The sequence below is a fragment of the Salegentibacter holothuriorum genome (assembly GCF_900168045.1).
Lineage (GTDB): Bacteria > Bacteroidota > Bacteroidia > Flavobacteriales > Flavobacteriaceae > Salegentibacter > Salegentibacter holothuriorum.
The window spans coordinates 749,729-807,399 of sequence record NZ_FUYY01000002.1; the positions used below are offsets into that span (position 1 = coordinate 749,729).

Annotated in this window: 51 protein-coding genes (2 of these 51 running past the window's edge); 23 read left to right on the forward strand and 28 right to left on the reverse strand. The window is 37.2% G+C overall.

All coding sequences use genetic code 11. The features are described from left to right. The 8 genes from asnB to B5X51_RS07785 form a co-directional block, all read left to right on the forward strand. A protein-coding gene (asnB, locus tag B5X51_RS07750) for an asparagine synthase B (protein WP_079720567.1) crosses the window boundary here: on the forward strand, nucleotides 1–1,102 show its 3' portion. Its footprint begins 569 nt before the window's first position; 1,102 of the gene's 1,671 nt are visible here — the last part of the coding sequence; the start codon falls outside the window, past its left edge; the stop codon is at nucleotides 1,100–1,102. A 425-nt stretch (nucleotides 1,103–1,527) separates the two neighbouring features. Next, the gene (locus tag B5X51_RS07755; protein ID WP_079720569.1) at nucleotides 1,528–2,190 is read left to right on the forward strand and encodes a succinate dehydrogenase cytochrome b subunit; all 663 of its coding nucleotides are present in this window, start codon (nucleotides 1,528–1,530) and stop codon (nucleotides 2,188–2,190) included. Between the two features lie 12 nt (nucleotides 2,191–2,202). Further along, nucleotides 2,203–4,206 carry a fumarate reductase/succinate dehydrogenase flavoprotein subunit gene (locus tag B5X51_RS07760; RefSeq protein ID WP_079720571.1) on the forward strand — a complete coding sequence of 668 codons (2,004 nt, stop codon included), beginning with the start codon at nucleotides 2,203–2,205 and terminating at the stop codon, nucleotides 4,204–4,206. Between the two features lie 25 nt (nucleotides 4,207–4,231). Further along, nucleotides 4,232–4,609, forward strand: a complete 378-nt coding sequence (locus B5X51_RS07765) for a four helix bundle protein (RefSeq protein WP_079720573.1) — start codon at nucleotides 4,232–4,234, stop codon at nucleotides 4,607–4,609. Nucleotides 4,610–4,634: 25 nt separating this feature from the next. Then, nucleotides 4,635–5,381: a succinate dehydrogenase/fumarate reductase iron-sulfur subunit gene (locus B5X51_RS07770; protein ID WP_079720575.1), complete on the forward strand. Its 747-nt coding sequence runs from the start codon at nucleotides 4,635–4,637 to the stop codon at nucleotides 5,379–5,381. A 158-nt stretch (nucleotides 5,382–5,539) separates the two neighbouring features. Beyond that, the gene (locus tag B5X51_RS07775; RefSeq protein ID WP_245828714.1) at nucleotides 5,540–6,715 is read left to right on the forward strand and encodes a methionine aminotransferase; all 1,176 of its coding nucleotides are present in this window, start codon (nucleotides 5,540–5,542) and stop codon (nucleotides 6,713–6,715) included. A gap of 195 nt (nucleotides 6,716–6,910) precedes the next feature. Next, entirely contained in the window at nucleotides 6,911–7,546 is a 636-nt protein-coding gene (pdeM, locus tag B5X51_RS07780) for a ligase-associated DNA damage response endonuclease PdeM (protein ID WP_079720577.1), read from the forward strand. Between the two features lies 1 nt (nucleotide 7,547). Continuing rightward, the gene (locus tag B5X51_RS07785; protein ID WP_079720579.1) at nucleotides 7,548–8,339 is read left to right on the forward strand and encodes a hypothetical protein; all 792 of its coding nucleotides are present in this window, start codon (nucleotides 7,548–7,550) and stop codon (nucleotides 8,337–8,339) included. A 27-nt stretch (nucleotides 8,340–8,366) separates the two neighbouring features. Here the strand turns inward: B5X51_RS07785 and B5X51_RS07790 are convergent, their stop codons facing one another. The 3 genes from B5X51_RS07790 to B5X51_RS07800 all read right to left on the reverse strand — a co-directional run bounded on the left by B5X51_RS07790 (nucleotide 8,367) and on the right by B5X51_RS07800 (nucleotide 10,554). Further along, nucleotides 8,367–9,725: a dihydrolipoyl dehydrogenase family protein gene (locus B5X51_RS07790; RefSeq protein WP_079720581.1), complete on the reverse strand. Its 1,359-nt coding sequence runs from the start codon at nucleotides 9,723–9,725 to the stop codon at nucleotides 8,367–8,369. A gap of 113 nt (nucleotides 9,726–9,838) precedes the next feature. Then, on the reverse strand, nucleotides 9,839–10,264 hold the full coding sequence (locus B5X51_RS07795) for a putative toxin-antitoxin system toxin component, PIN family (protein WP_079720583.1): 426 nt from the start codon (nucleotides 10,262–10,264) through the stop codon (nucleotides 9,839–9,841). A 74-nt stretch (nucleotides 10,265–10,338) separates the two neighbouring features. Continuing rightward, nucleotides 10,339–10,554: a hypothetical protein gene (locus B5X51_RS07800; protein ID WP_079720585.1), complete on the reverse strand. Its 216-nt coding sequence runs from the start codon at nucleotides 10,552–10,554 to the stop codon at nucleotides 10,339–10,341. Nucleotides 10,555–10,739: 185 nt separating this feature from the next. On the opposite strand from B5X51_RS07800, the gene mfd reads away from it, so the two are divergent. Continuing rightward, a complete protein-coding gene (mfd, locus tag B5X51_RS07805) occupies nucleotides 10,740–14,186 on the forward strand; it encodes a transcription-repair coupling factor (RefSeq protein ID WP_079720759.1) in 3,447 nt (1,148 codons plus the stop codon). Between the two features lie 207 nt (nucleotides 14,187–14,393). Here the strand turns inward: mfd and B5X51_RS07810 are convergent, their stop codons facing one another. Together B5X51_RS07810 and B5X51_RS07815 are read right to left on the reverse strand one after the other, a co-directional pair. After that, complete coding sequence (locus B5X51_RS07810; protein WP_079720587.1) at nucleotides 14,394–15,194, reverse strand: Rossmann-fold NAD(P)-binding domain-containing protein; 801 nt, start codon at nucleotides 15,192–15,194, stop codon at nucleotides 14,394–14,396. Between the two features lie 176 nt (nucleotides 15,195–15,370). Next, a complete protein-coding gene (locus tag B5X51_RS07815) occupies nucleotides 15,371–17,686 on the reverse strand; it encodes a M28 family peptidase (RefSeq protein ID WP_079720589.1) in 2,316 nt (771 codons plus the stop codon). Between the two features lie 136 nt (nucleotides 17,687–17,822). On the opposite strand from B5X51_RS07815, the gene B5X51_RS07820 reads away from it, so the two are divergent. Beyond that, nucleotides 17,823–18,293 (forward strand): CBS domain-containing protein, encoded by a 471-nt coding sequence (locus tag B5X51_RS07820; protein WP_079720591.1) that lies wholly within the window; start codon nucleotides 17,823–17,825, stop codon nucleotides 18,291–18,293. A gap of 7 nt (nucleotides 18,294–18,300) precedes the next feature. Here the strand turns inward: B5X51_RS07820 and B5X51_RS07825 are convergent, their stop codons facing one another. The 5 genes from B5X51_RS07825 to B5X51_RS07845 form a co-directional block, all read right to left on the reverse strand. Further along, nucleotides 18,301–18,648 (reverse strand): hypothetical protein, encoded by a 348-nt coding sequence (locus B5X51_RS07825; RefSeq protein ID WP_079720592.1) that lies wholly within the window; start codon nucleotides 18,646–18,648, stop codon nucleotides 18,301–18,303. Nucleotides 18,649–18,799: 151 nt separating this feature from the next. Next, entirely contained in the window at nucleotides 18,800–19,225 is a 426-nt protein-coding gene (locus tag B5X51_RS07830; RefSeq protein WP_079720593.1) for a DUF4174 domain-containing protein, read from the reverse strand. 22 nt (nucleotides 19,226–19,247) lie between these two features. Then, on the reverse strand, nucleotides 19,248–19,865 hold the full coding sequence (locus tag B5X51_RS07835) for a DEAD/DEAH box helicase (protein WP_079720594.1): 618 nt from the start codon (nucleotides 19,863–19,865) through the stop codon (nucleotides 19,248–19,250). Between the two features lie 145 nt (nucleotides 19,866–20,010). Beyond that, nucleotides 20,011–20,376, reverse strand: a complete 366-nt coding sequence (locus B5X51_RS07840) for a cupin domain-containing protein (protein WP_079720595.1) — start codon at nucleotides 20,374–20,376, stop codon at nucleotides 20,011–20,013. 33 nt (nucleotides 20,377–20,409) lie between these two features. Further along, on the reverse strand, nucleotides 20,410–21,051 hold the full coding sequence (locus tag B5X51_RS07845) for a hypothetical protein (protein WP_079720596.1): 642 nt from the start codon (nucleotides 21,049–21,051) through the stop codon (nucleotides 20,410–20,412). Between the two features lie 207 nt (nucleotides 21,052–21,258). Here B5X51_RS07845 and B5X51_RS07850 point away from each other — a divergent pair, with 207 nt between their 5' ends. Beyond that, the gene (locus B5X51_RS07850) at nucleotides 21,259–21,594 is read left to right on the forward strand and encodes a single-stranded DNA-binding protein (RefSeq protein ID WP_079720597.1); all 336 of its coding nucleotides are present in this window, start codon (nucleotides 21,259–21,261) and stop codon (nucleotides 21,592–21,594) included. Here the strand turns inward: B5X51_RS07850 and B5X51_RS07855 are convergent. Both B5X51_RS07855 and metG read right to left on the reverse strand, forming a co-directional pair. Continuing rightward, entirely contained in the window at nucleotides 21,585–22,487 is a 903-nt protein-coding gene (locus B5X51_RS07855) for a histone deacetylase family protein (protein WP_079720598.1), read from the reverse strand. The genes B5X51_RS07850 and B5X51_RS07855 overlap by 10 nt on opposite strands. Before the next feature lie 151 nt (nucleotides 22,488–22,638). After that, on the reverse strand, nucleotides 22,639–24,726 hold the full coding sequence (metG, locus tag B5X51_RS07860) for a methionine--tRNA ligase (RefSeq protein ID WP_079720599.1): 2,088 nt from the start codon (nucleotides 24,724–24,726) through the stop codon (nucleotides 22,639–22,641). A gap of 234 nt (nucleotides 24,727–24,960) precedes the next feature. On the opposite strand from metG, the gene B5X51_RS07865 reads away from it, so the two are divergent. From B5X51_RS07865 to B5X51_RS15900, 3 genes are all read left to right on the forward strand, one after another. Continuing rightward, nucleotides 24,961–25,533 (forward strand): hypothetical protein, encoded by a 573-nt coding sequence (locus B5X51_RS07865; protein ID WP_079720600.1) that lies wholly within the window; start codon nucleotides 24,961–24,963, stop codon nucleotides 25,531–25,533. A gap of 58 nt (nucleotides 25,534–25,591) precedes the next feature. Further along, the gene (locus tag B5X51_RS07870; RefSeq protein ID WP_079720601.1) at nucleotides 25,592–25,954 is read left to right on the forward strand and encodes a YraN family protein; all 363 of its coding nucleotides are present in this window, start codon (nucleotides 25,592–25,594) and stop codon (nucleotides 25,952–25,954) included. A gap of 156 nt (nucleotides 25,955–26,110) precedes the next feature. After that, entirely contained in the window at nucleotides 26,111–26,266 is a 156-nt protein-coding gene (locus B5X51_RS15900) for a hypothetical protein (protein WP_176132739.1), read from the forward strand. On the opposite strand, the gene B5X51_RS07875 is transcribed toward B5X51_RS15900, so the two are convergent. From B5X51_RS07875 to B5X51_RS07885, 3 genes are all read right to left on the reverse strand, one after another. Next, nucleotides 26,267–28,336 (reverse strand): M13 family metallopeptidase, encoded by a 2,070-nt coding sequence (locus B5X51_RS07875; RefSeq protein WP_079720602.1) that lies wholly within the window; start codon nucleotides 28,334–28,336, stop codon nucleotides 26,267–26,269. It abuts the gene before it with no gap. A gap of 151 nt (nucleotides 28,337–28,487) precedes the next feature. Continuing rightward, entirely contained in the window at nucleotides 28,488–28,973 is a 486-nt protein-coding gene (locus tag B5X51_RS07880; RefSeq protein WP_079720603.1) for a nuclear transport factor 2 family protein, read from the reverse strand. A 67-nt stretch (nucleotides 28,974–29,040) separates the two neighbouring features. Further along, on the reverse strand, nucleotides 29,041–29,604 hold the full coding sequence (locus B5X51_RS07885; RefSeq protein WP_079720604.1) for a hypothetical protein: 564 nt from the start codon (nucleotides 29,602–29,604) through the stop codon (nucleotides 29,041–29,043). A gap of 155 nt (nucleotides 29,605–29,759) precedes the next feature. Here B5X51_RS07885 and B5X51_RS07890 point away from each other — a divergent pair, with 155 nt between their 5' ends. Then, nucleotides 29,760–30,719 (forward strand): NAD-dependent epimerase/dehydratase family protein, encoded by a 960-nt coding sequence (locus tag B5X51_RS07890; protein ID WP_079720605.1) that lies wholly within the window; start codon nucleotides 29,760–29,762, stop codon nucleotides 30,717–30,719. Between the two features lie 48 nt (nucleotides 30,720–30,767). Here the strand turns inward: B5X51_RS07890 and B5X51_RS07895 are convergent, their stop codons facing one another. From B5X51_RS07895 to B5X51_RS07905, 3 genes are all read right to left on the reverse strand, one after another. Then, nucleotides 30,768–31,907: a PepSY-associated TM helix domain-containing protein gene (locus B5X51_RS07895; RefSeq protein ID WP_079720606.1), complete on the reverse strand. Its 1,140-nt coding sequence runs from the start codon at nucleotides 31,905–31,907 to the stop codon at nucleotides 30,768–30,770. Between the two features lie 91 nt (nucleotides 31,908–31,998). Further along, complete coding sequence (locus tag B5X51_RS07900) at nucleotides 31,999–33,366, reverse strand: hypothetical protein (RefSeq protein WP_079720607.1); 1,368 nt, start codon at nucleotides 33,364–33,366, stop codon at nucleotides 31,999–32,001. Between the two features lie 21 nt (nucleotides 33,367–33,387). Beyond that, on the reverse strand, nucleotides 33,388–35,826 hold the full coding sequence (locus B5X51_RS07905) for a TonB-dependent receptor (RefSeq protein ID WP_245828716.1): 2,439 nt from the start codon (nucleotides 35,824–35,826) through the stop codon (nucleotides 33,388–33,390). Nucleotides 35,827–35,940: 114 nt separating this feature from the next. Between B5X51_RS07905 and B5X51_RS07910 the strand changes: the two genes are divergently transcribed. Further along, nucleotides 35,941–36,915 (forward strand): helix-turn-helix transcriptional regulator, encoded by a 975-nt coding sequence (locus B5X51_RS07910; protein ID WP_079720608.1) that lies wholly within the window; start codon nucleotides 35,941–35,943, stop codon nucleotides 36,913–36,915. Nucleotides 36,916–36,978: 63 nt separating this feature from the next. Here the strand turns inward: B5X51_RS07910 and B5X51_RS07915 are convergent, their stop codons facing one another. The 4 genes from B5X51_RS07915 to aspS form a co-directional block, all read right to left on the reverse strand. Beyond that, nucleotides 36,979–37,173 carry a cold-shock protein gene (locus B5X51_RS07915; RefSeq protein WP_037318850.1) on the reverse strand — a complete coding sequence of 65 codons (195 nt, stop codon included), beginning with the start codon at nucleotides 37,171–37,173 and terminating at the stop codon, nucleotides 36,979–36,981. A gap of 105 nt (nucleotides 37,174–37,278) precedes the next feature. Then, a complete protein-coding gene (locus B5X51_RS07920) occupies nucleotides 37,279–37,518 on the reverse strand; it encodes a hypothetical protein (protein WP_079720609.1) in 240 nt (79 codons plus the stop codon). A gap of 4 nt (nucleotides 37,519–37,522) precedes the next feature. After that, nucleotides 37,523–39,235: a chloride channel protein gene (locus tag B5X51_RS07925; protein WP_079720610.1), complete on the reverse strand. Its 1,713-nt coding sequence runs from the start codon at nucleotides 39,233–39,235 to the stop codon at nucleotides 37,523–37,525. 214 nt (nucleotides 39,236–39,449) lie between these two features. Next, nucleotides 39,450–41,210, reverse strand: coding sequence for an aspartate--tRNA ligase (gene aspS, locus B5X51_RS07930; protein WP_079720611.1), 1,761 nt, complete (start codon nucleotides 41,208–41,210; stop codon nucleotides 39,450–39,452). Nucleotides 41,211–41,439: 229 nt separating this feature from the next. On the opposite strand from aspS, the gene B5X51_RS07935 reads away from it, so the two are divergent. Further along, nucleotides 41,440–41,799: a toxin-antitoxin system YwqK family antitoxin gene (locus tag B5X51_RS07935; protein ID WP_079720612.1), complete on the forward strand. Its 360-nt coding sequence runs from the start codon at nucleotides 41,440–41,442 to the stop codon at nucleotides 41,797–41,799. A gap of 73 nt (nucleotides 41,800–41,872) precedes the next feature. Here the strand turns inward: B5X51_RS07935 and B5X51_RS07940 are convergent, their stop codons facing one another. From B5X51_RS07940 to B5X51_RS07960, 5 genes are all read right to left on the reverse strand, one after another. After that, nucleotides 41,873–42,337, reverse strand: a complete 465-nt coding sequence (locus B5X51_RS07940) for a cupin domain-containing protein (RefSeq protein ID WP_079720613.1) — start codon at nucleotides 42,335–42,337, stop codon at nucleotides 41,873–41,875. Nucleotides 42,338–42,550: 213 nt separating this feature from the next. After that, a complete protein-coding gene (locus tag B5X51_RS07945; protein ID WP_079720614.1) occupies nucleotides 42,551–46,024 on the reverse strand; it encodes an efflux RND transporter permease subunit in 3,474 nt (1,157 codons plus the stop codon). 6 nt (nucleotides 46,025–46,030) lie between these two features. Continuing rightward, the gene (locus B5X51_RS07950; protein ID WP_079720761.1) at nucleotides 46,031–47,206 is read right to left on the reverse strand and encodes an efflux RND transporter periplasmic adaptor subunit; all 1,176 of its coding nucleotides are present in this window, start codon (nucleotides 47,204–47,206) and stop codon (nucleotides 46,031–46,033) included. 22 nt (nucleotides 47,207–47,228) lie between these two features. Further along, nucleotides 47,229–48,584: a TolC family protein gene (locus B5X51_RS07955; protein ID WP_079720615.1), complete on the reverse strand. Its 1,356-nt coding sequence runs from the start codon at nucleotides 48,582–48,584 to the stop codon at nucleotides 47,229–47,231. Next, entirely contained in the window at nucleotides 48,574–49,191 is a 618-nt protein-coding gene (locus B5X51_RS07960; protein WP_079720616.1) for a TetR/AcrR family transcriptional regulator, read from the reverse strand. Before B5X51_RS07960 ends, B5X51_RS07955 begins: the two co-directional genes overlap by 11 nt. Before the next feature lie 142 nt (nucleotides 49,192–49,333). Between B5X51_RS07960 and B5X51_RS07965 the strand changes: the two genes are divergently transcribed. The 3 genes from B5X51_RS07965 (at nucleotide 49,334) to odhB (ending at nucleotide 54,621) form a co-directional block, all read left to right on the forward strand. Then, on the forward strand, nucleotides 49,334–50,308 hold the full coding sequence (locus B5X51_RS07965) for a polyprenyl synthetase family protein (protein WP_079720762.1): 975 nt from the start codon (nucleotides 49,334–49,336) through the stop codon (nucleotides 50,306–50,308). A 215-nt stretch (nucleotides 50,309–50,523) separates the two neighbouring features. Next, a complete protein-coding gene (locus B5X51_RS07970) occupies nucleotides 50,524–53,292 on the forward strand; it encodes a 2-oxoglutarate dehydrogenase E1 component (RefSeq protein ID WP_079720617.1) in 2,769 nt (922 codons plus the stop codon). Nucleotides 53,293–53,355: 63 nt separating this feature from the next. After that, a complete protein-coding gene (odhB, locus tag B5X51_RS07975; RefSeq protein WP_079720618.1) occupies nucleotides 53,356–54,621 on the forward strand; it encodes a 2-oxoglutarate dehydrogenase complex dihydrolipoyllysine-residue succinyltransferase in 1,266 nt (421 codons plus the stop codon). A gap of 254 nt (nucleotides 54,622–54,875) precedes the next feature. Here odhB and B5X51_RS07980 read toward each other — a convergent pair whose 3' ends face one another. Further along, nucleotides 54,876–55,313 (reverse strand): retropepsin-like aspartic protease, encoded by a 438-nt coding sequence (locus B5X51_RS07980; protein ID WP_079720619.1) that lies wholly within the window; start codon nucleotides 55,311–55,313, stop codon nucleotides 54,876–54,878. A 52-nt stretch (nucleotides 55,314–55,365) separates the two neighbouring features. Between B5X51_RS07980 and B5X51_RS07985 the strand changes: the two genes are divergently transcribed. The 3 genes in view from B5X51_RS07985 to B5X51_RS07995 are tightly spaced (at most 49 nt apart) and all read left to right on the forward strand, a layout consistent with a single transcriptional unit that may run on beyond the window. Beyond that, nucleotides 55,366–56,133, forward strand: coding sequence for a TatD family hydrolase (locus tag B5X51_RS07985; protein ID WP_079720620.1), 768 nt, complete (start codon nucleotides 55,366–55,368; stop codon nucleotides 56,131–56,133). Between the two features lie 49 nt (nucleotides 56,134–56,182). Beyond that, complete coding sequence (locus tag B5X51_RS07990) at nucleotides 56,183–57,325, forward strand: 1-acyl-sn-glycerol-3-phosphate acyltransferase (protein ID WP_079720621.1); 1,143 nt, start codon at nucleotides 56,183–56,185, stop codon at nucleotides 57,323–57,325. Further along, nucleotides 57,309–57,671, forward strand: the start of a protein-coding gene (locus tag B5X51_RS07995) for an asparaginase (RefSeq protein WP_079720622.1). 666 nt of this gene lie beyond the right edge of the window; only the first 363 of its 1,029 coding nucleotides appear in the window; it begins with the start codon at nucleotides 57,309–57,311; its stop codon lies off the right edge, out of view. The genes B5X51_RS07990 and B5X51_RS07995 overlap by 17 nt, the downstream gene beginning before the upstream one ends.

Genomic DNA, 57,671 nt, shown 5'->3' on the forward strand with positions numbered 1-57,671 from the left:
GTATGAGCGTGACTGGATGGAATATGATGCTGTAAAGGATAATGAAACCAGTATTGAAGATTTAAAGGAGGCTCTTGAAAAAGCGGTGCACCGGCAGTTAATGAGTGATGTGCCTTATGGTGTTTTACTTTCAGGTGGCTTAGATTCTTCAATTACTTCTGCAGTTGCGAAATTGTATTCAGAAAAAAGAATAGAGAGCGACGATAAAGACGCGGCTTGGTATCCAAGATTGCACTCTTTTGCCATTGGGTTAGAGGGGTCACCAGATCTTGCTGCTGCAAAAAAAGTGGCCGATCATTTAGACACGGTGCACCATGAGGTAAAATTTACTATACAGGAGGGATTAGATGCGATCAAAGATGTGATTTATCATTTAGAAACTTATGATGTAACAACAATTAGAGCTTCTACTCCTATGTATTTAATGGCTAGAACTATCAAATCTTTGGGGATCAAAATGGTGCTTTCAGGGGAAGGTGCAGATGAATTGTTTGGTGGATATCTTTACTTTCATAAAGCTCCTAGTGCAAAAGATTTTCATGAGGAGACCGTTCGAAAGCTAGATAAATTACACCAATATGATTGTTTGCGCGCTAATAAATCTCTTTGTGCATGGGGTATAGAGGGGCGTGTTCCATTCCTGGATAAAGAATTTATGGATGTAGCCATGAGAATAAACCCTAAAGATAAAATGATTACCGGCGAACGCATTGAAAAATGGGTGCTAAGAAAGGCATTTGAAGATTATTTGCCAGAAAGTGTAGCCTGGAGACAAAAAGAACAATTTTCGGATGGCGTTGGTTATAGTTGGATAGATACTCTTAAAGAATTGGTTAATGCAGAGGTGAGTGATGAACAGCTTAAAAATGCACACTTCAAATTTCCAATTCAGCCACCATCTAGCAAAGAAGAATATTATTACCGATCTATTTTTACTGACCATTTCCCAAGCGATGCGGCAGCAATGTCAGTACCTTCTGTCCCTTCTGTAGCTTGTAGTACACCAACTGCTTTAGAGTGGGATGAGTCTTTTAAAAATATGAACGATCCATCAGGTAGAGCAGTAGCCAATGTTCATTCTGATAGTTATAAGAAAGATTAGAAAAACTAATTTAGAATATTAAACTTTATTAAAAAGCTACCTAAATCTATGGGTAGCTTTTTTTATGGAGTTTTTACTCGATAATCGAGATTTAAATGCTCCCGGGCTTGCCTCGAAATCCAAAAATTTTGCATTTAATGCTTCGTGGATTTATTATGAGTTAATTTAGTTTTAAAATTGTTTGTGAATTGTATAACCGTAATCTTTATGAATTTTGACCAAGAAAACTATAATTACTTTGGGAGATATCGGTTAGTTAATGGTTTTGACCTTGGGCAATGTATAAATTGTAAATAATGATCTTCAACAAAATTATCGCTTACTTATATTTGTTCTAAATAGCCCTATAAACAAGCTGGAAAGTTTGTTAGTAAGTGATTTGGAGTGTATTTTTGCTGTTAAATTTCTATAAAATTATCAAACCAATGGGTGGATTTCTAAATTCAACCATAGCAAGAAAATTTGCTATGGCCTTATCGGGACTATTTCTGGTCTTATTTTTAGCTCAGCATTTTACAATCAATCTTCTTTCTGTATTTAGTAAAGATGTCTTTAACGAAGTTTCTCATTTTATGGGTACTAACTTCTTTGTACAGGCTTTATTACAGCCAATCTTAATTTTTGGGGTTATTTTTCACTTTGTAATGGGTTTTATCCTTGAAGCGAAAAATCGGGGTGCAAGAGATATCAAGTATGTTAAGTTTGCCGGAAACGAGAATTCAAGCTGGGTGTCAAGAAATATGATTTACTCTGGAATTGTAGTTTTGGCTTTTCTAGCATTACACTTTTATGATTTCTGGTTCCCGGAAATGGTTCATAAATATATAGAATCACATCCTGAAGATGCTACTCGATATTATGGCGAGTTAGTGGCGAAATTCCAAAGCCCGGTTAGAACAATATTATATGTGGTTTCATTTGTGTTTTTGACCCTTCACCTTTATCATGGCTTTTCTTCTTCTTTCCAATCTGTTGGTTGGAGAAATAAATACGCCAAAGGACTTAGGGGATTCACCAAAGCTTATGCGATCATTATACCGCTAGGATTTATTTTTATAGCCCTTTTTCACTATATTAATAACCTTTAATACGTAAGATTTATGTCAGTTTTAGATTCAAAAATACCTAAAGGGCCTCTAGCAGAAAAGTGGACCAATCATAAAAACAATATCAATCTTGTTAACCCTGCCAACAAACGTAATATAGACGTTATTGTAATAGGAACAGGGCTTGCAGGAGGAGCTGCAGCTGCAACTCTTGCCGAATTAGGTTATAATGTAAAAACATTTTGCTACCAGGATTCTCCAAGACGTGCACACTCTATCGCCGCACAGGGAGGAATTAACGCCTCTAAAAACTATCAGGGAGATGGTGATTCAGACTACCGTTTATTTTACGATACCGTAAAAGGTGGCGATTACCGTTCTCGTGAAGGTAACGTTTATCGTCTTGCTGAGGTTTCCGGAAATATTATAGATCAATGTGTGGCACAAGGAGTTCCTTTTGCCCGCGAATATGGTGGATATTTAGATAACCGCTCTTTTGGGGGTGTGTTGGTATCCCGTACTTTTTATGCTAAAGGGCAAACAGGACAGCAGTTATTGCTGGGAGCATATTCAGCAATGAACCGCCAGATTAATCGTGGTAAAATTAAGCCTTATAACCGTCACGAAATGATGGATTTGGTATTGGTAGATGGTAAAGCTCGTGGAATTATTGCCAGAGATATGATTACCGGTGAGATTGAGCGCCACTCTGCACATGCAGTGGTTTTGGCTTCCGGTGGTTATGGAAATGTTTTCTTCCTTTCTACAAATGCGATGGGAAGTAACGTTACAGCAGCCTGGAGAGCTCACCGTAAAGGAGCTTATTTTGCTAACCCGTGTTATACACAAATTCACCCAACCTGTATTCCGGTTTCTGGAGATCATCAGTCTAAATTGACTTTGATGTCTGAATCTCTTAGGAATGATGGACGAATTTGGGTGCCTAAGAAAGAGGAAGATGCAAAGGCAATAAGGGAAGGTAAGAAAAAACCAACTGAACTTTCAGAAGAAGATAGAGATTACTATTTAGAACGTCGTTATCCTGCTTTTGGTAACCTTGTACCTCGAGATGTGGCTTCAAGGGCAGCTAAAGAACGTTGCGATGCCGGTTATGGTGTAAATAAAACAGGTCAGGCAGTTTACCTTGATTTTGCCAGTGCCATAGAGCGCTACGGAAAAGAGAAAGCTTTTACTGCGGGTCACAAAAATCCTACAAAAGAAGAAATTACAAAATTAGGGAAAGAAGTAGTTGCTTCTAAGTATGGAAACCTCTTCGATATGTATATTAAAATCGTAGACCAGAATCCGTATGAAACCCCAATGATGATATATCCTGCAGTTCACTATACAATGGGTGGGCTTTGGGTAGACTATAATCTTGAAACTACCATTCCTGGTTGTTATGCTACCGGAGAAGCAAATTTCTCAGATCATGGTGCTAACAGGCTTGGAGCTTCTGCATTGATGCAAGGGCTGGCAGATGGTTATTTTGTATTACCATACACTATTGGAGATTATTTATCAAAAGACATTCGTACCGGAGCAATTCCTACAGATTCACCAGAATTTGAAGAAACCGAGAAAGCCGTGAAAGAGCGAATTGATAAAATGATGAATGCCGACGGAACGAAATCTGTAGATTCCTATCACAAGGAATTAGGATTGATTATGTGGAACAAATGCGGGATGGCTCGTAATGCTGAAGGATTGAAAGAGGCGATTGAAGAAATTGCAGCTTTAAGAGAAGATTTCTGGAAAAACGTAAAAATTCCCGGAAGTGCAACTGCCAAGAACGCCGAACTTGAGAAAGCCGGCCGTGTAGCAGATTTCCTTGAACTGGGAGAATTATTCGCTAAAGATGCATTACATAGGGAAGAATCTTGTGGAGGGCATTTTAGAGAAGAATATCAAACCAAAGAAGGTGAAGCTTTAAGGGACGATGAGAACTTTAAGTATGTTGCCGCCTGGGAATATAAAGGGAAACCCGCAGATGCCGTGCTTCACAAAGAAGACCTGGTATTTGAAAATATAGAATTAAAAACAAGAAGTTATAAATAAGTTTATAGTGAATGGTTAATTGTTAATGGAAAAGATAAAATCATTCGAAGATTTAGTCTGCTGGCAAAAAGGTAGAGCTATTCGAATGGAGGTTTCTAAACTTATTAAACAATTTCCTGTTGAAGAAAAATTTGAATTGATTTCTCAAATGAGAAGGGCTTCCCGCTCAGTGACACATAATTTAGCTGAAGGGTACGGAAGATTTCATTTTAAGGAAAATATCCAATTCTGTAGAATTTCAAGAGGTTCACTTTATGAAATAAAAGATCAATTAATTACTGCATTAGATGAGCAGTATATTGACGAAAAAACATTTGAAAATTTAAAGAAAAAAGTTGAAGAAGGAATAGTTATTTTGAATGGCTATATTAATTATCTGAAAAAAGCAGGTAATTCCTATTAACTTTTAACACTTAACTTTTAACGATATGAAGTTAACACTTAAAATATGGCGTCAGGAAAATGCCACTGCTGAAGGAAAAATGGTAGATTATCCTGTAGATGGAATAGATGGAGATATGTCTTTTCTTGAAATGCTGGATATACTTAACGAGCAGTTGGTAGAAAAAGGAGAGGATACTGTTGAATTTGATCACGATTGTCGTGAGGGAATTTGTGGTTCTTGTTCTTTGCAAATTAACGGAGAGCCTCACGGCCCAGATAAGTTAATCGCAACCTGCCAGTTGCATATGCGCTCTTTTAAAGATGGTGATACCATTTATATAGAGCCATTTAGAGCAAAAGCTTTTCCGGTAATTAAAGACCTTATTGTAGATCGTACCGCTTTTGATAGGATTCAACAAGCCTGGGGATATGTTTCGGTAAATACTTCGGGGAATACCGTAGATGCGAATACTATTCCAATTGAAAAAGAAAAAGCCGACGAATCTTTTAACGCGGCAACCTGTATTGGTTGTGGAGCTTGTGTAGCTGCTTGTAAAAATGCAAGTGCTATGCTGTTTACTTCGGCAAAAGTTTCTCAATATGCTTTGCTTCCGCAAGGTCGTGTAGAAGCTACCGAGCGTGTTCAGGCAATGGTTAGACAAATGGACGAAGAAGGCTTTGGAAACTGTAGTAATACTGGAGCCTGTGAAATAGAATGTCCTAAAGGAATTTCTTTAGAGAATATAGCGCGTATGAACCGTGAATATCTTGCAGCAAGCGTAAAAGGATAAAACTTCCTTAAATACAAATAAATCAATCCCAAATTCTTTTTGAATTTGGGATTTTTTATGCAACTTAATCAACTACCTCGAAGAAAGCGCAGGAGGTATTTTACGAGAATAAATTCATCCAATTACGATGTCGCACATCATTTAATAAAATCCATTTAATGGAATTTAAAAATAACATAATGCCAGATTTTCAAAATCTTCCTTCAAAACTTCCCACCGGGAAAACCAGTATATTTTCAGTAATGAGTAGTTTGGCCAGAGAACATAAAGCCATAGATCTCTCTCAGGGTTTTCCGAATTTTGAAACCGACAATCATTTAAAAGAGCTGGTTTGTAAAGCGATGAAAGATGGCTACAACCAATATCCGCCAATGAATGGCATTCCGGAGTTGCGAGAGCAAATAGTTTCCAAAATTGAAAATCTCTACGGAAAAAAATATAACGAAGCTTCAGAAATTGTTTTTACGGCTGGCGCAACCCAAGCCTTATACTGTGCAATAACCGCTTTTGTGCATCCCGGGGATGAGGTGATTGTTTTTAAACCGGCTTACGATTCTTATGAACCCGATATTAAACTTGCCGGCGGAAAACCTGTCTTAATTGAATTAAAGGGGAAAGATTTTAAGATTGACTGGGAAGAAGTCGAAGAAAAAATCACGTCCAAAACCAGGATGATCGTAATCAATACACCTCATAATCCAACTGGAACGGTCCTTTCAAAAAGCGATATGTTACACCTGGAGAAATTATTAAGAGATACCAATATTATTCTTTTAAGCGACGAGGTATACGAACATCTTATTTTTGATGAGGAAGAACATCAAAGCGCTTCAAAGTTTCCTGGTTTAGCAGAGAGAGCCATTGTTTGTGCTTCCTTCGGAAAAACCTTTCATAATACCGGTTGGAAAATGGGCTATTGCGTGGCGCCTGAAGTTTTAATGAAAGAAATCATCAAGTTTCACCAGGCCACGGTATTTTGTGTAAATCACCCAATGCAGCGGGCTTTCGCTGAATATTTAAAAAATCCGGATCATTATTTGAGTCTGGGAAATTTCTATCAAGAAAAGCGAGATAAGTTTTTGGAATTGATGCAAGGCTCAAAATTTAAAGGAACTCCCTCAAAAGGAACCTATTTCCAGGTGATGAACTATTCAGAAATTACCGATGAACACGATGTAGATTTTGCAAAAAGATTAATTACTGAATACGGACTGGCTACCATTCCGGTTTCCGTATTTCATAAAGATGGAAAAGACCACAAACAGTTGCGTTTCTGTTTTGCCAAAACCGATGAAACCCTGGAAAAAGCAGCTGAGATTTTACATAAATTATAATATTGCGTCATCCTGTTTCAGGATCTAAAAATTACTGAAAGAATATTTATCTTTTTAAAAAAGCGATTCTCAAAAATAACGTCATTGCGATCCCGATATTTATCGGGAGAAGTAATCTCATGCTTTAATACTATAACCTACAGATTGCTTCGTTCCTCGCAATGACAGAGTCTTCTGAGCCACTCAAATAAACCAATGACTATAAACCTCCAAAATCAAACTTTCGAACTCCATCCCAGCGGTGCCGCTTTTTGGAAAGAAGAGAAAATCCTCTTAATTAGCGATGTGCATTTAGGGAAAATCTCGCATTTTAGGAAATTTGGAAGTGCTGTGCCTCATAAAGCGATGCATGCAAATTTTTTAAGGCTGAGTGAAGTTGTCGGGAAATTTCATCCTAAAATTGTCTGTTTTCTAGGCGATCTTTTTCATAGCGATCTTAATAGCGAATGGAATTTATTCGAAAATTGGCTGGATGCTGTAAAAGCCGAAGTAGTTCTAATCGCAGGAAACCACGATATCATTTCACCTTTAAAATATGAAGAATTGGGGGTTAAAATTCATTCTGAATGGCAGCTGAAAGACTTTTTACTTACCCATCATCCTGAAAGCAGAGTAGGTTTATTTAATCTTTGTGGGCATATTCATCCCGGCTACCGACTTAACGGAATAGCAAAACAAAGCCTTAAATTACCTTGTTTTTTCCGAAGAAAAGATCAATTGATCTTTCCTGCTTTTGGCGAATTCACCGGGAACTTTATGATGAAGCTAAATGATGAGGAAAAAGCATACGCGATTACCCAAAATGAAGTAATTTTAATAGAAAACAGCTAAAATGGAAAAACGTCTTGCGGTACTCAATTTTATCTCTGTAATTTTAATTATTGCGGTGAGTTATATTTCCCAAACGGGAATTATTAACGGCAATACTATGGGCAGCCTTAGCGCTGAGTATTATAATCTTTTCACCCCTGCAGGTTATGCTTTTGCTATTTGGGGAATAATCTTTCTTTCGCTTTTAGGCTTTTCTGGATATCAACTTTTTCAGGCCTTTTCAGCGAGAACTGATCTGGAATTCTTAAGAAACTCCGGTTACTGGTTTTTAACGGCTAACCTGGCCAATGCTGCCTGGGTAATTTTTTGGCTGTATGAGTTTACGGGAGTTTCAGTACTGCTCATGTTTTTAATTCTTTTTTCTCTTATAAAAATAATTCTGAATACCAATATGGAGCGCTGGGACGCGCCATTAAAAATCCTTGCGTTTAGCTGGTGGCCTATTTGCCTTTATTCGGGGTGGATTGCCGTTGCCAGTATCGCGAATGTTTCGGCTTATCTTTCTAAAATAGGCTGGTCAGCACCGTTTTTCGGAGAAGAAATTTGGACGGTTATTATTATTGCGGTGGCTGTTTTTCTAAATATCGCTATGATCTGGCGTAGAAATATGCGGGAATTTGCCGCAGTTGGTGTTTGGGCGTTAATCGCTATTTATTTTAGACATTTTAACGAAATCCCACTTATCGCTTATTCAGCTTTAATAGGTGCAATTGCTATTTTTTCGAATATTATTTATCACGGCTGGATGAACAAGGAAACAAACCCGATGTATAAATTAATGAACCGCGATTAACTCCTCTATTTCGAGGGTGAGGCTTTGCTACACCATTCCTTTAATATCGCTTGCCCAACTGGGATAAGTGAAAATCATCTTTTTTAAGGTCTCACAATCTAATTCCCCACACATCGCCATCACAAACATATTGATGATTTCGGAAGCTTCCGGGCCAACCAAATGAGCACCAAGCACTAGTCCGGTTTTTTTATCCACCAGGGTCTTATAGGCGTATATTTTCTCATTGATATGCTTTGCGTTAAACCATTCGGGTACTAATTTGTGTTCCAGTTCATAATCGTATCCCTGTTCCTTAGCTTCTTTTTCTGAAAGTCCTACGGAAGCCAGTTTTGGAAGGGTAAACACTACTGTAGGTTGCGGCGGATAATCTGCTTTCTTAGGCTCTTTATTATTTAAAAGATTTGCTGAAACAATCTTTGATTCTTGTGAAGAAAGCGGGGTTAAGGGTAAGCCCGAACTATCTGAAACATCACCACAGGCATACACGTTTTTATTGGTTGAATTTTGAAGAAATTCGTTAACGGTAATTCCTTTTTTAGAAAAGGCCACGTTTCCAATTTTCAGCTCCAAATCTTCTATAGAAGGAATGCGCCCCGCGGTATTAAAAACCATCTCAGCTTTTGCCGAAACCTCTTTCCCGTCCTGGATTGCTTTTACCCTGAAGTTCTTTTGCAGTTTTTCAATTTCCTTCACTTCGGCATTAAAAATAAAATCGATTCCCAGGTCTTCTTCCGAAACCTGTTGGATGTAGTTCACCATGTCTTTGTCAAAGTTGGAAAGCGGTCCTGGAGCAAAATCCATCATGGTTACTTTTACCCCAAAACGAGCTGCGATATGTGCGAATTCCATTCCAATATATCCCGCACCGATAAAAATCATTGTTTCGGGTAATTCTTTTAGATCGAGAAAATCTTCGCTTAAAAGAGCATATTCTTCGCCAGGGATTTTTAATGGCATAGCTTTTTGCCCGGTAGCGATAACGATCTTATCTGCGGTTACCGTTTTGCCTTCAACAGAAAGTGTATTCTCATCCAAAAATTTCGGAGATTGGTGATACATTTTGATTTCCAGGGCAGCCAGATCTTTTTCAGTGGCGGCAGGAATGGCATCTACAAATGTTTCTTTAAAAGTGATAAGATCGCTCCAATTTACTTCCGGCATCTTGCTAATTCCCTTGCCCTCCATTTTAGTGGCGCGATCTATAATTTCGGTAAAACCAACTAAAACTTTTTTAGGATCACAACCACGATTTGGGCAGGTACCGCCATACTCCCTGTTATCGGCGATCGCAACTTTCCATCCCGCATTAGCGCATTCTTTAGCAACACCTTTTCCAGCGGTCCCGGTTCCTATTACAAATACATCAAAATGCTCAAATCCCATAACTTTAGTTTCTTATGGGAAATTAACCAAGTTTGTGCGCTTTTGCTGTTATGAAAATGGTAAATTCTCACCATAAAAGGATAAAGATGCTTGATGAAGAATTTCTATGAATACTAGGGGATATTAGTTTTAAGAAGTATTTCGAGCAATTCAGAGTAAGTCAGGATCTTTGTTTTGTCTATTTTCTTGAGAATTAGTGAATCTTTATCTCCGGTAACTAAATAGTCTGCACTTCCATCTACCGCAAGATTTAATAGAAAATCATCCTTTTCGTCCCGACAAATTTTTAATTTAGAAGTGACAGTAATTAAATCAGCAAATTGGTCAAATATATCTAAGAGTTTCTCAATATCTTTTTTAGCAAAGATTTTTTTGAATTTTGGTCGTTTTACAACTTCTATAAATTCTTCTAATAATTCATTTGAAAAGATTAAAACCACTTTTTCGGTTTTAATCAATTGATCAATTTCCATGTGATTTTTTGAAATCAAAAAGCTAATCCAGAGATTTGTATCGAGGATTATTCTTTTACTCTTCATCTATGCATAAATTCATAAACCATTGATATGGTTTTTTTATGTTAGTTGGTATTGCCATTCTTTTTAAATGCCCATTATGGGCTTTCATAGCGTGATTTTCTCACGGCTTCTACCTCTTTAGTTATGTCTTCCAGACTTAATTTTTGGATCGATTTAGATCTTAGTTTAGTAAGAAGAGCAGAGAAATCGGTTTTTTGCGAAGGCTTAATTTTTATCAAATTAAGATCGGCCAAATCTTTAAGTAGTTTCTTGGCTTTTGGATTTAATATGTCAATTTGAAAAGTTTCCATATCCTCTTTTCGTAAAGCTAAGCATTATTTTTCATTTCAGTAATGAATAAATTTTGAGTCAGGTGCTAATTTATCCCCTATTTAATTACTGGAAATATCCCGCAAAGAAAAAAGTATAAATCAACTAACGTTAAAAAAATGTTGAGAGGTTGCGGGACAATATTTCTGCAATTATCTTTGCGGCAATGAGTAAAACTATTATCGCCCAAAGCTTTGCACAATCCCCGCAACAGCAGGAATTGAGGGATTCCCTTGTCTCTTCTGAAAAATATCGTACTAAAATTCAACTAAAAGGCCTTGTTGGTTCCGCCTTTTCTTTTGTTGCAGCCAATGCATTTAAAGAAGTAGAAAAACCCTTTTTGCTGATTTTTAACGATAAAGAAGAAGCGGCTTATTATTTAAACGATCTCGAGCAACTGGTAGGAGAAAAAAATGTGCTTTTTTATCCAGGTAGTTATCGCCGCCCTTATCAAATTGAAGAAACCGATAATGCGAATGTATTATTACGAGCCGAGGTTTTAAACCGAATCAACTCTCGCAAAAAACCGGCGATAATTGTTACCTATCCAGATGCTCTTTTTGAAAAAGTAGTTACCCGAAAAGAACTGGATAGAAGTACACTAAAAATCTCTGTAGAAGATGAACTTTCTATAGATTTTGTAAACGAGGTGCTGTTCGAGTATAAATTCAAACGAGTAGATTTTGTAACCGAACCGGGGGAATTTTCAGTTCGTGGGGGAATTATTGATGTTTTTTCCTTTAGTAACGACGAGCCTTATAGAATTGAATTCTTTGGTGATGATGTAGATAGCATTAGAAGTTTTGATGTAGAAACCCAGCTTTCTACAGATAAAGTGAAGAAAATTTCGGTGATGCCGAATGTGGAAAACAAACATCTGGACGAAATACGGGAGAGTTTTCTAAAATATATTTCTGAAAAAACCGTGGTGTTTGTTAAAAATCTCGATTTACTCACTGCACAAACCGATAAACTTTTTGGTAAAGCAGAAGAAGCTTTTGCTAAACTTTCTGAAGATGTAAAACATAGCGAACCTAGAGAGTTGTTTTGTGATGGGGAGTTAATTAAAAGTCAGCTGGAGCTTTTTTCAATGGTTGAATTGAGTAACCAGTCTAACATTCGTCATCCTGAATTTATTTCAGGATCTAAGTCCAATGAGACTTCGAAACAAATTGAGGGTGACGGCGGGGTAAAAAATCTAGAATTTCAAACAAAACCCCAACCTTCTTTTAATAAGCAATTCGATTTATTGATTGATAACTTAATTGAAAACCAGGAAAACGGATATACAAATTATATTTTCTGCGTTAGCGAACAGCAAGCCAAACGATTCCACGATATCTTCGATGACCAGGAGCGTATCGTGAAATACCAAACAATTACTTTGGCTTTGTTTCAGGGTTTTATAGATGAAACCGGAAAAAATGTTTGTTATACCGATCACCAGATTTTTGAGCGCTATCATAAATTTAATCTTAAGAATGGTTATGCTAAAAAACAGGCGATCACGCTTAAGGAACTCGGCAATCTTGAAGTGGGTGATTATGTAACACATATTGATCACGGAATAGGAAAATTTGGCGGACTTCAGAAAATTGATGTAGAAGGCAAAAAGCAGGAAGCCATCAAGCTTTTTTATGGCGAGCGAGATATTTTATATGTCAGCATACATTCTCTTCATAAAATTTCAAAGTATAACGGGAAGGATGGCAAAGAACCTAAGATCTTTAAATTGGGTAGTAATGCCTGGAAGAAGCTAAAGCAAAAGACAAAAGCCCGGGTTAAGCATATTGCTTATAATTTAATTGAACTTTACGCAAAACGTAGATTACAAAAGGGCTTTGCCTTTGGGCCAGATTCTTACTTACAACACGAGCTGGAAGCCTCTTTTATGTATGAAGACACACCAGATCAAAGTACCGCAACCCAGGCGGTAAAAGAAGATATGGAGAACGAGCGCCCTATGGATCGGTTGGTTTGTGGTGATGTTGGTTTCGGAAAAACAGAGGTTGCCATTAGGGCAGCTTTTAAAGCGGTAGATAATGGCAAACAGGTGGCGATTTTAGTGCCTACTACAATTTTGGCGTTTCAACATCACGAAACTTTTACTGAACGTTTAAAAGACTTCCCCGTTACGGTAGATTATTTGAATAGGTTTAGAACCGCTAAAGAGCGTAGAGAAACCCTTGAAGAACTTGAAAATGGAAAAGTTGATATTGTAATTGGGACACATCAATTGGTGAATAAAGCCGTTAAATTCAAGGATCTTGGGCTATTAATTGTGGATGAAGAGCAGAAATTTGGAGTTTCAGTAAAAGATAAGCTAAAGACCATAAAAGAAAATGTAGATACGCTTACGCTAACGGCAACGCCAATTCCGCGAACGCTTCAGTTTAGTTTAATGGCGGCTCGAGATTTATCTACCATTACCACACCGCCTCCAAATAGATATCCTATAGAAACGAACGTAATTCGCTTTTCCGAAGAAACTATTCGGGATGCAGTTTCCTATGAAATTCAGCGTGGCGGACAGGTTTTCTTTATTCATAATAGGATTGAAAATATTAAAGAAGTCGCAGGGATGATTCAGCGCGTAGTACCAGATGCAAAGATAGGCGTAGGTCACGGCCAGATGGAAGGAAAGAAACTGGAAAAATTGATGCTGAGCTTTATAAATGGTGAATTTGATGTTTTGGTTTCTACAACAATCGTAGAAAGCGGACTCGATGTAACCAACGCGAACACGATCTTTATCAATAACGCAAATAATTTTGGGGTTTCAGATCTTCATCAAATGCGTGGTAGAGTAGGCCGAAGCAATAAAAAGGCATTTTGTTACTTTATTACGCCGCCTTATTCTGTAATGACTGAAGATGCACGGAAGCGAATTAGCGCTTTAGAGCAATTTTCTGAATTGGGAAGCGGTATAAATATCGCGATGAAAGATTTAGAAATACGCGGTGCCGGAGACCTACTGGGTGGTGAGCAAAGCGGATTCATTAATGAAATTGGTTTTGATACATATCAGAAGATTTTAAATGAAGCTATTGAAGAATTAAAGGAAAATGAATTCCAGGAGCTTTATAGTGAATCTGAAAATATAGAGGATAAAACCTTTGTAAAAGATGCGCAGATCGATACCGATTTTGAAATTCTTTTCCCTGATGATTATATCAATAATATCACTGAAAGATTAAATTTATATACGCAGTTAAACAAAATTACCTCAGAAGAAGATCTGCAGAAGTTTGAAGCTGAACTTGTAGATCGTTTTGGGGAGTTGCCAACCCAGGCGGTAGATTTACTAAATAGTGTTCGTATAAAATGGATCGCGGCGAGTATAGGTCTGGAAAAGATCATTTTAAAACAAGGAAAATTAATAGGTTATTTTATTTCCGATCAGCAATCCAGGTTTTACCAAACCAATATGTTTACCAAAGTGCTGCAATATGTGCAAACGCATAAGCATAAATGCACAATGAAAGAGAAGAAGACCAGGAATGGTTTGCGCTTGCTCTTAACTTTCGATAAAATTATCTCAATAGAAAGCGCTTTAAAAGTTTTGCAGCCCCTGGATTTTAGGGTGAAAGAGGAGGAAGTAGAGGCCCCCTAAGGGGGAATTATTCTGGATAATGTTCCCCTCCTGTTTAAGGAGGGGTGGCAGATAGGCCGGGGTGGTTGAACCCTTCCTTCATTCCTTCGAAATGCCACCTTCCCTTGGAAATGGAAGGTGCTTTTGTATACAAGACCTCACAGGTTTCAAAAACCTGTGAGGTCTTTTTATTTACATTATTCTGAACTCGTTTCAGAATCTAAGCTGTTAAATAGTTCCCTTAAACTCATAACCCAATACTTCCCCTAAATTCACAGAACTTATCTTCTTGCCTTTAGAAATTCCATTCTGATTAAAATCGGGAGTATTTAAGTTCTCTTCCTTTGCAGTTTTCGTGTAATAATCTTCCTTAGTTGGATGATCAGGATAGGCGGCATTAAAAGTTTTTCCCCAGGCTTCTTTCTTGATGATCTGGTTAATAATTTCCATACAATCTTCTTGCTGAATAAGATTTACCGGCGCTTTTGGATCTTTAATCCCTGTTTTGTTAGCGAGGTAATTTACCGGATGTCTTCCGGGTCCAATCAAACCTCCAAATCGAACCACAGAAGTTTGAAAATGCTCATTTTTCAATAATATTTTTTCTGAAGAAATAAGTTGTTTAGCGGCTTCAGAAGTTCCATTAGCTTCGTTTTCTTCAGTGTATTCGGGGAAGTTTTCTTCGTCTTTATAGACTGAAGTAGAACTCACAAAAATCACTTTTTCCACCGGGGATTTTTCTATATAATCTATAATTCTGCCTATTTTTCCAACGAAATCGGCTTCGGGGTCGCCGCGTAATCCAGGCGGTATGTCTATAATTAGCAATTCAGAATGGGCCAGGAAAGAAGTAAGATCGCCCTGAACGCCTTCCGTAAAAATTTTAATCTGGTATGGTGTAATGCCGGCTTCGCGCAATGGTTGCATTTTTTCCTGACTGGTCACCGAGCCTTTTACTATGTGCTCTTCTTTTAATTTTTTTGCGAGTGGCAATCCCAGCCAACCGGTTCCTAAAATAGATATGTTCATAAAGCCCCTCCCGGCCTCCCCAAAGGGGAGGTGTTTTTAAGTTTCTAAAAAAATATTCGTGTATTCGTCAAGCTGAACTTGTTTCAGCTTCTAATATGAGAGCATTTCTTATCAAGTTAGATCCTGAAATAAATTCAGGATGACGAGTAATAACCTCAAAGCTACAAAACCAAAGCCTACTCTGGGCTTATGGTTTTCTTAAAAATTACAGCATCGTTTAGTACAAAAGGCCTTGGAATCATAGTTTCTGGTCTTGGCTCTACATTTAAGGCTTCATTTTCAAGCAAATCATAACTAGCCTCGTAAAGCGTGAACTCCGGTTTTTTATCCTTTTTTAAACTGAATTCCAGCCGTAGTGTGTCCCTGCCCGAAATATGATAAGTCAATATCCTATTGTGCCATCTAAGGCTGTGAATATGAAAATTGTTGCTTCCAAGCGCGACCGAATCAGCTTCAAGTCCATTCACTTTAAAGCTTTCAAAATCTAGAATTCTATCCGTAAAAAGTTCTATTCTATTTGCTTTTCGGTTGGTGGCAATTTTCAATAGATAGGAATTAATAGCTGAGGTAGAATCGGTTTTTTCCCAGGTTATTCCTGGCGATTTCAAAACGATCTTTGGGGCTTCGGTACGCCAGGTAAAATCTGAACTATATTTACTGCTAAAAGTGTTATTGTTTGTCGGAGCTATTAAGGGATCTTCCCCGAAATATCTTGTCGTCCATTCATCTGGCATCTTATCGTAAGAATACCAATTCGCTTTATTTTTATCGGCATCAAAAAGATAAACCAGGGAATTGGGTTTGGGATGCTCTTTGGTAAAATCAGCTTTAAAATGGGCGGTAATTAGAAGGATATTAAAAATTAAAAAGAAAAATACCGCAATCTTTTTATTGCTTTTAAAATAAGCAAAAACAGGTAGCAAAAGCTGGAATAATAAAACAGTAAGCAATGCCGATACAAACAAAATTTTCAAGCCTAAAGCTACCGGAAACATTTTGATAAACGGTACTAAAATAAAGATGGCTGGAAGACCTAGGAAAGCCATTAATAAGGAATTAGGGGATTCCTGGCGCATCATCATAAAGAGCTGCAACAAGGCGAAAAAAACCGGTATAATAAAATAAGCCGCACCTTTTAAAAAGAAAGCGAGCAAAGTACAAAGCAGTAACCAAAAAAACAGTGGTACCACAAATAGATTTGCCTTGTTTTCAATATGCCGAAAGCGGAAATAGCTAAAAAATGCAATCAATAAACTGAGCGAAACAAATGCAGCGATATAATAATAGCCGTTATAGGTAAAGCCGTGTTCCATTTCTGAATATTCCGGGTAGCTGTAAAGGAGGAATTTCCAAAGTAGAAAAACCAATAAGCCCGAAAAAGCTAAACTCACCACAAAGGGAATAATACCCTTATAAATTTCTTTAAGTTGAAGTCTGTCCCTGGAAAATCCGTAACCCAGGAGGATGAAAAATAGTATAAAAGCAAGAATAAGCATTGGAAAAATCCAGGAGAACGGATAACTGATAATTTCACCACCGGGAATATTCAAGAACAATACTTCTTCTTCCGTATTTACTTGGCCTAATTCTGCATCTTTAAAATAATCTAGTAGAGGCATTAAGTAGCTGCCCTGATGCGCCAGGGTTTCCTTGTCTAAATTTTTCGGGATATCAGTCGCGGTGTGATAATCAAAATGATCGTCTATAAAGGCAAAATTATAACCTGGAATATCCCCTTGTTCCCGTAAAACTGTAAGATCTGTATCATTAGGCAACATCTTATACACGCTGTAAACCAGCGAATTTGTAACGGGAAATTCGGGATTCGCTTTTTTGAAAGAATTAATAAGCCCCGCGTTTCCTGAATTTGTTTCCAGGAACATAAAAGAATCACCACCGCTACCGCGGGCTTCAAAATTGAGAGCGAGTTTAGCATCTTTAGCCCAGGGATGGTCTTTTATAAAAAGTTCGGCGCCATTTAAACCGAGTTCTTCAGCATCGGTAAATAGAATGATAATATCATTTTTATGCTTTTTATTTTCAGCTAAAAAAGTGCGAATTCCCTCTAAAATTGTTCCCACACCGCTGCCGGCATCACTAGCGCCCAGGGAAGAATGCGGATTACTGTCGTAATGCGTCATAATCACCAAAGCCTCACCGTTTCCGCTGCCTTCCAGACGAGCCAGTATGTTTTGAGGGCGGACTAAAACTCCATTTTTATTAAGCGTATAATCTTCGTGGGTTTGTGCCTGTAGCCCCATTTCCTGTAACTGGCCAACGATATAGTTTCTTACCCGACTATGCGCTTCAGTTCCTACATAATGTGGTTTTTGCGCAATCGCTTCCACGTGTTTAAAAGCGCGTAGGGTAGAAAAAGTAGTTTTAGGTGCGTCTTCGGCTTCAATAGTTTTTGGCTGGCTGCTGTAAAAGCTAAACCAAACTGCAATGGCAATAAAAATGAATGAAAAAAAGCGAGGTATATTTTTCAGCATAATTCAGAAAAAACAAAAGATTTTATAGGATTTAAAGATACTTAAGATTTTAAGGAATAGTAGTGCTGAGGAGTAAGCTTTCAGAATAATTAAATTTTCCCTATATTTAAGTAATTAGTAATCAAAAAAATAGGCTATGGGTATTAAAAGTTTTCAGGGAAAAAGGGCTGAGCCGGAAAAGGCGAAAAGTGCCCCAATGTTAGTTAGAGATTATATGAGTACTTCGCTTATTACCTTTAAAGAACACGAAAATATTATGGATGTTGCTGAAAAACTCACTAAAAATAAGATTTCTGGTGGCTGTGTTGTAGACGATAATAATAAGTTATTGGGGCTTATTTCTGAAGGGGATTGTATGAAACAAATTTCTGACAGTAGATATTATAATATGCCTTTAGATAATGCAACGGTTGGAAAAAGAATGACATGCAATGTTGATACTATAGATGGGAATATGAACGTAATGGATGCCGCAAAACTCTTTATTGAAAAAAGATTTAGGAGATTTCCAATTGTTGAGCATGGCAAGCTGATAGGACAAATAAGTCAGAGTGATGTTTTACGGGCTGCGGTGCGCTTAAAAAGTAACAACTGGCATTTGGGGTAATTCTTAGCTAGTTGCGTTTTACCAATGCGTAAATTCCATTCTCTAAAGGAAGATAACCCTGATCGTATACAAAATAATAGACCTTACCGGTTTTGGTAGTATAAATACTGGTAATGTATTCAAAATTAAAGCCACGAGCCAGTAATTTATTTTTACTAATCGTGGTTTTTTCGTTTGGATTAAACTCTTCTAATATGCGGTAATTTTTGCGAAGTTGGTTATTTACATTTCTAACCAGGTTTTTCCGGTCTTTGTTTAGATTGTTGTGATGTGCATTGCGGCAGTAATCGCTGCAGAATTTTTTATCTACCCGACCCACAATCTTTTCGCCACATTCTAAACAGGATTTTTGCATAATTACTCGGTGATCGAGATTTAAACCTTCAGGGCTTAGTTTGATTTAAAATTTTGTTTCTAAATAATACCCATAAGTTTATTCAATTTCACAATAAATATAAAGAAAAACCTCAATAAATGCTGAAATTCAGGATTTTGAGTGATTATATTTATTTGTTCTTTCGCATTTCGGCCTGCCGCATCGGCATACTATCTATAGTATTAAAAAGTTTTTCTGCAGAAAGTATTTTAGTTTGATCCAGTTTTTCACCGCCATCTAAACCAATAAGTAGTACCCGAAAATCACTTTTTTCTTCTTTATATTTCTGAAAGAGTTCGATAGAATTTTTCCAGTTTTCTTCTGCGAGTCCGGTGCTATATTTTTCTGCTATAATTTGATAGATCACCAGTTTTCGCTCTTTTAAGCTTTGTTGGTGTTTTTGAAGTTCGGTAAGTTGTTGTTGGAATTTTTTGTTTTTTTCTTGAGCAATAATTAAAACAAGACGGTCTTTCCATTGGTGTTTAGAAAGATCTTGTGCATTTAAATTCATAGCAAAAGCGAAAATAAAAATAAAGAAACAGACAGATTTTATCATATTCTAAAGTACGAAAAATCTACTATATCTTCATTCTAAGCATTTCAGCGCGAGCCATAAAAGAATCTTTTAAGCGCTCTATTTTTGGATTCATCGTAGAGGCAAAAACAAGATATTGACATTTTGAAATATGCTGCGGAATCCTAATTAGATCGTTATAATCGCTGTTTTTAGTTAAAAATTCGGCGTCTTCCACCGCGAGCACTTTTAACTGACTTACATTAATGCCGGTAATTTTAAAAAGTTTGAATAGCTTTTTTGGGGTAGCAATTACAATGTCTACACCATCGTAAATTTCATTTTTCTGTTTTTCTATATCGGGTGCATCAAAAGCGCTAAAGATTCGTAAATCCATATATTTAGTGAATTTATTGAATTCTTCTTCCAGCGCAATAGCAGCTTCTTTGTCCTGCACAAAAATCAATGCTCTTGGGGCATCTTCAAATGCCGCACTATCTAATTTCTGAATCGTACTAATTACAAGTGCCGTAGTTTTTCCTGTACCCTCGGGGGCTACAATAAATAGATCTCTTCCGCTTTTAATTTTTGGTAAAATTTGTTTTTGAAAAGGAAGTAGGCTTTCAATTTTTAATCTTTCCAAAGCTTCTTTAAGTGGAATATTCAGTTTTTTAAATGACATAAGATTTATTTTTAAGCTACCGATTTTTTAAAGCTTTCAACGTAAAAGTCAAATGCTTCTGAGGCTTACAAAGATAACTTTCCCTATTATTAAAGTGCTATAAAAACATCATTGCTTTTAGAAAATTTGTAAGTTAAGATAGGCCTTAAATCCATTCCTGATTTTCAACGCTAAGTTTATTTTTTACTTCGCCGGTATGTTTGGTGTTTGCGGGTTCAAAAAGTAAAACCCAGGCTTCTTCTTCAGCTATAGGTTTATGCTCAACGCCTTTTGGGACAATATACATTTCGCCTTTATTTAAGCTTATAGTATTATCCCGAAATTCAATTTTTAAACTTCCTTTTATAACCAAAAACATTTCATCTTCCTCCTTATGATCGTGCCAAACAAATTCACCTTTTAATTTGGCTAATTTCACCTGTTGGCCATTTAGTTCGCCAATAATTTTAGGGTTCCAGTATTCTTTAAATAGCTCGAATTTATCTTTCAAATTTACTTTTTCAGACTTCATAAGTATAAGTTTAACAGATTGAAAATAAGAAACTTATATTAAGCCTTGAATAAGCCGCGGTAATTTAGTTTCAATGGAGAAACCTTTAATTCCTTCTTTATTTTTTAAATAAGTTTCAATTTCGGCATCGCTCATTTGGTAGGTTTCTTTAAGGCCGTCAATAATTATTTTTAGATAGAATTCGTGTGGGGAATTTATTTCATCTTTTAAATAATCTTCATTGGTAAAAGTAAAAATAGGGCAGTTTTCATCTTCGCCCAGGTAAATAATCTTCCCGTACCAGGAATTATTCTTCATATCCAGGCTGCGATTTTTAATTACCCGTTGGAGATCTATGTCAAAATCGCCTTCAAATTTTATCTCCTGTTGTACTAAATCTATAAATTGTTGTTGGGTGATGAGGTACATTCTTCCCAGGGTTTTGATGTTTTTATTGAAGTCAGATTTTATAAATCCGGCGCCACCGCCGCTCCAGGTTTTTGAAGATTTAGCGAAATAAAGGTCGCCATTTATAGTAATTCCTTTAGATTTTTCGGGTAGGGTTTTATTGCTGCAACCGGGATATACTCGTTTGGCGTTTGCCGGGCGGCCTCCGCCAATATAGCAACTAAAACGCTCTTTTAATAAATTGGAACCGTAACACGCATACCAAACTTTGGGTTCTTCTTGCATCATCTTTTTTCTACAAGAAAAGCTTTCTTATAGAGAAAAGCAACCAGAGGATATAAATTGGATTTACAACAGGATTTAATCATTTCCAAACGTTTACAAACGTCTTTAAACGTAAACAAATAATTACCAACCGATTACTGGTTGATTCCCGCTCTATGTTTGTCCTGTTGAAATGAACTAACGATTTTCAGCTTTTAAAATTAATAAGTTATGAGCACTATTAGAAACAAAGTACAATTGATCGGGAATGTGGGAAGAGAGCCTGAAATCGTAAATCTGGAATCTGGTAAGAAATTAGCTAAATTCTCTGTAGCCACTAATGAAAATTATAAAAACGCTAGCGGTGAACGCATAACCGATACGCAATGGCATAATATTGTGGCCTGGGGAAAAACCGCCGAATTGATAGAGAAATATGTAAATAAAGGTAAAGAAGTTGGAGTAGAAGGAAAGCTTACCAGCCGAAGCTGGGATGATAAAGATGGTAACAAGCATTATATAACCGAAGTGGTTTGCAATGAATTGTTGCTATTAGGTCAAAAATAGATCTCGCGAGCAAGGCGATACGTATTGGCGTGAGCTTCTATAATTACTCTTATTTCTTTAGAATACCCCCCGCCCATGCTACATTGTACGGGAATGTTTAGATCGTGACAGGTTTGCAAAACGAACCTGTCTCTTTCTTTACAACCGTTAACCGTGCATGAAAGTCGGCCGAGCTTATCGGTTTCTAAAATATCTACGCCGCTTAGGTAAAAGATAAAATCTGGTTTTTGATTTTCAATTAAACCGGGTAAAGTTTCTTTTAATAGTTTTAAATAGTGATCGTCGCCACTGCCATCGGGAACTTCAATATCCAGGTCTGATTCTTCTTTTTTGAACGGATAATTACCTTTACCGTGCATAGAAAAGGTGAAAACTGAATCGTCGTTCTGAAAAATCTCGGCGGTGCCATTTCCCTGGTGAACATCCAGGTCTACAATAAGAATTTTATCTGCTAATTTTTTCTTCTGAAGATACCTGGCAGCAATCGCCTGATCATTCAATAAACAAAAAGCCTCTGCACGGTTGGTATAAGCGTGGTGTGTGCCTCCAGCAATATTAAAGGAAATTCCATTATCCAGGGAATAATGAACGGCTTTCATCGTGCCATCGGCAATAATCATTTCTCGTTTTACCAAAGCTTCAGAAAGTGGGAAGCCGCTTTTTCTAATTTCTTTAGCGCTAAGTTTTAAATCGCGTAATCGTTTAAAATAATCGGCTTCGTGAACATTGAGAATATATTTTTCCTCCGGAAATTCCGGTTCAAAAAAGTTGTCTTCGCTGCAGGTTCCTTCGTGAAGCAACTGTCTGGGTAGGAGCTCATATTTCTCCATCGGGAAACGGTGACCTTCGGGTAAAGGATGTTTATAGATGGGATGGTAAGCGATTTTGAGCATTTGCAAGTTAATTGGCTATTCAATAAGCAAATTATAAACGTCATTACGAACGCAGTGAAGTAATCTGCCAGTTGAGAGTCAACAGTTTTAGATTGCTTCGTCCCTCGCAATGACTCTTATTTGCAATTTTCCGGATGCATTTTAAAAAAAACTAATTTATCGTAGTTCCTGGCTCAACCCCGTCTTCATCGGGATTTACAAAAACCAGTTTTCCAGCTGCATTCTCGGTCATTAAGATCATTCCCTCACTTTCTACACCGCGAAGTTTTCTTGGTGCTAGATTAGCTAAAACGGTGACTTTTTTACCAATAATTTCTTCTGCTTTATAATGTTCAGCGATTCCTGAAACTACCGTTCTTTGGTTTAAACCGGTATCTACTTTTATCACCATTAATTTTTTGGTTTTTGGCATCTTATGGGCTTCAATAATAGTTCCCACGCGCAAATCCATTTTGGTAAAATCTTCAAAAGTAGCGGTTTTTTTCTGTGGTTCTACTTCTTTTTCCTTGGCAGCATTTGCTGTTTTTGTTGCTTCTAGTTTATCCAATTGTTCCTGTATTTGTGTATCTTCTATTTTGCTGAAGAGCAATTCTGCCTTATTAATTTGGTGACCAGCCGGAAGTAGAGAATCACGCGTAGCGATCTTATCCCATTGTGAGTACTCTCCTCCCGAAAGTTTATTTTCTGTATCGGTGAAATTCAGCATTTTTTGAAGTTTTGCCGAGGTAAATGGTAAAAAAGGCTCACTTAAAGTAGCTAATGCTGAAGCGATTTGTAAAGCCACATACATTACTGTCTTTACACGTTCTTCATCGGTCTTAATGATTTTCCATGGTTCTTCATCAGCCAGGTATTTATTTCCTAAGCGAGCTAAATTCATTAATTCGCCTTGCGCTTCCCGAAAACGGTATTTTTCAATAGAACTTGCAATTACCGCCGGATAAGCTTTGAGCTCAGCAATGGTTTGTTCGTCAACCTTAGTATATTTATTTGGTTCTGGAAGAATTCCGGAGTAATATTTATTGGTAAGCACAACTACACGGTTGATAAAGTTGCCAAAGACGGCCACTAACTCATTATTATTCCTGGCCTGGAAATCTTTCCAGGTAAAATCGTTGTCTTTAGCTTCAGGTGCGTTTGCGGTTAACACATAACGAAGTACATCTTGTTGATTTGGGAAATCCTCAAGATATTCATGTAACCAAACTGCCCAGTTTTTGGAGGTAGATAATTTTTTCCCTTCCAGGTTAAGGAATTCGTTTGCAGGAACATTTTCCGGCAAAATATAGTCGCCATGTGCTTTTAACATCACCGGGAAAATAATACAATGAAATACAATATTGTCTTTTCCTATAAAGTGTACCAGCTTGGTATTTTCATCTTTCCAGTAAGGTTCCCAGTCTTTTCCTTCGCGTTCTGCCCATTCTTTGGTAGAAGATATGTAACCAATAGGCGCATCAAACCAAACATAAAGCACTTTGCCATCACCACCTTCAACCGGCACCGGAATTCCCCAGTCTAAATCACGGGTGACGGCTCTTGCGCGCAAACCATCGTTTAACCAGGATTTTACCTGTCCGTGTACATTGCTTTTCCAATCGTGGGCATGGCCTTTTACAATCCATTCGTCCAGCCATTCCTGGTATTGGTCTAGTGGTAAAAACCAGTGGCGAGTTTCTTTTAAAGTTGGAACTTCGCCGGTAATTGCAGATTTTGGATTAATAAGATCTGTGGCGTTTAACGATGTTCCGCAGCTTTCACACTGGTCACCATAGGCTTCTTCGTTTCCGCATTTTGGGCAGGTTCCTGTTACAAACCTATCGGCCAGGAATTGTCCTGCTTTTTCGTCGTAAAGTTGCTGCGTAGTTTCTTCAATGAATTTCCCATCGTCATACATTTTTTTGAAAAATGCCGAAGCGGTATCGTGATGTACTTTCGCAGAAGTCCTGGAATAATTGTTAAATGAAACTCCAAAATCTTTAAAAGACTGCCTGATTACTCCATCATATTTATCTACGATATCCTGTGGAGTAACTCCTTCTTTTTTTGCTTTTATGGTAATAGGTACTCCGTGCTCATCACTTCCGCAAACAAAAGCCACATCATTGCCCTGCATTCGTAAATAACGGGCATAAATATCGGCTGGAACATAAACACCGGCAAGATGCCCAATATGTATGGGACCGTTGGTGTATGGTAATGCTGCGGTAATAGTGTATCGCTTTGGAGTATTGCTCATTTATCTTAAAATTTATTAAAGCTGCAAAGGTAAGCAACTCCATAAAAATACGCGTTAAATTCTTGTAAAACACAGGGTGACTGCGACAAATGTTTCTGATTTTAGCCTTAAAATCTATTTCTAATATTTAACCAATGTAACCAGCATGATGCTGGACGCTAAAATTATAAAAATAAGGGATGAAAATTATAAACCTGTAATAACTGCCCATTTTGGGATTAAAAATTTAAAGAGATGAAAAGAATAAGCCTAATAATTGCAATACTTAGCCTCGTAGCCTGCGGAAGTAGTAATAAGAATACAAGTTCAAAAGATAAATTTGTAGTTGAAAATCTTACAAATTATAATGCGGATGATTTAATGAATGATTATCCGGAAGCCAATTTTTATGAAGATAGCGGAATGTTTGAGGAAGGCACGGTAGAAAGAGCCTATACCGTAATGTACCCAGAAACTCCAGATGAGTTGCATATTACCTGGAAAAGTAATGAACGCAAGGAAATCTTTGATATTCGATTTTCAGAAAAGGGAAAATGGAAATCTGCAAAGGGAATTGAAATAGGAACTTCTTATGAAGCTTTAAATGAACTTAATGGAGAGAAAATCTCTTTTTACGGGTTTGGCTGGGATTATGGCGGAGCAGTAATGTGGAATGATGGGAAGTTAGAAAACTCTAACTTAAGAGTGTTTCTTGCTCCAGAAAATGAGGTAGATAATAAATTTTATAAAGATCGAATTATTGAAGTGAGTGAAGAAGAAATAAAAGATATGGACTTAAAAGTAACCAGCATTATGCTGGTTAATTAGGTGTTTTTTACAGGAAATCCCCCGGTTTAAAAATGTTGATATAACCTTAAATTCACTTATGGCTCAGCATAATGCTTTGGGGGAATTGGGTGAACGCCTTGCTTTAGAACACCTTTTAAAAAAGGGTTATGAAATTCTGGCTAAAAATTATGTTTATAACAAAGCGGAAATAGACATTTTAGCCCGGAAGCATGATATTCTGGTAGTAGTGGAAGTAAAGACAAGAAGTACACCCGATTTTGGGGACCCGCAAAGTTTTGTGAAGCCTAAACAAATTCGGCAGCTCGTAAAGGCTGCCGATTTTTTTTTAAATGATCATCAATTAGACCTGGAGACCCGGTTTGATATTATTGCAATAATTAAAAATAAAGCCGGAATACAGGTTGAGCATCTTGAAGATGCTTTTCTGCATTTTGAGTAATAATTTTGAATCCAAACTTCATTCTAACCGGATTGTTTCTATAATTAGTTGCAAAAAAGCAGTCTGGAAAGTTCTAAAATCGTCCAGCTGAACTTGTTTCAGCTTCAAATATGATTTGAATATCATCAACATCTTAGATTCTGAAATGAATTCAGAATGACGAAGAAAGGCCTTTTTAATACAACAAAAAGACCTCACGAGGTTTCCAAAACCTGTGAGGTCTACTTTTTGGAAAAGAAAAACCTCAAAACCCCAAAAATAAATTGGGACTCTGAGGTCTTTATTTTTATTAAACTTTCCGAAGAAATTTAATTACCAGATCTTAACTCGATCTTCTGGTGCTACATACATTTTATCTCCTTCTTCAATATCAAAAGCAGTATAAAAAGCATCTATATTTTGTAGCGGTACATAAGCTCTGTACATTCCAGGAGAATGAGGATCTGTTTTGATCTTGTTCTTCAAAGCTTCATCACGCATTTTTGTTCTCCAAACGGTTGCCCAGGAAAGGAAGAAACGTTGTTCTGGTGTATAACCGTCAATCTTTCCGGGATCTCCGTTTTCTTCCAGGTGAATTTGTAAACCATCGTAAGCAGCATTAACTCCGCCAAGGTCTCCAATATTCTCACCTAAAGTGAATTGACCGTTTATGTAAACACTATCCAGTACTTCAATATTGCTATATTGATCTGCAAGGTCTTTACCTAGTGTTTCAAATTGCTTTAGATCTTCGTCTGTCCACCAGTTATTTAGGTTTCCTTCAGCATCAAAACGAGAACCACTATCATCAAATCCGTGAGAGATTTCGTGCCCAATTACAGCTCCAATTCCACCGTAGTTTACAGCGGCATCAGCTTTATAATCGTAAAATGGTGGCTGTAGAATAGCTGCAGGAAATACAATTTCGTTATAACTTGGGTTATAATAGGCATTTACCGTTTGTGGTGGCATAAACCATTCACTTTTGTCTACCGGCTGGCCGAGGTCTCCCATATTGTCGGCAACTCTCCATTTGCTGGAGTTCATCATATTTTGAAAGTATGAACCACCGTCTTCAACTTTTACAATATCAAGATCGCTATAATCTTTCCATTCATCAGGATAACCAACTTTAATAGTTGTAGTCCCTAGTTTTTCCTTAGCTTTTTTCTTGGTTTCTTCGCCCATCCAGCTTAGGTTATCAATCCTGTTTTCATAAGCTTTAACCAGGTTTGCAATCATTTCCTGAGCTTTCTCTTTGGCTTCAGCCGGGAAATGTTCGTCTACATACAGTTTGCCTAAAGCTTCTCCAAGAGTTCTGTTTACAGTTTGTAAAGCACGCTCGTCACGAGGGCGTTGTTCTTGTGCTCCTCTTAGTGTTTTGCTGTAGAATTCCCAGTTTGCCGTTTCAATTTCTGTAGAAAGTGTTCCTGTAGCATCATTAAAGATGCTCCATTTTAAATAGTCTTTCCAGTCTTCAACAGAATTTTTAGCAATTATCTCCTGAAATGATTTCATATATTCAGGCTGAGAAACTATAATAGTATCTAAATTTTTTGCTCCAATTTCTTCAAAATAAGTATTCCACTCAAAAGCTGGAACCATATTTTGAAGTTCAGTAACTGTTTTTGGGTTGTAAGTTTTACGGGCATCTCGGCGTTCTACTTTATCCAGTCTAGGTTCTGCAAGGCTGGTTTCAAAAGCTAAAATTCGTGCTGCAGCCTCAGTTGCTTCTTCTTTTGAATAGTCTATATATTGAAGCATTCTGTTGATATGCTGCTTATATTTTTCTCTTTTTTCTTTAGAATCTGCATCATCGGCAACGTAGTAATCACGATCAGGCAAACCTAATCCTGAAGGATAAATGTAAGCCGCGTTCATATTACTGTTTTTAGCATCTGAACTTACCCCGAAAGAGAAAAATCCGGCACCACCGTATTGTTGCATTTCGATAAGAAATTCCTGTAGATCTTCTTTGTTACTTATGGCGTCTACTTTTGCCAAATATGGTTTTACCGGTTCTACGCCTTTTTTATTTCTGGCAAGGGTATCCATTATTGTATTATAAAGGTAAACCGCTTTGGCCTGGTCACTGGAAGGATCTAATTGATCGTTTTTAGAAGCTTTTTCCAGGATAGCCATCGCGTCATCATCTGTACGTTCGCGAAGCTCCATAAAACTTCCCCAGGTAGTTTGGTCTGAGGGGATTTCGGTAGAATCTACCCATTTCCCGTTTACATACTTAAAAAAGTCGTCCTGTGGCGCTACGGTAGTATCCATATAGGCCAGGTTAATACCGTGAACTTCTTCCTTTTTATTTTGTTCTTTTTCGTTATCCTGACAACTGCTTAGGGTAGCAGCTCCTAAAACCGATAGGAACATTGCTTTGGTTATTCTTTTCATGTGTGGTTTAAATTATTATGAATTTTCCTGCTAAAGTACTAAAAAGATGATTGTTTAGTCGGAAATTATCTAAAGCGTAGTTTGTTGGGCTTCTCAGGGTTTTTCCAATGAGAAAACCATTGATAGATTTATACTGGAAATAATAAGGTTATTATTTATTAAGAGAATCAATAAGCTTCTGGTCAAATTCTTTTTTAAGCTTTGTTGTTGCTTCCACTTGCTCATTTGGAATTGTAATGGAGAGTACATAGTGGGCAATTTTCCAACCATCATTGGTTTTTTGAAGCACCCCAGAGCCGCGACAAATTCCCATTTGGGTTGCCAGTAATTCATCAAACCAGGCGATTTCACTATTTTCTTCCGTATAAATTTTTCGCTCAAGAGTTTTAAAATTCCAGGCTTTTCCGCGATCAAAATAGGGTTTGGAGAATGCTCTGAAATCTTTATTTTGCCAGTTTTCGGTAGCATCGGTGCCTATGAAAACACCGTCTTTGGTCATTAAATCAAAGTACTCATCGAAATTAGCTTCTGCTGCGGCTTTGTGCCATTGTGATAATACTTTATCTATATTGGATTTTTCCTGTGCAGAAAGTGTTATGCTGAAAAGTAAGAAAACGAAGACTGTGATTTTTTTCATCCTGATAATTTAGAATATCATTCAAGATACCAAATTTTTATACACTTGAGTATTGGAGAGTAAAAACTTACTGTACAGAAATAGAATCGGTAGCTGTAGAAATAGTATCTCTTTCAGCTTTAAACTCATCCAGTTCCTCTTCAAAATCTTCCAGCGTTTTCAGGAAGAGTTCATTGAGCTGAATCTTAAAATTATTGAATTCAACAGGAATTTGCCCGGCAACCTCGGTAATTGCATCGGCATCTAGTTGCCGGCGGTGAGACAGTTGCTCTAGAACTTTTGCTTTGGTGGCCAAAACATTGGCGCGGGCTCTCACTGCATTAGAATTCAGGGAATCTGGAATGCTGGAAACAAGCGATTCCATTACCTGGGAAATAGGCTTAGAACTTTCTATAGTTTGCCGTAGGTTGTAATTTTTCAATTGGTCAACTTCATTTTGTGCAGCAATATAAGATAACCATTGGATGGCTTGTTCCCTGGCTTCAGGAAGTAAAACTACTTCCTGATTTGTACTCTTTATAGGCTGTTGTAAGGCTATTGAATCTAGTTGAGTACTGGAAATGTCTTTGTTTGATGACTTTTCACCACAAGACCAGAGGAAAATAAATGATATAAAAATCAGTTTTTTCATATAAACACAAAGTTAATCTAAAATACTTCAGTTTTCATAAAATTCCTGCCGTGAAAGCTAAAGGGATAAAAGATTTCTAATAAAGGGAAAGGTTTCGAGAGTTTCGTTACGAATACCTCTGCGTAAATAAATATATTTGCGGAAAATTTAATAATATGGCCGGAAAAATTTTAATCATTGGTGCTTGCGGACAAATTGGAACCGAGCTAACGCTGAAATTGCGCGAACTCCACGGAAATGATCAGGTAGTTGCAAGTGATATAAGAGAAGGAAACGAGGAGCTTATGAGCTCTGGTCCTTTCGAAATAGCCGATGCTACTGATGCTCCAAGAATTGAATCTTTAATAGATCAATATAATGTTAGCGAAGTATACCTAATGGCTGCGATGTTAAGTGCTACGGCAGAAAAAGCCCCAATGAAAGCCTGGAACCTGAATATGGATTCACTTTTTCATATTCTAAATTTTGCTAAGGATAAAAAGATTGAAAAAGTATTTTGGCCTTCAAGTATTGCAGTTTTTGGTCCAACTACTCCAAAAAATGATACACCGCAAATAACCATTATGGAACCTTCTACCGTTTACGGAATTAGTAAACAAACCGGGGAAAGATGGTGTGAATATTTTCACGATAAATATGGAGTAGATGTAAGGAGTATGCGTTACCCGGGAATTATAAGTTACAAAACCCTTCCAGGTGGTGGTACTACAGATTATGCGATTGAGATTTTTCACGAAGCCCTAAAAAATAAAGCCTATACTTCATTTCTAGCTGAAGATACCGGTTTACCTATGATGTATATGGATGATGCCATAAAAGCTACGGTAGACATTATGGAAGCACCTTCAGAAAAAATAAAAGTGCGGTCTTCGTATAATTTGTCTGCATTGAGTTTTACGCCAAAGGTTCTTGCCGAGGCTCTTCAGAAAGAAATTCCTGACTTCAAGATCTCCTACGAACCAGATTTTAGACAAAAAATAGCTGATTCCTGGCCTTCCAGCATAGATGATTCGCAGGCTAGAAAAGATTGGCAATGGAAACATGATTTTGATATGCAAAGCCTGGTTAAGGAAATGCTGGCCGGAGTTTCTGAACAACTGAAAACCGCGAAATAACTCGATAATCGAGACTTGATATAGACTCGTTAGCTTGCTGGCGGGTGGTTATTTTTTCTTTTTCTTCATTTTATTGAGCCAGATTATGGTTCCGGTAATTGGTAAACTGGTTGCGATTAAGCAGGCCAGGAAATAAAGGATCTTTGAAAAAGTCCCGAAAATTTCACCGGTATGAATTGGTTTTATTAATGAAGCTACCTGAACATTTACCGGTTTTTCTGAAAAGAGTTCTTTCTTCAATACTTTCCCATCGCGGTCTATCACCAACATATCGTAAGTATTGGGCGACCAATTGCCAGCTTCATATTTACGAATTGAAAAAATACCATTTTCGTCCTGCGGAAATGAAATTGAAGTCTCCCCGGGATAATCCAGGTTTTGATTGGAGATATTAATGATTTCTGCAAGCTTCAGGATTTTAGAACCTGAATTAGCTTCTGAAGCAATTTTAGGTCCGTCGCGACCACCAAAGACCTGGGTTCCCAGAACCTGACTGCCCAGGTCTTTATACCAATCAAAAGACCAGAATAATCCGGTTAGGGTCATTACAATTAATAATAAACAGGAATAAAAACCAAGGGTGTTGTGTAGATCGTGATTAATCCTTTTCCAGTTAGCCGACCATTTAATTTTAAAGCCCGGTTTTAAGGTTTTCCATTTTATTTTTTTCTTCGGAAACCAGAGTACGACTCCGCTTATAGATAAGAAGAGAAAGATGATCGTGGAAATTCCTACAATAGGTCTGCCAATAGCCGAATCAAATAACAGCCAACGGTGCATTCTAAACATGGTAAAGAAAAATTCATCTGCAGGATTTTCACCTAGTTGTTGATAATCACCGGTATATTGATTTACATAAAAAGTAGTGCCACGTCTATCGTCTGGCGAGATTCTTACCTTAAATTCATAAGCTTTATTGGGATTTTTAGGTAACGTAAGCCCGGTAACCGTTCCTTCTTTTACAAGATTTTGTTGTAAGTTTTCAATCGCTATCAATTCGCCTTGCTCGGGGCTTACTTTTATTTCTTCAGTAAAAAGAGATTTTATTTCGGTTTGAAAAGTTAGAATAGTTCCGCTAAGGTAAACCAGGAATAAGATAATTCCGCTGCCCAGACCTAACCATAAATGTAAGTCGTTCAGTAATTTTATAAACGTATATTTTTTCTTTTTTTGCTTCTTCTTTTTCATTTTTTCTGGTATAAAACTTAAAACAAGGCTAACCGGAAAAAAAGAATTTCCGGTCAGCCCTTTTTGGCAAATTCAAATATTTTTTAGGTGCTTAAAAAACTCCTATAAAGTGGCTTCCTTCTACATTTACCAGCTCGGCTCCTTTAGTTACCTCTCCGGTTTGTGTATCTATCACATAAATATTTCCGTTTTCTCCTACAGGCGCTTCTGTTACATAAACTTCATCCCCTTCAACTACAAATCCCTGGTATTGGAATAAGTAGAAATCTTCAGAATATGGGATTTCGTTTATTTTTCGTGCAGTTTTTGCTTCTAAATCTATAAGAGCAAAATATCCTTGTGCTCCAGCTACACCTTCAGCAGAACCTGCGTGACGATAAGCTACAACCGCTTTTCCGCTTACGGTAGGTCTCCAGGCAAGAATATAAGCGTCTTCCACACCTAAGGCTTCATCTAAATTAAACACGTATGAATCATCGTATTGGTTATCGGCATCTATTTTTAAGATGTGAGAACCGTTGGGATCTCCCTGGTTTGCCTGGTATACACTTCCGTTCACTTCAAAAGCATTAATACTTCGGTAACCGTTGGTATTTCCCTTTCCAACTTCAGATGTAATGATAGTTGGGTTTTCTAAAGAAGGGTAATCCAAAACAATAGTTTTAGAATTTAAAATTTCAGCATTTCTATCTGTTTCTCCGGTTTCCGGGTCTACTTTACTTATACGGGCGCCAATGTATAGTTTGTCGCCGGCAGTATTTAAGGTTGGCATATCAATTCTACCAATATAATACCCTTGTGCTTCCAGTTCTTCGCTTAGCGGAAGTCTCGATTCTTGAAATTCTTTTATTGCCGAATTCTGTAAATCTAAGGTGACAATCCCCATAGTAGCTTCGGTGCGAATATAAGTATCGTCTGAAGTATCATTTGGGGTTTCGTTATTATCAAACTGGTTCTCGGTATTCACATAAACAGCAGCTCCTGTTTGGTCTCCGTCAAATAATTTAATCCATCTTGGGGCAGAACCTACATAAGGAGCAATACTAATTTCACTTCCGGTTTGTTCAAAATCCTGCCCACCGTTTACATTATATTTTGTGTAGTTTCCTCCGGTGTCGCCTGCATAGCTGATATTAAATATGGTGTTGCCGTCTTCAGAAGATTGCAACCTTGCAGTTCTGTTAGAAGGTACTATAAATCCGTTATCAAAAGGTTCTATAGATACGTTTGGGTCTTTAGCGTCTTCACTGCTTATAGAGTAGATTAATGTACCTCCATTACCATCTCCAGGGTTTTCTCCCATTCTGGCTGCGGCAACGGTAATCCATCTACCGTCTTCATTTTTACCTGGTTCCTGGCCTGGATCTATAGGAGAGTCATCGCTACTACAAGAAGCCAATAAGCCTGTTGCCATTGCTATTGTTGCTAAAGTTTTAATGCTGAAAAAATCACGTTTCATACTATTATCTTTTATAATTGGTTAAAATTTATTGATTGAATAATTTAATTTTAAATAGAAGGCCCTTCCCGGTTTTTGCACCGATAAATTGTCGTAAACAGGCTTGTTAAAAATGTTTTTCACATCAAAGCTCATTACAAAATCTTGATTTGGGAAGGTGTAACTAAGGCCAATATCTTGCGCTAATTGCTGAGGTACTTTAAAGAAATCGTCTCCTGCAGTATTGGATCCCTGCGGAACCAGATATGAAAATTCATCAGTAAAGTATATCGTGTAAAATAGATTTAGCCGGGAGTTTTTCTGAATTAAATTTTTAATTGAATAGCGTAAGTTTCCATTCATGGTAAAAAATGGAGTGTTGGGCACGTCTATTTCTACGCCTCGGTTTTCAATTTTTAAATCGAATCGGGATATATTAAAATTAAGTCCGAAATTATTATTATAGGTATAACCCAACTGTGCGTCTATACCTTTTGAAGTACCGCTACCCTGATTTACATACACAATTAATTCTTCATCTACATTTAAGGAAGTCTCTATAGGTAATCCAATTCTATCTTTAATATTTCTTGTAAAAAAGTTTGTTGAAGCATTAAATTGATGCTTCTTAAAGTTAAAGGTGCCTAGTTTTACCCCTAAATTATAATTGTTACTTTGCTCGGGATTTATGCTTGCGTTGGCCACAACATTATCCCCATCGTTACCAAATATTTCGGTTTCGTTTGGCAGTCGCACTGCTTTTTCGGCCGAAGCCAATAGGGTAATAGTGGGGCTAAGCTCGTAAGAAGCCGCAAAACCATAGCCTTCATATTTTTTGTTACTGCTTACAACATCATCAACAATTTCCCTGCTTCCATCTGGGTTTCTTTGAATTTCAGGATCTACACTTATGCTTTTCTGTTGATAATATTTCCCGAATAAATTGGTTTTTAACCTGTCATTAAAAGCATTTAATTCATAGGTTAGCGAAAGTATGTTTTTGTGTAAATCTCTTGTTCCTAAAAAGGTATTTTCTAGTACAGATTGTAGTTCATCGCTATCTTCTCTATCAATTCCGCTATAAACGTGGTTCGCCAAAATTGTGTGGTTATCGCTAATAGCGTAGGCAACACCAGTTCTAACGGAGGCCACGTTACGGTTAATTTTTGCAAGCGTTGGTCCGCCTTCTTGCTGTGAGCCCCAGGTATATTTGTATTCGTTGCCTCTAAAATCTATCGCTCTTTCGCCGTTCCAGCTATAAGCCCAGGGTACCGTATCATTCACCTGGCGATTTCGTTTTCCGTAGTAGCCGGTAACATTTAGATCTAAACCTGGCGTAAATAAATTTTCTTTTTGATAAGTTAAGTTAGCCAGCGAAGCGTCAGATTCAAGAAATCTTTCTTCGTATGGCATTATAGTCATGAATGAGCCGTGCTGTACTTCTTTGTAATCATCAGAACCTGTAAAACCTACAAAAAACCGGTCGGTCCATTTTACATCGGTATATCCTACCTGCACCGTACCTCCGGTAGACCTGTAGGCATCGTTGAAACGTCTTGCAGTAATTGGGATTTGTTGTCCGCCTAAACCGGTTACTACCACGCTTCGGCCCGAAACTTCATAATCATTATCAGAATAGTTATGAAAAGCAGAGGCTTTTACGGTAAAACCGGAATTATCAAACCTGCATAATCCATTAACATTGGTTTGAAAAGTATTGAATGAGCCATAAGAAACAGACGCGTTAATATTTTTACCAGACCGTTTATTAAGTACAATATTGATGGCCCCGCCCAGTGCATCGTCGGCCAAATGACCTGGAACAACGCCTTTGTAAACTTCAATTCGCTCGATCATTGATGGCGGAATACTATTTAAGTTGTAAGACGAACCAAAGATGGAAATCGGAATTCCATCTATAAAAATCTGTACGGCACTGCCAGATAAGCCATTCAAACTGTATTCTGCACGAGAGCCCAAACCCCCATTTTGCCGAATTTTTACTCCAACCGTAGTGTTTAGTAATTCGTTTGTCTGAATATTTCTAATACTTGCCTCCCCGGTTTCTACAACATTAAGGGCAAAACCCTTTTTTTCCATTTTGGTTTTGAAAGAATCTGCTCTTAGGTGTACCTCACCTAATTGGTTTCCAGAGGTATTTATAATAATATTATGGCGTAGATTTTCTGGATTTACCGCTATTTGATGATGTGCTATGAAGTCACCTTTACGAATTTCCAGTAAAAAAACTCCGCGCTGTAAATTCTTTATTTGATATTTTCCTTCAGAATCTGATTGAGTGCTATTACTCTGATTGAGATTTGAGGCTGTAATACTTGCGCCTTTTACTGCTTCACCATTTTGATCTTCAATTTTTCCAGAAATATCAAAGTTTATAGCTTCCTTTTGCTGAGGATATATAGTAGAAATACTGGCTGAAAGCAACAGTAAAATAAAGCCTATCGTAAATTTTGGAACCACAATTATATTTTATTATTCTTATTTAAACTAATTTTAAATAACTTGCGGCAAATTTATATATTGAGCTAATAAGGCAGTTTCTGTTTTGGGAATAATAATTACGGAAAACGTATTATGTATATTGAGTCTAAATTAAAAGAAGTTGATAAAACACTGTTTTCTCTAGATCTTTCAGGCGAAAGTGAATCGAATATAGTCCAGGAGGAGGTGACCAGGCATTCACTTTCCTGGTTTAAAGCAAAAATTAAAATTCAATATGCTAGGGGAATATTTATTGTAGACACACACTTTGAGAATGATAAAGATTTGACAGATATCTTTAGAATTCAGGGAGACTATATTCAAATATCCTATTTAGGAAAAGGAGATTCATATTTAATTTCTTCCAAAAAGAATAAACTAATAGGAATGGGGCGAATTAATTGTTGTTATGACTGTGATACTATCACTACTATTAAAATGCCTGCAAATAAACCTACCCATTACCAGGCGATCTTTCTTTCCAAAACTTATTACTTACAGTTACTGAAGGAGGAAGCCTGGATAACCGATACTACTTTTTATAAGCATATTATTAATGGAGATCCGTTAAAATGGGGAGCCTGTAAGTTACCTATAGATTATAGTCTATATCATATTTTAGACGAAGTAACACGAGGAGATTGGAAGAAGGATTTTAAGAAATACTATTTAGATTTAAGGCTTAAAGAACTATTTCTTTCTTTACATCTATGCCAGGAGGATGCGGCGAAAGCAATGGGTGCGGGTTTAAGTGAGGCACAGTTGGAGAAGATAAAGACCGCCCATGCTTATTTATTGGAAAATTTTTGTAATCCGCCTACTATTAAAGAGCTGTCCAGGATAGTGCTTTTAAACGAACTTCAATTAAAGAGAGACTTTAAAAGAATTTTTGGAAAAACAATAAGAAGTTTCATTATTGAGCTGCGTATGCAGAAAGCAAAAAGTTTAGTGGGGAAACATACTGTAAGTGAAATGGCCGGAATTTTAGGCTATAGAAGCGTTCCGCATTTTATACATACTTTTAAAAAGTACTACGGATATACTCCAGCTCAAGGAATGAATCAGTAATTATAAGGCATAAAAAAAGCCGCTATAAAAGCGGCTTTCAAGTTCTTGAAATAGGATAATATATTATTCTATAACGCGTACTTCAGCAGCGTTAACTCCTTTTCTTCCTTCTACTTCAACGTACTCAACTTTATCACCTTCGTTCAAGCTTTCGCCATCTAAACCAGTAATGTGTACGAAGATGTCTCTTCCTGTTTCGTCGTTGGTAATGAATCCGTATCCTTTAGACTCATTGAAAAATTTAACTGTACCTTCCATTGTAATAATAAAATAAATAATTAATAAAGGACAAAGTTAGTACAATATTATTGAAGACAATGCAATAATATCAATTTTCTTTTGAAAGTATTCTAAAACAAGCACTTAATCGATGCCTTTATCTTTCATCCTATCCATGTTTTCTTTAGTGAGAGTGTAGTCTTGGAGACGTTTTCCTTTCCATCTCACGTAGAGGAAAATAGGCATTAAAATAAATGCGCTTGCCAAAACAGCAAGGCCAATTATCTGGTCTCCTAGCAAAACATTCTCAAAAGTGCGGTAATAAAACCCCACTCCAATGGCAATTAGTATTAATATTCCTAAGATCTTTAAAACAGTATTCATAGCATTAAACAGTTACTTCTATTAATTTTTGACGGTAAGCGGTGAGTAGTTTAGATTTTGAAATAAACCCAACGTACTTTCCATCTTCAACAACCGGTAAATTCCAGGCATTTGTTTCCTGAAATTTTCGCATCGTATCTTTGGGTCGGTCCTTTCTAAGATCAATAACTGTGGGAGCCCTTTGCATGACATCGCTTACCTTAACCTCGTCATACATTTTTTGGTCAAACATTATTGGCCTTATATCATCTAAAAGTATAATTCCTAAAAAGTTACGATCTTCATCTATAACGGGAAAAAGATTTCGGGAAGATTTTATAACCCCTTTATGAATAACGTCGCCAAGATTCATATCAATATTAAGGGTGATAAAGTTTTTTTCTATAATCTGTTGAATATTCATTAGGGTTAAAACCGCCTGGTCTTTATTGTGTGTTAATAAATCTCCACGCTTTGCGAGCTCCATAGTATATACAGAATGCGGTTGAAATTGGTTGGTGATCATAAACGATATCGCAGCAGTAATCATCAACGGAACAAAAAGTTCGTAGCCGCCGGTAAGTTCTGCGATAAGGAAAATTGCGGTGAGGGGTGCATGCAAAACCCCGGCCATTAAACCGGCCATGCCTACCATGGTAAAGCTACTTACTGAAATTGGATTTCTTAGAATCCCCAGGTTATTTACAATTAATGCAAAACAATGTCCCATGGCGCTTCCCATAAATAATACCGGGGCAAAAATACCGCCAACACCACCTGCGCCAAAAGTTAGCGAGGTAGCAAAAATTTTAAAGATTACAAGCCCTGCGAGCAGGATAATTACAATCCATATATTATCAAGATACTCGTTAAAAAAATTTGTACCCAGGGCGTTAATGTAATCCTCTGCAAGGAGGTTGTTTATCACATTATAGCCCTCACCATAGAGGGGAGGAATTAAATAAATGAGAACCCCAAGGCCGAGACCTCCCAGTAATAATCTATAAAAAAGGGAATCTATCTTTTTAAAAGCATCACCTATTTTAAAATAAATATGGGTGAAGTACATAGAACAACCGGCGGCAAGAACGCCCAGGATTATGTAAAAAGGCACTTCGGAAATTGTAAAATTATCCTGAAGATCAAAAGGAAGGATAATCTCAGAGCCAAAGAAAAAATAAGAGGTGAGTATCGCTGAAACCGAAGCTATAAGCAAGGGGACCATGGAGATTAGAGTAAGATCCAGGCTAAATACTTCAATAGCAAAAATAATGGCTGCAATAGGCGCTTTAAAGATGGAAGACATAGCTCCTGCAGCCGCACATCCTATTAATAAGGTGCGGGAGCTTTGATTCATCTTAAAAAAACGGGAAATATTTGAGCCCAGGGAAGCACCGGTAGCCACCGTGGGGCCTTCCAATCCAACAGAACCTCCAAATCCAACCGTTAGAGGTGCGGTAATAATTGAGGCGTACATTTGGAAGGAGCGCATAATTCCTTTTCGGCGTGAAATAGCATATAGTGTAGAAGGAATGCCATGACCAATCTTTTTCCTAAGAACCACTTTTATAATAAATAGGGTAAGACTTAAGCCAATTAATGGAAAAATAAAATAAAATGCGTGATGATAGTTTACAATAAGATTGCCTTCCAGCAATCGCTGCATAAAGTGAGTAAGGTTTTTAATCACTACCGCACCCAAGCCAGCAGTAAAGCCAATAATGGCGCTTAATATCATCAAAAATTGTTGATGACTTAAATGCCTATTGCTCCATTTGGAAAAGCGTATTAGCAGTTTTGTAGCTTTAGTCCCCACTCAAAAAATATTTAAATGAAGATAAAAAAATCCCGATGTGAAACCGGGATTTTTTTATCAATAATAATTTTATTCAATATTTAAATGCTCCGGAAGCAGATTTAGAACTGAAAAATCATTTTCCATAAATGTCATTTTAGCTTTCTACCTGAGTGTTTACTTGCAGGTGAAGTTCTTTTAGTTGGGCTTCATCAAGTTTTGCCGGTGCATCTATCATCACATCTCTACCATTATTGTTTTTTGGGAAGGCAATAAAATCCCTAATGCTTTCCTGGCCACCAAGAATGGCCACCAAACGGTCAAAGCCAAAAGCAAGTCCGCCGTGTGGTGGTGCTCCATATTGGAAGGCATCCATTAAAAATCCGAATTGTGCTTTAGCTTCTTCTGGGGTGAAACCAAGATAATCGAACATTTTGGCCTGAGTTTCTTTATCGTGAATTCTTATAGACCCCCCGCCAATTTCGTTACCGTTTAAAACCAGATCGTAGGCATTGGCACGAACTTCTCCCGGTTTAGAGTCCAGTAATGCAAAATCTTCTTTTTTAGGAGAGGTAAATGGGTGGTGCATCGCGTGAAAACGTTGGGTTTCTTCATCCCACTCTAAAAGTGGAAAGTCTATAACCCAAAGTGGTGCAAATTCATTAGACTTTCTAAGTCCAAGTTCGTTACCTAAATGCATTCTTAACGCACTTAGTTGTGTTCTTGTTTTGGCTGCATCTCCAGCCATAACTAAAATAAGGTCTCCGGGTTTTGCTCCTGTTTCTTTAGCCCAGTCTTGTAAATCTTCTTCTGAATAAAATTTATCTACTGAAGATTTTAAAGTTCCATCTGCATTATATTTTGCCCAAACGAGTCCGTTGGCGCCAACCTGTGGTCTTTTAACCCAGGATATTAATTTGTCTATTTCTTTTCTGGTAAACGAAGCCGCACCGGGAACCGCAATTCCAACAACTAATTCCTGCTGATCAAAAACATTAAAACCTTTATTTTTAGCCAGGTCGTTTAATTCGGCAAATTCCATCCCAAATCTAATATCGGGTTTGTCGTTTCCGTATTTTTTCATCGCTTCGGCATAGGTCATTCTTGGGAATTCTGCTACCTCCACACCATTTATTTCTTTTAATAAATGCCGGGTTAAACCTTCAAAAATGTTTAGAATATCCTCTTGTTCAACAAAAGCCATTTCGCAGTCAATTTGCGTGAATTCCGGCTGCCTGTCTGCTCTAAGATCTTCATCTCTAAAACATTTTACGATCTGGAAATATTTATCCATTCCGCCAACCATTAGCAATTGCTTAAAGGTTTGTGGTGATTGGGGGAGGGCGTAAAACTGCCCTTCGTTCATTCGGCTTGGGACTACAAAATCACGAGCACCTTCAGGAGTAGATTTTATTAAATATGGAGTTTCCACTTCAATAAAATCCTGGTTAGAAAGGTAATTTCTAACTTCCATTCCTACTTTATGGCGAAATTTCAGCTTGTTTTTTACCGGATTTCGTCTAATATCAAGGTAACGATATTTCATTCTAAGATCTTCGCCACCATCGGTTTCATCTTCAATAGTAAAAGGAGGCGTAAGGGAAGTGTTGAGGATATTAACTTCATCAACTAAAACTTCAATTTCACCGGTTGGAATATTTGTGTTTTTAGATTCACGCTCAATCACTTTTCCGCTAACCTGAATAACAAATTCCCGACCTAGTTTTTGAGCTTTCTCCATAAGTTCTGTTGAAGAACGTTCTTCATCAAAAATAAGCTGGGTAATGCCGTAGCGATCGCGTAAATCTACCCAAACCATAAAGCCTTTATCCCTTATTTTTTGAACCCAGCCAGAAAGTTTTACTTCCTTACCAATTGAAGTTGCATTCAATTCCCCGCAGGTATGACTTCTATACATAATATTCCTAAAATTTTAAGTAGCGCAAAAGTAAGAAGTTCAATTGGGTTTCCCGATATAATAGTCTTAGAAAATAACCTTCAATATTCCTGTTTTTATTAAATAGATGATATGTAAGTTACTGGTATACAGTTGCATTTGTTTTCAATGTTAATTTAATGTTATGCGATTGTTGTTTTAAGGTAAAGTTTTAGCTATATTCGTAAAGACAGGATTAAATAAAAAAGTTATGAAGAGGATAAAAAACATATTGATGGCTGCCGTTTTTACTATTAGTGCAGCTGCTATGGCACAGGAAAGCCCGGAACCAAAATTTGAAAAAGAAGGAGACCTTATAAAAGGAACTTTTTATTATGAAGATGGAACAGTTAGGCAGCAGGGAACTTATAAAAATGGAGTATTACACGGCGATTGGATAGCTTATGATGCTGAAGGAAAAAAGCAAAGCATGGCTAATTACACTGAAGGGGAAAAAACCGGAAAATGGTTCTTCTGGAGTTTAGATAAACTTACTGAAGTAGATTATGATAGTAACCAAATTGCTGAGGTAAATACCTGGAAAATAGATAGTGCTTTAGCCGAAAAATAATAGCTATATTTCTAACATAAAACTATAAGGCTGTCTGAAAAAGGTGGCTTTTTTGTTTTAAGATTACAGTGTTTTAATCTTCCTCTACTGGCATCACATCTATTGGTTCTTCAAAAGCGATAAAAAGAACGCAGGGAGAATCTCCGCATTTGGCAGAATGTGGCTTACCGGCCGGGCCGTAGGCATAAGTGCCTTCTTTTAAAGTTTGAGATTGCTCACCTTCATAAGTCACTACTAATTCACCAGAGATAAGGACCATTCTTTCTGCCGAGTTATGGGTGTGTGCCGGGATAAAAGAGTTCGCTGGAACTTTAAAAAAAATGTCGGCATTCTTTTCGGCTGGATTGCCGTGGAGTACTGCAATATAACAACCTTCTGGCATAAAATGGGGGCAGGGACCCCACTCCAAATTTGAATCACTTTTTGAGAATGAAATTGAATTTTCATAGGTTTCCTGTGCAAAAATTCCGCAGGTAAAGAAGAATATTAGTAAAAAGGAAATTTTTTTTAATGCGATAAACTGATGTTGTAATTTCATGATTTCCACTTGTGTTTAATAAGGCTTATTATAAAATGTTTAATCTATTAAGCTAATTCAATTAAACGGAAAATGAAATAGGGGTATTTCTGTAAAAAGCCAAATGGAGTTATTTTTCTTTCAAAGCAGGATTCTTTTAGCGGTAGATTTTTGATTCTTTTAGTTTGTGAAAATTCATAAAAAAACCCGAAGTAGCACTTCGGGTTTTAAAAATTAAGCTTTCGCTTCCAGTTTTCTTTGTTTTCGCTCTTTGCGTTTGTCGGCGGTTTTTACCTTGGCTCTATTAACCAGGTAAAACATCACCGGTACTACAACCAGCGTAAGGAAGGTAGCAAACACCAGCCCGAAGATCACAGTCCAGGCCAATGGCCCCCAGAAGACAACGTTGTCACCGCCAATAAATATTTTTGGATCGTAGTCTATAAACAAACTAAAGAAATCTATATTCAATCCTACCGCTAGTGGAATTAAACCCAGTACTGTAGTAATTGCCGTAAGTAATACTGGTCTTAACCTGGATTTCCCACCCCTAACAATACAATCAAAATACTGTTCACGGGTAAGCAATTCTTCGTCATCTATATTGAATTCCCGTTTTTTACGATCTATAAGGATCTGGGTGTAATCAACCAGAACGATGGCGTTATTTACCACAATTCCAGCCAGAGAAATTATCCCCATCATCGTCATAATAATAATGAAATCCATCTGGAAGATGATCAAGCCAAGGAAAACTCCCACCAAACTCAATACTACTGCCATTACAATGATAATTGGTTTTGACAGGGAATTAAATTGTGCAACAAGAATAAGCAAGATACCGCCCATAGCGATTAATAAAGCTTTTAATAGAAAAGCCATATTTTCTTCCTGTTCTTCCTGTTCCCCAGTAAATTCTAAAGTAATATCCTTTGGAAGATCGTAACTTCTTAGTGCTGTTTTTAACTGGCCTACAATCTCATTACCATTGTAATCCTGAAGCACGTTAGAGTAGAGGGTAATTACCCTTTTTAGATCTTTTCTTTTAATGGAACTAAAAGAAGAGGAAGATTCTGTAGTTACCAAAGATGAAATTGGCACCTGAATTATTTCGCCTGTGTTCTGGTCTTTGAAAGTGACCGGCTGATTGAATAGTACATTTTCATTATAGCGATATTCATCGGCAAATCTCACGTTTATTTCGTAATCATCGTCACCGTCTTTATAGGTAGAAACTTCTTCCCCGTAGATCGCTCTACGCAAAGTTTGACCTACCTGTGAGGTAGAAACTCCAAGTTGCCCTGCTTTTCTTCGGTCTACTTCTACGCTTAATTCGGGTTTAGATTTGTTTACATCTATTTTAAGCTCTTCAATCCCGGCTATACTAAGGTCATTAATATAAGTTCGCAGATCTTCGGCTTCCTGTAGCATCTGCTCGTAATCCTCACCTTTTAGTTCCATATTTATTGGATAACCTGTGGGTGGGCCGGCAGCATCTTTTTCAACAACAATTGAAGCACCCGGGAACCCCTGTACTGCTTCCCTAACTTCAGATAAAACTTCACTACTGCTCACGCCTCGCCTTTCGGTGAACTCGCGCATAGAGAGTGTAACCTTGGCTTTGTGTGGCATTTCATTTTGTTGTCCCCCATCGGTCTGAGGGTTCCCAGCGCCTTCTCCAACCTGTGAAATAGCCGACTCTACCATAAAGTTAAAGCCGTCTTCATCTTCATATTGCTCTATAGCTTCAAAGATGCGCTGCTCAACTTTTTTAGTAAGCTCGTTGGTTTTATGAATATCGGTACCTTGTGGATATTCAATATAGGTGATTACCTGGTTAGGTTCGTTTTCAGGGAAGAACAAGACTTTTGGTTGTACCAGTCCAATTAATACAAAAGAAAGGAATAGTAAGAGTAAAGTTCCGAAGAAAACTAAATAGGCTTTTTTTCCGCGTAGCGAAAACTTAAGTGTTTTTTCGTATATATTTTCCATCCATTTAAGGGCGGTATATTGAAAGTAATCTACACCTTTTGAAATAAAATATTTATAGGCCCAAAGCAAGATAGCCGCGAGGAGTAATATATTTCCGAAGGCTCTAAGTGCACCGGCGTCAATTACAAATCCTATAATTAGCAATAATGCCCCAAAACCTCCAAGAATAGAACTTACTCTAATAAGTTTTTTCTTAGTGAATTCGCCTTCTTCTGTTTTCATAAACTGGGAAGTAAGCATCGAGTTGACGATCAAGGCTACAAAAAGAGAAGAACCTAAAACTATAGAAAGTGTAATAGGGAAAATAACCATAAAACTTCCTATAATTCCCGGCCAGAGTCCCAGTGGAAAAAATGCTGCTAAAGTAGTTGCTGTTGAGGCTATAATTGGCCATGCAATTTCGCCTAGACCTTGCTTGGCTGCCTGTTTTCTAGGCATCCCTTCGTCCATTAATGTATAGACGTTCTCTACCACTACAATTCCGTTATCTACAAGCATTCCAAGACCCATTACCAGGGCAAAAAGCACCATAGTGTTTAGGGTGTATCCCATACTGGACAGGATAATGTAAGAAAGAAACATAGATAGAGGAATAGCAATACCTACAAACAACGCGTTTCTAAACCCAAGGAAGAACATTAAGACCAAAACAACCAGGATTACCCCAAAAATGATGTTGTTCACCAAATCGTCTACCTGGCTTTTAGTGTTGGTAGAAAGATCGTTGGTAATGCTTACTCCCAGGCTTTCAGGAAGATATTCTTCCTGTTCTTTTTTTACAATTTCTTTAATCTGGTCTACAGCTTCGATCATATTCTTACCGGCACGTTTTTTTACGTCCAGCATCACTACCGGTTTCCCATATTCCCGAGCAAAAGTAGTAGCATCTTTTTCCCTGAAATTGATATCAGCAATGTCTTTAAGGAAGATATTACCGCCATCGGTTTTCACCACAACGTTTTGAAGTTCTTTAGGATCTTCAATTTCCCCAACAATTCTTATGTTTTTCTGAACCCCGCTGGTAATCACATTTCCACCAGAAATTGTTCTGTTTTCAGCACTAACCGCGTTTACAATATCTGAGAAACTAACCTTTGAGGCTGTCATCTTATAGATATCTACCGCGATCTCAACCTCCATTTCTTCAGCACCACGAATACTCGCTTCTTTTATCTGCGGAAGCAGCTCAATGCGTTCCTGAAGATATTCGGCATATTCCTTTAATTGCTGAACGGTATAATCTCCCGTGAGGTTAATGTTTAGAATAGGCATTTCTTCTGAAATATTAAGGTCGAATACATTAGGTTCTACCTTGGCACCGTTATCTAAAGTAGGCCAGGTAGTTTCGGCTTTTACCATATCTACCTTGTCTTTTACTTTTATCTTGGCACTTTCAATTTCAACATCTTCTTCAAACTCTACAATTACCAGCGAATAATCCTGAAATGTGGAAGAAGAAATTTCTTTTACACCGGCAACATCGTTAAATTCTTCCTCCAGAGGTTCGGTGATGAATTTCTCAACATCTTCGGCCGAGTTTCCGGGGTTTATAGAGCTTACGTAAATCTTTGTCTCTACAACCTCAGGAAAAGTTTCCCTTGGCATATTGTAGTAAGACATGAGTCCACCAATCATGATAATGGCGATAATTACATATACCGTCATTTTATTATTAATGGCCCAGGACGAAAGCTTAAATTCTTTATCTAAATTCATTGTAGCTTAATTTCTTATTTTAACTTCCTGACCATCTCTAAGGTTTTTAGCACCTTCTACGATCAGTGTTTTTCCGGTTTCCAGCCCGCTGGTTATTTCTATTTTGTTATTGTAGGTATAACCTGTTTTTACTATTTGCCTTTTAGCAATACCTATATTGTCTTCTCCATTTTCTTTTTCCTGAAGAATAAACACTACACTTTCGCCCTGCGCATTTTTAAGCAAAGCATTCTCTGGAATAATTACCGCGTTTTCTGCTGTATAATCATTGAGTTTAAGGGTAGCAATTTGGTTAGGTTTTAGCATTCCGTTTTCGTTAGGAACGGCAACCTGGATGCTAAAAGAACGGTTGTTAGGGTTAATGGTATTTCCAACTCTTTTTACTTCTCCTTCAAATTCACGGTCTAAAGAGCTAATTTCCACAAGTACTTCTGTGCCCTTGCTTATTTTGTTTAAATAGCCTTCTGGTACGTCAGCTTCTACATACATATTTTTAAGGCTCACTAAACGAAATAATTGACTTTGCCCAGGGTTTACTACTTCACCTTCTTCGGTAAGAACTTCATCTATAATTCCGCTAAAAGGCGCTCTTATAATGGTTTTGTCTAATTGAGATTTTAACCTGTTTACCGAATTCTGCATTGCCTCGTAATTGGTTTTGGCTTCTAAATATTGCATCTCAGAACCAATATTTTGTTCCCATAAACGCTTTTGGCGTTCAAAAGTAGTTTTAGCCAGGGTAGCCTGAGTTTCTAATTGAGCCAATTCGCTCGAAAGTCCGCCGTCATCAATTTTAGCTAGCAGCTGTCCTTTATTAACCTGATCTCCTTCTTTTACGCGCAAGTCCTGAAGAATTCCAGAGAATTCAGCGTAAACCACGATGTTTTCATCTGTGGCTATATCTCCCTGTACCTCGGCATAATGCTTAAATAGGGTGTCACTTATCTCTTGAGTCATTACCAGGTCTAAACGCCTGGTTTTGTCTAATCTATTTATTGCCTGATCCAGCTTATCCAGCTTTTGAGTAAGGTCACTTTGCTCTTTGCTTAATTCTGTCTTTTTGGCTCTAATTTCTTCAAGGTTTTCGCTTTCTATAAGTTCTTCTATAGATTTTCCTTCCTCATTATTTCCACACGAAAGCAATAATAGCGGAATAGTTAATAAAACAGCTAACTTTTTCATTGTTGTTATTTGATGGGTGTATTTAATCTTCATTGTTATATTTTCTGGTGTCCAACAGGTTTTCTAATTCTACTTTAGCAGTTATTACCTCCAGCATAGATTGTAAAAAATCTTGTTGAGCCTGGTAAAGTTGGCGTTGGGCTTCGCTTAGCTCAAAACTGCTGGCAATTCCTTCAAAAAACTTTATTTGATTTTTGTTTTCTATCCTTTCTGAGAGTTCAAGGTTTTTCTTTTGATTTTGATAATTCTCAAGGCTAAATTCATAATCGCTTTTAGCCGAATTTATTTGGCGTTTTACTTCATTTTCGGTTTGTTCCAGTTCTACCATTGCCTGCTCATAGGCAATTTGTTTTTGTTGAGTTCTGGAGCTTCTCATACCGCTACTAAAAATGGGAATGTTTAAGCTTACGCCTAAAATAGATTGTCCAAAATATTCCTGATCTTCATTAAGAAAGGTGAATTCCTGGCTGAAGCCCTGCACGCCATAATTTAGAAATCCGGTTAAGGAGGGGAGTGCTTTAGATTTTTCCAGTTTTACTTCAATTTCACGAGATTCTGCCGTATTAGCTGCAATGCGATAATCTATATTTTCTTCTACCGGGATTTCTTTTTGTAAGAGTTCCAGGTCAAAATATTCCATTGCCAGGTTGTCTAATTCTTCGGTTAAACTCACTGGTATTTCTACAGGAATTCCCAGCGTTAGATTAAACATTTCGTAAGCGATGTTGCGCATACGTTTGCTTCGGCTTAAGTTATTTTTTAAGTTAAGCAAGGTTATTTCAAGCTGTTCTACATCTTCTTGTTCTGCAAGTCCGTTTTTATAGATCTCGTTGGTTTCATTGTAGTTCTTCTGAACGTTTTCCACGTTTTTCTGAAGAATAGCTACGTTTTCTTCCGCGAGTAACACATTCCCGTAGGCATTAATAACTGCTTTCTTAATTTCCAGATTGGTTTTTGTCTTTGCATTCTCAGAAATTTGAAGCAAAGTTCTAGCCGATTGGATACCTACTATATAAGAACCGTCAAAAATTAATTGATTCCAGGTAGCTGTGGCATTCATATTTTGTTCCGTTCCAAAAGTAACCGGGGTAAAGGTGCCTGGTTCACCGCCGGTAATTTCTGCAGGAAGTAAAGTAACCGGTTGTTTAAGGTAATTCTGATAATCTGCCGAAGCACTTATTTGTGGTAATCCCTGGGCAATAATTTCCCATTTTTGCTTGAGCGCAATTTCAATATCTTTTTGTGCATTTACCGAAGAATAATTGTTCTCCAGTCCAAATTTAATAGCTTCTTCCATAGAGAAACTATAATTCTGAGGCGCATCCTGGGCTATACTGCTTATAGAAATCAGTAAAATTAACAGGTATCTAAATTTCATTTTTTTCTTTATTCTTTATTAATAGTTCTTCTAAAAGTTTTATTCCTTTTGGGGTACAAATTGCCCTCAAGTGATATTCTAATAAATAATCCATGAGTTTATTATTGCTATAATCTTCTTCTGGAAATAAGCTTTTGTCTTTAACACCTAACAGTCCCGCAAAATAAAGTCTGCTTACAAAAGAAATTGGAATGTTAGAACGGTAATGCCCTGTTTTAATACCGCGTTCCAGGTTTTCTATAATAGAACACTGTGCGATTTCAAACTTTTTGTTACTAACCTTGTTGTAGATCTCGGGATAATATTTTTTAAGTTGAAATTGAGGTGATGTTTTTTCATTTTTAAGCATACGTCGTACATATACTTTCACCTCAAAATTTTCTACAATAGGGTTTAAATTTTTGGCACGTAAATTTGCTATGCCTGTATTTAACTCTTCCATTAAATGCCAAACACTTGCCTCAATAAGCTTAGATTTGGTGCCGTAATGTGCATAGATGGTTTTTTTTGATATGCCCATTTCTTCGGCAATATCATCCATCGTTACACTTTTAAAGCCAAGTTTTAAAAAGAGATCATTAGCTGTTTTTTGAATTGCTTCTTTCACTTAGGGTTTATTAATTTTTGCGCAAAATTAAGCAAGGGAAACTTATAAAACAAGAGTAGTTTCCAAAGTTTAGGATAATTTAACTTGCTTAACGAATTTGAAATACCTTCAATTATGTATTTTAGCCGGAAAAATTTTTGGTATGAAGTCTATTTCTCAATACAGAGAAGCTTTTCAGGAATATTTAGATCTTAAAGTACAGATAAAAGAGCCTCGAAACCTTTACGATCCTATGCGCTACATTCTTGAACTTGGAGGGAAACGTTTAAGGCCAGTATTGGTGCTTATGTCTACTGAAATTTTTGAAGCCGATTATAGGAAATCTCTGGATGCCGCTCTTGCTATAGAGATATTTCATAATTTCTCTTTAGTTCATGACGATATTATGGATGATGCACCTTTAAGACGGGGAAAAGAGACTGTGCACGAGCGCTGGGATGTTAATACCGGGATTTTATCTGGTGATGCCATGTTGATAAATGCTTATCAGCTTTTTGAAAGTTACGACAGTGATACCTTTAAAGAACTGGCAAAATTGTTTACTAAAACTGCAATCCAGGTTTGTGAAGGCCAGCAATATGATATAGACTTTGAGTCTCGTGACGATGTTGTTATTGAGGATTATCTTAAAATGATAGAGTATAAAACAGCCGTACTAGTTGGGGCTTCTTTGCAAATGGGTGCAATTGTGGCAAACACCTCTACACAATGTAAAGAAGCGGTGTATGAATTTGGACGCTTATTAGGAATTGCTTTCCAACTTCAAGATGATTATTTAGACGCATTTGGAGATCCTGAGACTTTTGGTAAGCAGCCCGGGGGAGATATTATTGAAAACAAGAAGACTTTTCTTTATTTGAAATCCCTGGAGACTTCCGGTAAAAGTGAGGCGCGCCAATTAGAGCATTTATATACCATAAGTCCTGCTGAAACTTCCGGTAAAATTGAAGCAGTAAAAACCCTTTTTGAAAATAGTGGTGCTGCGGCTTTAACAAAACTTGAAATAGAAAAATATACGGAGAAGGCTTTTAGAGTACTTGATGAAATTGAAATTTCTGAGGAGAAAAAGCGTCCGTTAAGGCAATTTGGAGAAATGCTAATGAATCGTACAGTCTAATTTTTTAAAAGATTGAGATTAAGAGATTCTTAATATTTAAGGGCTTATACCTGTAGATTTATAAGCAATACACATTTTTAGCTGCTTCCTGAAGTTTTTACTATGTTAAACTTCTTATAATTCATAGGATAATTCTATGGTTTACTACAGGCTCTTTTTTTTAAAATTGTATTTTTGCTTAGTTTTACACTTAAAAGAAACATTAGTTTCAAACTATGGATAGATTTTCATTTCTAAATGCTGCACATACAGCATATTTTGCCGAACTTTACGATCAATATCTTCAGTACCCCGATAGTGTAGAGCCCAGTTGGAGGGCTTTTTTTCAAGGTTTTGACTTTGGAATGCAACAAAACGGTGTTTCTGCAGAAAACATGCAAGAGGCTCCTGTAAACTTTCAGGAAGGAGAAATTCCAGAGCACGTAGTGAAGGAGTTTAGAGTGATACGTCTTATAGACGGTTACCGAACTCGCGGGCACTTATTTACAAAAACAAACCCGGTTAGGGAACGTCGCAAATACCGTCCAACCCTGGATATTGATAATTTTGGGCTGGAAGAAGGTGACCTTGATACAAAATTTAACGCAGGGGATATGCTGGGTATGGGCCCAAGCAGTCTTCGCGATATCATAGCCCATCTTGAAAAAATTTACTGTGAATCTATCGGGATTGAGTATATGTTTATTCGGAAACCGGAAGAGATTAAATGGATTCAGGATAAATTAAATAAAAACGAAAATCATCCCAACTTTAATGATGAGGAAAAGAAGAAAATCCTGAAAAAATTAAATCAGGCAGTTTCTTTTGAATCATTTTTACATAGAAAATATGTAGGGCAAAAGCGTTTCTCACTAGAAGGTGGCGAAAGCTTAATTCCTGCTTTAGATGTACTTATTGAGAAAGCATCAGACTATGGTGTGAGAGATTTTGTAATGGGTATGGCTCATAGAGGGAGATTAAATACTCTTACCAATATCTTTGGAAAAAGTGCAAAAGATATTTTTAGCGAGTTTGACGGGAAAGATTACGAACAGGATATTTTTGATGGAGATGTAAAATATCATCTTGGATGGACTTCTTGCCGACTTACCGATAATGGAAAAGGAATAAATATAAATATTGCCCCAAACCCCTCTCACCTGGAAACAGTTGGCCCGGTGGTGCAGGGAATATCTAGAGCTAAGCAAGACAGGCACTACGGTGGTGACAATATGAAGGTATTGCCTATTTTGGTGCATGGAGATGCCGCTATTGCAGGGCAGGGCGTTGTTTATGAGCTGGTACAAATGGCTCAGCTAGAAGGCTACGAAACCGGGGGGACAATACATATTGTAGTAAACAACCAGATAGGTTTTACTACAAATTATTTAGATGCCCGTTCTTCAACATATTGTACAGATGTAGGGAAAGTAACACATTCTCCCGTTTTACATGTAAATGCAGATGATGTTGAAGCGGTAGTACACGCAGTGTTATTTGCGCTAGATTTTAGAATGAAATTTAAGCGTGATGTGTTTATAGATTTATTGGGTTACAGAAAATATGGCCACAATGAAGGGGATGAACCCAAATTTACGCAACCTAAATTGTATAAAGCTATCTCCAAACATGAAAATGCCCGAGATATTTATGCTAAAAAATTAAAGGAAGCCAATGTAATTGATGGTGATTACCTCACAAAGCTTGAAGAGGAATATAAAGCAGATCTTGAAGAAAACCTTGAAGATTCTAAAAAGGAAAAAACCACAAGAATCACCCCGTTTATGCATGATGAATGGGAGGGTTTTGACAATGTCTTTGAAGACGAAATGATCAAAGATATAGATACCACTTATAAAATAGAAGATCTGGATCTGGTTGCCGATGCTATTTCTAAATTACCGGAGGATAAAAAGTTTATGCGTAAGGTAAGAAAGATTGTAGAGCTACGTAATAAGCAATATTTTGAAGACAATAGGTTAGATTGGGCTATGGGAGAGCATTTGGCCTATGGTTCGCTTTTAAAAGAAGGTTTTAATATCAGAATTAGTGGTCAGGATAGCGAAAGAGGAACTTTTTCCCACCGCCACGCGATAGTTAAAGTAGAGGATAGTGAAGAAGAAATTATCTTACATAATAATATAGAGGGTAGGGATGGCGATTTCTTTGTGTATAACTCTCCGCTTTCAGAATATGGTGTTATGGGCTTTGACTACGGTTATGCCATGGCAAGTCCTAAAACATTAACTATTTGGGAGGCTCAGTTTGGAGACTTTGTAAATGGCGCACAAATAATGATAGATCAGTATATTTCTGCTGCAGAAGATAAGTGGAAATTGCAAAACGGTTTAGTACTTTTCTTACCTCATGGTTATGAAGGTCAGGGAGCAGAACACTCTTCGGCGAGAATGGAGCGTTTTCTTCAGCTTTGTGCTAAAGATAATATGTATGTGGCAGATGTAACTACGCCTGCTAATATGTTTCATATTTTACGTAGGCAGATGAAAGCCGGGTTTAGAAAACCTTTAGTGATCTTTACGCCAAAAAGTTTATTAAGACATTCTAAAGTAATTTCAACAAAAGAAGATTTCTCTAACGGAAGCTTCCAACCGTTGCTTGACGATCCAAAGGCAAAAGCTAAAGATGTAAAAACCTTAGTGTTCTGTACCGGTAAATTTTACTACGATTTATTAGAATTTAAAGAAGAGAACGATCGTGATGATGTAGCGTTGGTGCGTGTGGAACAATTGTTTCCGCTACCTTCGGAAAAAATGAAAAAAGCGATCAAAAAATATAAAAATGCAGATGATGTAGTTTGGGCTCAGGAAGAACCTAGAAATATGGGGGCTTACGGCCATATGTTACTGCATTTTGATGAAGCTAAAAACTTTAGGGTTTGTAGCAGGAAATTCTATGGTTCTCCGGCTGCCGGAAGTTCTGTAAGATTTAAGAAGCGTCACGAAAAGGTGATTGCAAGTGTTTTTGATAAAACAGTAGAAAATTAATAAATTATAAATAACGAATTCAATGTTTTCGCCTGGCGGAAACTTTAAATAAAAATAAAAATCATGGCCTTAGAAATGAAAGTTCCTTCTCCGGGAGAATCTATTACCGAAGTTGAAATAGCCGAGTGGTTAGTTGAAGATGGAGACTATGTAGAAAAAGATCAGGCAATTGCCGAAGTAGATAGCGATAAAGCTACTCTGGAGCTTCCGGCTGAAGCTAGCGGGATTATTACGCTTAAAGCAGAAGAAGGTGATGCTGTGGCCGTAGGTGAGGTGGTTTGTCTTATTGATACCGAAGCAGAAAAGCCGGGTGGAGATGACGATAAAAAAGAGTCCAAAGATAAAGAAGAAGATTCTTCAGATAAAAAGGAAAAAGAAGATAAGGATAAGGCAGAGGCTAAAACCGAAGAGCCTTCTAAATCTTCAACACCTTCGCAAAAACAAGATTCTCACGCAAAAGGAAGTCCTTCTCCTGCAGCAAAAAAGATCCTTGATGAAAAAGGAATTGATAAGAAAAATGTAGAAGGTAGCGGCAAAGACGGTCGTATCACTAAAGAAGATGCAGTACAGGCAAAAGCTTCTATGGGTAGCCCGGGTAAAGGAAAACGTGGGGAGTCTACCAAGAAAATGTCTATGCTTCGTAGAAAAGTAGCCTCTCGTTTGGTTTCAGTTAAAAATGATACCGCAATGCTTACTACTTTTAACGAAGTAGATATGCAGCCTGTCTTCAATTTAAGAAAAAAGTTTAAAGAAGAGTTTAAAGAGAAGCACGGTGTAAGTCTAGGTTTTATGTCTTTCTTTACGCTTGCAGTGGTAAGAGCCTTAAAGCAGTTTCCAGATGTGAACTCCATGATAGATGGCGATCATCAAATAAAATTTGATTATCAGGATATCAGTATTGCAGTTTCAGGACCAAAAGGTTTAATGGTGCCTGTAATTAGAAATGCTGAAAACTTAAGCTTTAGAGGTGTTGAAGATGAGGTTAAGCGCCTTGCTTTAAAAGCTCGCGATGGTAAAATCACTGTAGATGAAATGACCGGTGGTACTTTTACTATTACTAATGGTGGAGTTTTTGGTTCTATGCTTTCTACTCCAATTATTAATCCTCCACAAAGTGCAATTTTAGGGATGCATAATATTGTAGAGCGCCCTGTTGCTATAGACGGGCATGTAGAGATTCGTCCTATTATGTATTTAGCGCTTTCTTACGACCATAGAATTATTGATGGTAAAGAATCTGTAGGTTTCCTTGTTGCGATCAAAGAAGCTGTAGAAAATCCAGAAGAATTATTGATGGATAACGATGTAAAAAGAGCTCTTGAGCTTTAATAAAAGATAATGATTAATAAAAAAGGGTAGCTAATTAGCTACCCTTTTTTGATCATATAAACAACAAATTAAAATAATAATAAATTGAGTATGTTCAAAGATAAAACGCATACCACAAAAATCCCTAATAAGATATATAGGAAATTATGCTGAAATTTATTTTTTGACACACTAGACATTCTTCTAACATTAATTACCTCAAATTTAGAAAGTATACAGTCGCAGGTCAAGGGGATAATTCCCCCTTTTGAAACTTACTTTAAGTAAAGCGCCGGTGCTTTGTAGTCTATAATGGCTTTTCCTTTCTTTAAAAGATCTGCGCCAATAATCCCATGCACCTTTTCGGCTTCGTGGTTTATAAGGGCTTCATTTACATGTCTTAAATCAAAAAGTACCAGATCTACTTTTTTCTTTTTCCAGCCTTTAATTTCAATTTGGTTTTTTTGGGCAATTTGTGTGAGCATATTTGTTGCCCCGGCCCCGGCAGCCTTTATGTCGCTGTCTTCGGCAAGAAGTTTAAAGTGCTCTACGGCTTCAAGACCTACGCAAGTACTGGAAGCTCCGGTATCCAGAATAAAGTTTCCTTCAATACTATTAATTTTAGCTACCAATTCAAGATGTTGGGTTTTTGTATATTTTAACTTTATGCGCTTAAAGCCTTTTTCTTTGAGCAATTTTTTTAAAGATGACATTCTTTGTATTTTTCACAAAGATAGGTCTTCAAAATAAATTATTTTTGCTTTTATGACTTTAACCGATACACACATACATCTTTATAGCGAAGATTACGAAGATGATAGGGATGAGCTTATAGAAAACGCTTTTAAGCAGAATATCGAGCGGTTTTTTCTTCCCGCAATAGATTCTGATACTACACAGGCTATGTATGAGCTTGAAGCGCGTTATCCAGAAAACGTTTTTCTAATGATGGGTTTGCATCCTACTCATGTTCAGGAAAATTTTGAAGATGAATTAAAACATGTTGAAGAGCAATTTGGACAAAGAAGATTTTATGCCGTAGGAGAAATTGGTATAGACTTGTATTGGGATGAAAGCACTTTAGGAATTCAACAGGAGGCTTTTAGAAGACAGATTAGACTTGCTAAGAAACATAAACTTCCAATTGTAATTCATTGTAGAAAAGCTTTTGATGAGGTTTTTGATGTTTTGGAAGAGGAAAAGAGCGACGATCTTTTTGGGATTTTTCATTGTTTTACCGGAAACCTGGAGCAAGCCAAAAGGGCGCTTTCCTATAATTTAAAACTTGGAATTGGCGGTGTGGTCACTTTTAAAAACGGGAAATTAGATAAGTTTCTGAATGAAATTCCTTTAAAAGATATTGTTTTGGAGACAGATGGGCCTTATCTATCACCATCGCCATTTCGTGGAAAACGGAATCAACCTGAATATCTTTTGAATATAGCGAAAAAAATTGCTGAGATTTATCAAAAACCACTAGCTGAAATTGCTGAAATAACCACCCAAAATTCAAAAGATATATTTGGGATATAAAGTAGGTTAAGATTAAAATTTGTTCATTTGCCTAGCTAATACAATTTGCGTGAAAGAATTCGAAAACATAAGGTTTTATAAAGATGAAGAGGTGCAACCTGCCTTGATGGAGTTTAAAGAGCACCCTATGGTGAGGACGCTTCTGCAATTTACTTTTCCTGAGAAAAATTCAGAAGAAATTGCTGCTATCCTGGGAACTTGCCATTCTATTAGAGATTTTCAGTCTAAGGTGATTTATAATTCGGTATTAAAGGTTATTGAAAAAAGTACTGAAGGACTTACCTATAGCGGTTTTGATAAATTAAATAGCGACCAGGCTTATTTTTACATGTCTAATCATCGCGATATTATTCTGGATACTTGCTTATTGAACACTACACTGTATGAGCAGGATTTAATAATGACGGCTTCGGCTATTGGAGATAATTTGGTGCAAAAGTCTTTTTTAATGGCTTTATCTCGTTTAAACAGGAATTTCCTGGTAAAACGCGGAATTAGTCCCCGCGAAATGCTGAAAAGTTCCATGGTGCTTTCAGAATATATTAAAAAATTACTGCTAGAAGATGGCCGGTCGGTTTGGATGGCGCAAAGAGAGGGTAGAACCAAAGATGGAAGCGACTATACCCAGCAAGGCGTACTAAAAATGCTTGGCATGGCTAAAGGCAAAAAGAGCCTTGCCGAATATTTTACTGAACTTAAAATTGTTCCGGTAGCGATTTCTTATGAATTTGATCCCACAGATATTCTAAAAATGCCTGAAATTCTTGCCAAGAGAATGAAAGAGGAATATGTAAAATCGGCTAATGAAGATTTTAACACTATTATGCAAGGTGCACTTGGTAATAAAGGGCGTATTCATATTAATGCTGGAGAAGTTCTTGGAAAAGAAGTTTTTGAAGAAATTGAGAAAACACACACTTCTATAAACGCGCAATTGAAAGCGGTAGCTTCAAAAATAGACGAACATATTTATAAGAATTACAAATTATGGCCGGCTAATTATATCGCATTCGATTTGCTGAAAAACTCAGAAACCTATGCTGGGAAATATTCAGATAAAGAAAAGAGACAATTTGAACGCCGACTTAACAGAAGAGTAGATGTTAAAAATCCCCTGGAGCTCAATAGTTATTTATTAATGTATGCAAATCCGGTAATTAATAAAGAAGCGATTTATGAAGAAAAGAGCTAAAATCCTTCTAATATACACCGGTGGAACTATTGGGATGATAAAGGACTATGATACCGGAGTCCTAAAAGCTTTTAATTTTAATGAATTATTACAGAATATCCCAGAGCTAAAAATTCTGGAGCACGAAATTGATGCGTTAAGTTTTGATGACCCTATGGACTCCTCTAATATGAATGTGGAATGTTGGGTTAAGGTAGCAAATACTATAAACGAAAATTTTGAAGCTTACGATGGTTTTGTGGTATTGCATGGAAGTGATACCATGTCTTATACCGCATCAGCCTTAAGTTTTATGTTTGAGAATCTTACTAAACCCGTAATTTTCACAGGATCTCAATTGCCTATT

Bases quoted from the DNA above. Each gene is read 5' to 3' on its own strand.
- B5X51_RS07945 (WP_079720614.1), bottom strand. From the start codon at position 46,024: ATGAATTTAGATAAAGAATTTAAGCTTTCGTCCTGGGCCATTAATAAT.
- B5X51_RS07985 (WP_079720620.1), top strand. From the start codon at position 55,366: ATGACTTTAACCGATACACACATACATCTTTATAGCGAAGATTACGAA.
- B5X51_RS07790 (WP_079720581.1), bottom strand. From the start codon at position 9,725: ATGGGATTTGAGCATTTTGATGTATTTGTAATAGGAACCGGGACCGCT.
- B5X51_RS07800 (WP_079720585.1), bottom strand. From the start codon at position 10,554: ATGGAAACTTTTCAAATTGACATATTAAATCCAAAAGCCAAGAAACTA.
- B5X51_RS07950 (WP_079720761.1), bottom strand. From the start codon at position 47,206: ATGAAAAAGTTAGCTGTTTTATTAACTATTCCGCTATTATTGCTTTCG.
- B5X51_RS07785 (WP_079720579.1), top strand. From the start codon at position 7,548: ATGGAAAAACGTCTTGCGGTACTCAATTTTATCTCTGTAATTTTAATT.
- metG (WP_079720599.1), bottom strand. From the start codon at position 24,726: ATGAGCAATACTCCAAAGCGATACACTATTACCGCAGCATTACCATAC.
- odhB (WP_079720618.1), top strand. From the start codon at position 53,356: ATGGCCTTAGAAATGAAAGTTCCTTCTCCGGGAGAATCTATTACCGAA.
- B5X51_RS07850 (WP_079720597.1), top strand. From the start codon at position 21,259: ATGAGCACTATTAGAAACAAAGTACAATTGATCGGGAATGTGGGAAGA.
- B5X51_RS07980 (WP_079720619.1), bottom strand. From the start codon at position 55,313: ATGTCATCTTTAAAAAAATTGCTCAAAGAAAAAGGCTTTAAGCGCATA.
- B5X51_RS07795 (WP_079720583.1), bottom strand. From the start codon at position 10,264: ATGAAGAGTAAAAGAATAATCCTCGATACAAATCTCTGGATTAGCTTT.
- B5X51_RS07910 (WP_079720608.1), top strand. From the start codon at position 35,941: ATGTATATTGAGTCTAAATTAAAAGAAGTTGATAAAACACTGTTTTCT.
- B5X51_RS07815 (WP_079720589.1), bottom strand. From the start codon at position 17,686: ATGCTGAAAAATATACCTCGCTTTTTTTCATTCATTTTTATTGCCATT.
- B5X51_RS07880 (WP_079720603.1), bottom strand. From the start codon at position 28,973: ATGAAAAAAATCACAGTCTTCGTTTTCTTACTTTTCAGCATAACACTT.
- B5X51_RS07770 (WP_079720575.1), top strand. From the start codon at position 4,635: ATGAAGTTAACACTTAAAATATGGCGTCAGGAAAATGCCACTGCTGAA.
- B5X51_RS07775 (WP_245828714.1), top strand. From the start codon at position 5,540: ATGGAATTTAAAAATAACATAATGCCAGATTTTCAAAATCTTCCTTCA.
- B5X51_RS07855 (WP_079720598.1), bottom strand. From the start codon at position 22,487: ATGCTCAAAATCGCTTACCATCCCATCTATAAACATCCTTTACCCGAA.
- B5X51_RS07765 (WP_079720573.1), top strand. From the start codon at position 4,232: ATGGAAAAGATAAAATCATTCGAAGATTTAGTCTGCTGGCAAAAAGGT.
- B5X51_RS07760 (WP_079720571.1), top strand. From the start codon at position 2,203: ATGTCAGTTTTAGATTCAAAAATACCTAAAGGGCCTCTAGCAGAAAAG.
- B5X51_RS07755 (WP_079720569.1), top strand. From the start codon at position 1,528: ATGGGTGGATTTCTAAATTCAACCATAGCAAGAAAATTTGCTATGGCC.
- B5X51_RS07895 (WP_079720606.1), bottom strand. From the start codon at position 31,907: ATGAAAAAGAAGAAGCAAAAAAAGAAAAAATATACGTTTATAAAATTA.
- aspS (WP_079720611.1), bottom strand. From the start codon at position 41,210: ATGTATAGAAGTCATACCTGCGGGGAATTGAATGCAACTTCAATTGGT.
- B5X51_RS07885 (WP_079720604.1), bottom strand. From the start codon at position 29,604: ATGAAAAAACTGATTTTTATATCATTTATTTTCCTCTGGTCTTGTGGT.
- B5X51_RS07935 (WP_079720612.1), top strand. From the start codon at position 41,440: ATGAAGAGGATAAAAAACATATTGATGGCTGCCGTTTTTACTATTAGT.
- B5X51_RS15900 (WP_176132739.1), top strand. From the start codon at position 26,111: ATGACGAAGAAAGGCCTTTTTAATACAACAAAAAGACCTCACGAGGTT.
- B5X51_RS07925 (WP_079720610.1), bottom strand. From the start codon at position 39,235: ATGATATTAAGCGCCATTATTGGCTTTACTGCTGGCTTGGGTGCGGTA.
- B5X51_RS07920 (WP_079720609.1), bottom strand. From the start codon at position 37,518: ATGAATACTGTTTTAAAGATCTTAGGAATATTAATACTAATTGCCATT.
- B5X51_RS07835 (WP_079720594.1), bottom strand. From the start codon at position 19,865: ATGTCATTTAAAAAACTGAATATTCCACTTAAAGAAGCTTTGGAAAGA.
- pdeM (WP_079720577.1), top strand. From the start codon at position 6,911: ATGACTATAAACCTCCAAAATCAAACTTTCGAACTCCATCCCAGCGGT.
- B5X51_RS07865 (WP_079720600.1), top strand. From the start codon at position 24,961: ATGAAAAGAATAAGCCTAATAATTGCAATACTTAGCCTCGTAGCCTGC.
- B5X51_RS07915 (WP_037318850.1), bottom strand. From the start codon at position 37,173: ATGGAAGGTACAGTTAAATTTTTCAATGAGTCTAAAGGATACGGATTC.
- mfd (WP_079720759.1), top strand. From the start codon at position 10,740: ATGAGTAAAACTATTATCGCCCAAAGCTTTGCACAATCCCCGCAACAG.
- B5X51_RS07830 (WP_079720593.1), bottom strand. From the start codon at position 19,225: ATGATAAAATCTGTCTGTTTCTTTATTTTTATTTTCGCTTTTGCTATG.
- B5X51_RS07845 (WP_079720596.1), bottom strand. From the start codon at position 21,051: ATGATGCAAGAAGAACCCAAAGTTTGGTATGCGTGTTACGGTTCCAAT.
- B5X51_RS07840 (WP_079720595.1), bottom strand. From the start codon at position 20,376: ATGAAGTCTGAAAAAGTAAATTTGAAAGATAAATTCGAGCTATTTAAA.
- B5X51_RS07965 (WP_079720762.1), top strand. From the start codon at position 49,334: ATGAAGTCTATTTCTCAATACAGAGAAGCTTTTCAGGAATATTTAGAT.
- B5X51_RS07810 (WP_079720587.1), bottom strand. From the start codon at position 15,194: ATGAACATATCTATTTTAGGAACCGGTTGGCTGGGATTGCCACTCGCA.
- B5X51_RS07940 (WP_079720613.1), bottom strand. From the start codon at position 42,337: ATGAAATTACAACATCAGTTTATCGCATTAAAAAAAATTTCCTTTTTA.
- B5X51_RS07970 (WP_079720617.1), top strand. From the start codon at position 50,524: ATGGATAGATTTTCATTTCTAAATGCTGCACATACAGCATATTTTGCC.
- B5X51_RS07900 (WP_079720607.1), bottom strand. From the start codon at position 33,366: ATGAAACGTGATTTTTTCAGCATTAAAACTTTAGCAACAATAGCAATG.
- B5X51_RS07870 (WP_079720601.1), top strand. From the start codon at position 25,592: ATGGCTCAGCATAATGCTTTGGGGGAATTGGGTGAACGCCTTGCTTTA.
- B5X51_RS07955 (WP_079720615.1), bottom strand. From the start codon at position 48,584: ATGAAATTTAGATACCTGTTAATTTTACTGATTTCTATAAGCAGTATA.
- B5X51_RS07875 (WP_079720602.1), bottom strand. From the start codon at position 28,336: ATGAAAAGAATAACCAAAGCAATGTTCCTATCGGTTTTAGGAGCTGCT.
- B5X51_RS07820 (WP_079720591.1), top strand. From the start codon at position 17,823: ATGGGTATTAAAAGTTTTCAGGGAAAAAGGGCTGAGCCGGAAAAGGCG.
- B5X51_RS07825 (WP_079720592.1), bottom strand. From the start codon at position 18,648: ATGCAAAAATCCTGTTTAGAATGTGGCGAAAAGATTGTGGGTCGGGTA.
- B5X51_RS07890 (WP_079720605.1), top strand. From the start codon at position 29,760: ATGGCCGGAAAAATTTTAATCATTGGTGCTTGCGGACAAATTGGAACC.